Origin of the sequence: Paraburkholderia sp. BL25I1N1, assembly GCF_003002025.1 — a bacterium.
Lineage (GTDB): Bacteria > Pseudomonadota > Gammaproteobacteria > Burkholderiales > Burkholderiaceae > Paraburkholderia.
Genome location: NZ_PVZB01000004.1, coordinates 343,745 through 400,057 on the forward strand (window position 1 = coordinate 343,745; position 56,313 = coordinate 400,057).

Consider the following 56,313-nt stretch of genomic DNA (forward strand, 5'->3'; position numbering starts at 1 on the left):
TGGCCATGATCGAGCCTTCGCCGACGATGAACATGCGGCTGGTGTCGCCGAAATAGCCTTCCTTGATGACCGTGACGTCGATGTTCAGCGCGTCGCCGTTCTTCAGCGTCTTGTCGCCTGGAATGCCGTGGCAGATCACGTCGTTGACGGAAATGCAGGTGGCCTTCGGGTAGGGCGGGTAGCCGGGCGGCTGATAGTTCAGCGGCGCCGGAACCGTGCCCTGTTCCTTCAGCATGTATTCGTGACACAGACGGTCGAGTTCGCCGGTCGTGATGCCGGCGGTGACGAACGGAGTAATGTAGTCGAGCACTTCGCTTGCCAGTTTGCAGGCGACGCGCATTTGCGCGATATCGTGTTCGTTTTTGAGCGTAATAGCCATGAGTCGGGCCTGAAATGCGATTTATTGCAGGATTATCGCACCATATTCCGGCCGCCGCAGGCTTTTGCGGCCGGACCGGCGGCTTTCACGGACTCGCATGCGGGCTCGTTCAAAGCGGCCGGCGCTCGCGCGGGTGCAACCCGCAGGCCATCAACAGGGCTACCGGGCAGGTTGAGTCGTGCAATAGTCGCGTGCTATAATCTTTGGCTAAGTCGATCTCTGTCTTGCAATATTTGTCCACGTGGGCAAAAAAGCGGCACGATTGGCTTCTCATGGCGCCGGTTGCCTGCACTATGAGGTCATGCAGAAGCGAAAGCAGAGCATACGAAGGCAACGAAAAGGCAACAAAAGGCAGTACACGCAGCAGACTCGCAAGCCGGCGCACCCAGGGTGTCCGTCGCGTTCAGCCAGAGAGATGGCAGCGCGGCCGATACGGCAGCCGGCTTAAGACCCAACCCTCGCGGAGATTTTCATGGCAGTTACCATGCGTCAAATGCTGGAAGCCGGTGTCCACTTCGGTCACCAAACGCGCTTCTGGAACCCGAAGATGGCTCCCTTCATTTTCGGTCATCGCAACAAGATTCACATTATCAACCTCGAGAAGACGCTGCCGATGTACAACGACGCGCTGAAGTACGCGCGTCAACTGGCAGCCAATCGCGGCACGATCCTGTTCGTCGGCACGAAGCGTCAATCGCGCGACACGATCGCTGAAGAAGCGCAACGCGCCGGCATGCCGTTCGTCAACGCACGCTGGCTCGGCGGCATGCTGACCAACTTCAAGACGCTGAAGGTCTCGATCAAGCGCCTGAAGGACATGGAAGCAGCGCTGGAAGCCGGTGAAACCGAACGCATGAGCAAGAAGGAAGCGCTCCTGTTCGAACGCGAAATGGCCAAGCTGGTCAAGTCGATCGGCGGCGTGAAAGACATGGGCGGCATTCCGGACGCGATTTTCGTGGTCGACGTCGGCTACCACAAGATTGCCGTGACCGAAGCGAACAAGCTCGGCATTCCGGTCATCGCCGTGGTCGACACGAACCACTCGCCGGAAGGCATCGACTACGTGATCCCGGGTAACGACGACGCCTCGAAGGCTGTCGCTCTGTACACGGCTGGCGTGGCTGACGCGATCGTCGAAGGCCGTGCGAACGCGGTCAACGAAGTGGTGCAAGCTGCACGTGGTGGCGACGGCGACGAGTTCGTCGAGGTCAACTCGGAAGCGTAAAGCTGCCCCGTGTCCGGCAAAAAAGGGGGCTTTCTACAGGCCCCCTTTTTTTAAGCCGCGACATTATAGTGGGGCGCTGCCGGCAGTGTCGGACGCAGCGCTCAACGCGTCCTCCGTAAAAAATACGGTAAACGCTGAAACGAATTCTTGCCGCCGGCATCGAAGTGCGGGCGGTGTGTGACAGACGGAACTCAAGGAGCAAATGATGGCGGCAATTACCGCAAGCATGGTTGCAGAACTGCGCGCAAAGACCGACGCGCCGATGATGGAATGCAAGAAGGCGCTGACGGAAGCCGACGGCGACATGGCGCGCGCTGAAGAGCTGCTGCGCGTGAAGCTGGGCAACAAGGCCAGCAAGGCTGCATCGCGCGTGACGGCTGAAGGCGTGGTTGCCTCGTTTATCGGCGGCAACGCGGGTTCGCTGGTCGAGCTGAACTGCGAAACCGACTTCGTTTCGAAGAACGACGACTTCCTGGGTTTCTCGAAGAAAGTCGCTGAACTGGTCGCCACGCAAAATCCGGCTGACGTCGCAGCGCTGGCTGCACTCCCGCTGGACGGCTCGACGGTCGACGCAGTGCGTCTGGCGCTGGTCGGCAAGATCGGTGAAAACCTGTCGATCCGCCGTTTCGTGCGCTTCGAAACCTCGAACAAGCTGGCAGCGTACCTGCACGGCACGCGTATCGGCGTGCTGGTCGAGTACACCGGCGCGGACGAGCAGGTCGGCAAGGACGTCGCGATGCACATCGCCGCGATGAAGCCGGTTTCGCTGTCGTCGGACGACGTGCCGGCGGACCTGATCGCCAAGGAACGCAGCATTGCTGAGCAGAAGGCTGCCGAATCGGGCAAGCCGGCTGAAATCGTCGCCAAGATGGTCGACGGCAGCGTGCAGAAGTACCTGAAGGAAGTGTCGCTGCTGAACCAGACGTTCGTTAAGAACGACAAGCAGACGATCGAACAGATGCTGAAGGCCCGCAACTCGAGCGTGCAGAAGTTCGCGCTGTTCGTGGTCGGCGAAGGCATCGAGAAGAAGCAGGACGACTTCGCAGCTGAAGTGGCCGCTCAAGTCGCTGCTGCAAAGCAACAATAAGTCTTACCTAAGCAGCAACTGTTGTATCGTTGGACCCGCGGCGGAGCAAGACTTTGCCGCGGTCGGCAGCGCCGCAAGGCTGCGCGCGGGTTGACCCTCGCCGCGCAGCCGCCGCTGGCGAACCCAGGGTTCGTCAATTTGGCGACGCTTGCCCGAATCAGCATTTCACCCCTACATTAGTCCCTTGTTGTTGCCCTGTTCTGCGCGATCTGGATACCCCTATGCCCACTGCCTATAAACGCGTCCTGCTCAAACTCTCCGGTGAAGCTCTGATGGGCGACGATGCCTTTGGCATCAATCGCGCAACCATCGAACGAATGGTGGCGGACGTGGCCGAAGTGGTCCGTCTCGGAACGCAGCTGGCCGTGGTGATCGGCGGCGGCAATATTTTCCGCGGCGTCGCGGGCGGCGCGGCGGGTATGGATCGCGCCACGGCGGACTACATGGGCATGCTGGCCACCATGATGAACGCGCTGGCGCTGCAGGATGCCATGCGCCACGCCGGCATCGAGGCGCGCGTGCAATCGGCGCTGCGCATGGACCAGGTGGTCGAGCCGTACATCCGGCCCCGCGCGATTCGCCAGCTCGAAGAAGGCAAAGTCGTGATTTTCGCGGCCGGCACCGGCAACCCGTTCTTCACGACCGACACGGCCGCCGCTCTGCGCGGCTCGGAAATCGGCGCGGAAGTCGTGCTGAAAGCAACCAAGGTGGACGGCGTGTATTCCGCCGACCCGAAGAAAGACCCGAGCGCGACGCGTTACACCACGATCAGTTTCGACGAGGCGATCGGCCGCAATCTGCAAGTGATGGACGCCACGGCATTCGCGCTGTGCCGCGACCAGAAACTGCCGATCCGGGTGTTTTCGATCGTCAAACCGGGCGCGCTCAAGCGCATCGTACAAGGCGACGACGAGGGTACCCTCGTCCACGTGTAAACTCTCGTTCACATAACGTGGGCTTTAGCGCGAGCCCGAGCCGCCGCATCTTGCGCGCGCTGGCCGGCTCGCACCGTTTTGAAGGTTCGGAGGTTTAAAAATGTCTGTGGCTGATATCAGGAAGGGCGCTGAACAAAAGATGCAGCGTTCCATCGACGCGTTCAAGAACGACCTGTCGAAGATCCGCACGGGCCGTGCACACACGGGCCTGCTCGATCACATCCAGTGCGATTACTACGGTTCGCCGGTGCCCATTTCGCAGGTCGCGAATCTGACGCTGATCGACGCGCGCACGATCGGCGTGCAGCCGTGGGAAAAGAAGATGGTGCAGGTCGTCGAAAAGGCGATCCGCGAATCGGACCTGGGTCTGAACCCGGCCACGCAAGGCGACGTGATCCGCGTGCCGATGCCCGCGCTGACCGAAGAGCGCCGCCGCGAATTGACCAAAGTGGTCAAGAGCGAAGCGGAAACGGCCAAGGTCGCGGTGCGCAATCTGCGCCGCGACGCCAACGAGCAACTGAAAAAGCTCGTGAAAGACAAGGAAATTTCGGAAGACGACGAGCGTCGTGCAGGTGACGACGTGCAGAAGCTGACGGACAAGTTCGTCGCCGAAATCGACAAGCTCGTCGTGACGAAAGAAGCCGAGATCATGACGGTCTGAGGCCGGCCGCTCAGCTGCTCACGTTCTCCACTTCTTTTATTTGCAGTCACTGTCCCGACGGCCATGACCTATACCAGCTCAACCGTGCGCGTGCCTGATGTCGCCGCGGTGCCGCGACATATCGCGATCATCATGGACGGCAACGGCCGTTGGGCCACCCAGCGGCGCTTGCCGCGCGTGGCGGGCCATACGCGCGGCGTCGACGCGGTGCGTGCGGCCGTCGAGGCGTGCGCCCGTCAGGGTGTCGAATATCTGACGCTGTTCGCCTTCAGCTCGGAAAACTGGCGCCGTCCGAACGAGGAAGTCTCGTTCCTGATGCGCCTGTTCGTGACCGCGCTGGAGCGCGAGATCGGCAAGCTGCATGCGAATGGCATCCGCTTGCGCGTGGTGGGCGACCTGGCCCGCTTCGATACGCGCATCCGCGACCTGATCAAGCGCGCGGAGACCAAGACCGCGCGCAATACCCGTCTCACACTCACGATTGCCGCGAATTACGGCGGCCGCTGGGACATCATGCAGGCCACCCGCAAGCTCGCCGAACAGTCGGCGCTGGCGGGCAAGGCGGTCGAGGTGACCGAAGATTCGTTCGCCGAACACCTCTCCATGGCTTATGCGCCCGAGCCGGATCTCTTCATCCGCACCGGCGGCGAGCGCCGCGTCAGCAACTTCCTGCTGTGGCAACTCGCCTACACCGAGTTCTACTTCACCGACACGTTCTGGCCGGATTTCGACGCCGACGCCCTCGGCCACGCCATCGCTTCGTACGCGGAGCGCGAACGCCGCTTCGGCCGCACCAGTGCTCAACTCGAGCCGCAATCGCAAAACGTCGATTCGCTTCCATGCTAAAAACCCGTGTCATCACGGCGATCATCCTGCTGGCAGTGTTCCTGCCGGTCACGTTGTTCGCGCCGGTGGGCGCGTTCGGCGCGCTGATCGCTTTTGTCGTCGTGTTCGCCGCGTGGGAGTGGGCGCGCCTGCTCAAGCTGGGCGGCGCGGGCCCGGTCATTTACGCGCTGATCGCCGCAGTGGCGCTGGTGGCCAGCACGCGTCTCGGTACCGGCATCGAACAAGCCAGACCGCTCTTTGAAGCGGCCGCTATTTTCTGGGTGATCGCCGGCCCGTTCGTGCTGCTGCGCAAGCCCACGCTCGCGCAGGGCGCCTGGCGTTCCTTCCTGTTTCTTGCCGGCATTGTGGTATTCGTCGCGTGCTGGCATGCTCTCGTCGCCGCGCGCGTGCAGGGTGTGCCATTCGTGCTGTCGCTGCTGCTATTGGTATGGCTGGCCGATATCGGCGCATACTTCTCCGGAAAAGCGTTTGGAAAACACAAGCTGGCGCCTGCCATCAGTCCGGGTAAGACCTGGGAGGGCGCGATCGGCGGCTGGCTGGTGGTGATGATCGTCGCGGCGGCGGCGGTCTTTTTGCATGCGTTCGAGCCGACCCTGTATTCTGCGCTGCTGGCGCATTGGGGCGCCGTGCGCACGCTGCTCGCGCTGACCTTGCTGGTGGCATTCAGCGTGGTGGGCGACCTGTTCGAATCGATGATGAAACGCCAGGCCGGTGTGAAAGATTCAAGCGGCCTGTTGCCGGGGCACGGTGGCGTGCTCGACCGCATCGATGCCTTGTTGCCGGTGCTGCCGCTTGCCATGCTGCTGCTCGGCTAGAGAAAGAGATATGCAAAAACGTCTGACATTGCTCGGTTCCACGGGCTCGATTGGAGACAGCACGCTCGACGTCGTCGCGCGTCATCCCGAGCGCTTTTCGGTTTATGCGCTGAGCGCGCATCGCAACGGCGACAAGCTCGTCGAGCAATGCCTGCGCTTTCAGCCCGAAGTCGCGGTGGTCGGCGACGCCGATACGGCTGCCAGCGTCGCGGCGAAATTGCGCGAAGCGGGTTGCAAGACCGAGGTCACGTATGGACCGCAAGCGCTCGTCGACGTGTCGAAGAGCGACGGCTGCGATACGGTGGTCGCGGCGATCGTCGGCGCGGCCGGCCTGGCGCCGAGTCTTGCCGCAGCGCGCGCGGGCAAACGCATCCTGCTTGCCAACAAGGAAGCGCTGGTCATGTCCGGCGCGATCTTCATGGACGCGGTGCGCGACAACGGCGCCGTGCTGCTGCCGGTCGACAGCGAACACAACGCGATTTTCCAGTGCCTGCCGCGCGAGGCCGCGCTGCACGGCGGCGTCTCCAAGATCATTCTGACCGCGTCGGGCGGCCCGTTCCGCACGCGCGAACCGGCGACGCTCGTCGACGTCACGCCGGACGAAGCCTGTAAGCATCCGAACTGGGTCATGGGCCGCAAGATTTCGGTCGACTCGGCCACCATGATGAACAAGGGCCTCGAAGTGATCGAGGCACACTGGCTGTTCGATCTGCCGGGCGAGCGCATCGAGGTGCTGATTCACCCGCAAAGCGTGATTCACTCGATGGTGTCCTACGCCGACGGCTCGGTGCTCGCCCAACTGGGCAATCCCGACATGCGCACGCCGATCGCGCATGCGCTGGCGTTTCCGGATCGCGTCGATTCGGGCGTGGCGCAACTCGATCTGCTGCAGGTCGCGTCCCTCTCGTTCGAAAAGCCGGATTACACGCGCTTTCCGTGTCTTGCTCTCGCAGTGAAGGCGCTGGCCGAGGGCGGCCTGGCGAGCGCGGCGCTGAACGCCGCGAATGAAATCGCGGTCGAAGCGTTCCTCGCGCGCCAGATCGGTTTCATGGCGATCGCCCAGGTGGTCGACGCGGTGCTCAGCGCATTGCCGAACCGCAGCGCGCACGCGCTCGAAGACGTGATCGAAGCGGATGCCGCCGCGCGTCGCGCCGCTGCCGAATTCATCGCGCGTCTGCCCGACGGCGCCCGTCGCACGGAACGCGCCGTCCAGTGAGGCGCTCATGAACCTGCTGATCGAACTGCTCGCCTTCGCGGTCGCGATTGGCGTACTCGTGGTCGTCCACGAATACGGGCATTACAGTGTGGCGCGCCTGTGCGGCGTCAAGGTGCTGCGCTTTTCGATCGGCTTCGGCAAGCCGCTGTTTCAGTGGGTGAGTCCGAAGACGGGCACCGAATGGACCATTGCCGCGCTGCCGCTCGGCGGCTACGTGAAGATGCTCGACGAGCGCGAAACGGGCGCTGAGCCGATTCCCGCCGAAGCCTTGCCGCATGCGTTCAACCGGCAATCCGTGTGGCGCCGTTTTGCGATTGTCGCGGCCGGTCCGGTCGCGAACTTCCTGCTGGCCATCGTGCTGTTCGCGCTCGTCTTCGCCAGTGGCGTGACGGAGCCGGCGGCGGTGATCGCGGCGCCCGCGCCGAATACGCCCGCGGCCGTTGCCGGTTTCGACGGCGGTGAAACGATCGTTGCCGTGCGCGCCGAGAACGCCGGCGAATCCGAGCCGGTGCGCTCCTGGTCGGACCTGCGCTGGAAACTGCTGGGTGCGGCATTCGATCACAAGCGCGTCGTGCTGAGCGCGAAAGATGCGCACGGTACGTCGGATTTCCAGCTCGATCTGCGTGGCCTCAGCGAAAAAGATGTCGACGACGACTTCATGTCGCATCTCGGTTTCGAGCCGGGCGGTGGCAAGCTGACGGTGGCGGGCGTGCAACCGGGCAGCGCGGCGCAAAAGGCCGGCCTCGTTGCCGGCGATCGTCTGCGTGCCGTCGACGGTATTCCGACCGATAACGCCACGGCCTTCATCGCTTATGTAAAATCGCACGCCGGCAAAGCGGTGACGTTGCAGGTCGAGCGCGGCGGTAAGGCGGCGGGCAAGCTCGAAGACGTGAACATCGTGCCGCAGGCACAGCGCGATGAAACGACCGGACAGCAGATCGGCCGCATCGGCGCGGAACTGGCCACGCAGGTGCCGTCGATCGACGTGCGTTACGGTCCGGTTGAAAGCTTGCAGTTGGGCGCGCGCCGCACGTGGGACCTCGCGGTCTACTCGGTGCGCATGTTCGGCAGGATGATCGTAGGCGAGGCATCGCTGAAAAATCTTTCCGGTCCGGTGACGATCGCGGATTACGCAGGAAAGAGCGCACGTCTAGGTCCTTCTGCATTCCTGTCGTTCCTGGCCCTTGTCAGTATTAGTCTTGGTGTACTGAACCTGTTACCAATTCCGGTATTGGACGGGGGTCATCTGTTATATTATTTGGTTGAAGCTGTTACCGGTAAAGTTGTCTCCGATCGCTGGCAACTCGTTTTTCAGAGGGCGGGTCTCGCCTGCATCGTCGCGTTGTCGGCGATCGCGCTGTTCAACGATCTGGCTCGTTTAATCCATTTTTAAAGTGTTCGGCGGCGTTCACGATGGCGACCGCCCGACCTGATGCAGCTATACACACTGGGGAAGCACGTTGTTTAAACCTCATCGCTTTGTTCCAAAGACGGTTATAGCCGCGGCGTTCGCCGCGCATGGGCTGGTTGCTCACGCAACGACGCCCTTCGTGGTGCAAGACATCCGGATCGAGGGATTGCAACGCGTCGAACCTGGTACCGTGTTTGCCTACCTGCCTATCAAGCAAGGCGACACCTTCAGCGACGACAAGGCATCGGAAGCCATCCGCGCTCTGTATGCCACGGGCTTCTTCAACGACGTCAAGATCGCGACCGAAGGCAACGTCGTCATCGTGCAGGTGCTGGAACGTCCGGCCATCGGCACGATCGACTTCGCCGGCATTCATGAGTTCGACAAGGAAAACCTGACCAAGGCGCTGCGCGCCGTGGGTTTGTCGCAAGGCCGTTATTACGACAAGGCGTTGGTCGACAAGGCCGAGCAGGAACTGAAGCGTCAGTATCTGACGCGCGGCTACTACGCCGCTGAAGTCACCACCACGATCACGCCGATCGACCGCAATCGCGTGTCGGTGCTGTTCTCGGTGGCCGAAGGTCCGAGCGCGAAGATCCGCCAGATCAACTTCATCGGCAACAAGGCGTTCAGCACGGGTACGCTGCGCGACGAAATGCAGTTGTCCACGCCGAACTGGTTCTCGTGGTACACGAAGAACGACCTGTACGCGAAAGACAAGCTGACCGGCGACCTCGAAAACGTTCGCTCGTATTATCTGAATCGCGGCTATCTCGAGTTCAACATCGAGTCGACCCAGGTGTCGATCACGCCCGACAAGAAGGACATGTATCTGACGGTCACGCTGCACGAAGGCGAGCCGTACACGATTTCGAATATCAAGCTGGCGGGCAATCTGCTCGATCGCGAGCCGGAGCTGGCCAAGCTCATCAAGATCAAACCGGGCGACCGCTTCTCGGCTGAAAAGCTGCAGGCCACCACCAAGGCTATCGTCGACAAGCTCGGCGAATACGGCTATGCGTTCGCCACGGTCAACGCGCAGCCGCAGATCGATCAGGCCAACCATAAGGTCGACCTGACGCTGCAGGTGGACCCGAGCCGCCGCGTCTACGTGCGCCGCATCAACGTGGTCGGCAATACGCGTACGCGTGACGAAGTGGTGCGCCGCGAAATGCGCCAGCTCGAAAGCTCGTGGTTCGATTCGAACCGCCTCGCGCTGTCGAAAGACCGGATCAACCGTCTCGGCTACTTTACCGATGTCGACGTGACCACGGTGCCCGTGGAAGGCACGCCGGACCAGGTCGATGTGGACGTCAAGGTGGCCGAAAAACCGACCGGCGCGATCACGCTGGGTGCGGGCTTCTCGTCGACCGACAAGGTGGTGCTCTCGGCCGGCGTGTCGCAAGACAACGTGTTCGGCTCGGGCACGAGTCTCTCGGTGAACATCAATACCGCCAAGACGTACCGTACGTTGACGGTCACGCAGGTCGACCCGTACTTCACGGTCGACGGCATCAAGCGCATTACCGACGTCTATTACCGTACGTACCAGCCGCTGTACTACTCCACGGATTCGAGCTTCAAGATCGTCACGATCGGTGGCGACCTGAAGTTCGGTATTCCGTTCTCGGAAGTCGACACGGTGTACTTCGGTGCCGGCCTCGAGCAGAACCAGCTGGATATCGACGCGAACACGCCGCAGAGCTACATCGACTACGTGCATGAATTCGGCCGCGTGTCGAACAACGTGCCGATCACCGTGGGCTGGTCGCGCGACGCGCGTGACAGCGCGCTGGTGCCGAGCCGCGGCTACTTCACGCAGGCAAACGCCGAATACGGTACGCCGATCGGCGGCACGCAGTACTACAAGGCCGACATCAACGCGCAGTACTATTATTCGTTCTCGCGCGGGTTCGTGCTGGGCTTCAACTTCCAGGGCGGTTACGGTAACGGCCTCGGCGGCAAGCCTTATCCGATTTTCAAGAACTACTATGCGGGCGGTATTGGTTCGGTGCGGGGCTACGAGCCGAGCTCGCTGGGTCCGCGCGACGCCAAGACGAACGACCCGATCGGCGGCTCGAAGCTGCTGGTGGGTAACATCGAATTGACGTTCCCGCTGCCGGGCACGGGCTACGACCGCACGTTGCGCGTCTTCACGTTCCTCGACGCCGGTAACGTGTGGGGTACGGAAGGCAACAGTATCGGCGCCAACGGCCTGCGTTACGGCTACGGTGTCGGTCTGGCGTGGATCTCGCCGATCGGCCCGCTCAAGCTCAGCCTGGGCTTCCCGCTCACGAAGCACACCGGCGACCAGTATCAGAAATTCCAGTTCCAGATCGGGACGGCATTCTGATCCGGCGGCGGAAGGCGCCCGGCGGCCGGCCCGGCCAAACTACAGTATCGAGAGGATGACTTTGCTAACCGGTATGTTTTCGAAACGTGTGGCGTGCGCGCTGGCGCTGGCAATGACCCTGGGTGTCGGGGTCGCGCATGGGCAGGAGGCCAGGATCGCGGCGGTGAATTCCGACCGCATCCTGCGCGAATCCGCTGCCGCGAAGGCCGCGCAGGTCAAACTCGAGGCCGAGTTCGCCAAGCGTGACAAGGACCTGGCCGACATGGCGCAGAAGCTGAAGTCGATGTCCGATTCGCTCGACAAGAGCGGCGCGTCCATGTCGCCCGCCGACCGCGCGCAGAAGCAGCGCGATCTGTCGCAACTGGACACGGACTTCCAGCGCAAGCAACGCGAGTTTCGTGAGGATCTGAACCAGCGCCGCAACGAAGAACTGGCGGCTGTGCTCGACCGCGCCAACAAGGTGATCAAACAGATCGCCGAAGCGCAGCATTACGATCTGATCGTCCAGGAAGCGGTGTACGTGAGTCCGCGCATCGATATCACCGATCAGGTGCTCAAGGCTCTGGCGGCGTCGGGCAACTGAGCGTGGCTGCCGGGCTGAACGGCCCCGGCAGCGGATCTGACAAGTCGGACCGAATACCAGGAGACAGGATAGGCATGGCATTTACGCTCGAGGACATCGTCCAGCGGTTCGGCGGTGAAGTAGTCGGAGACGGTTCGCAGCGCGTCGGCAGTCTCGCGCCGCTCGACCAGGCAGGCCCGGACCAGCTGGCGTTCCTCGCCAATCCGAAGTACCTGTCGCAGGTCGAAACGACCCGTGCGGGCGCGGTGTTGATTAACGCCGACGACCTCGCCAAGCTCGCTTCCCGCGAGAATCGTAACTTCATCGTCACGCCGAATCCGTACGCTTACTTCGCGCGCGTCGCGCAAACTTTCATCGACCTCGCTGCGCCCAAGGCTGCACCCGGCGTGCATCCGAGCGCGACCATCGACCCGTCGGCGCAGATCGCCGCGAGCGCGGTGATCGGCCCGCACGTCACGGTGGAAGCGGGTGCGGTGATCGGCGAGAACGTGCGGCTCGACGCCAATGTCGTGATCGGCCGTGGCACGCGCATCGGCGCGGGCTCGCATCTTTATCCCAATGTCGCGGTGTACCACGGTTGCAAGCTCGCCGAGCGCGTGATCGTGCACGCGGGCGCGGTGATCGGCTCGGACGGTTTCGGCTTCGCGCCTGATTTCGTCGGCGAGGGTGAGGCGCGTACCGGCAGCTGGGTGAAGATTCCGCAGGTCGGCGGCGTGTCGATCGCGGCCGACGTCGAAATCGGCGCGAACACCACTATCGACCGTGGCGCGATGGCGGACACGATCATCGAAGAGTGCGTGAAGATCGACAACCTGGTGCAGATCGGTCACAACTGCAAGGTCGGCGCTTATACGGTGATTGCCGGCTGCGCGGGCATTGCGGGCAGCACGACGATCGGCCGCCATTGCATGATCGGCGGCGCGGTCGGAATTGCCGGGCACGTCACGCTGGCCGACTATGTGATCGTCACCGCCAAGTCGGGCGTCTCGAAGTCGCTGCTCAAGCCTGGTATGTACACCAGTGCCTTCCCGGCCGTGAACCATGCAGACTGGAACAAGAGCGCGGCGTTGCTGCGCAATATCGACAAACTCCGCGATCGTATCAAGGCGCTTGAAAACGGCGCGGCTGAGAAGCAGGGCGGCTCAGCAAGCAGTTCCGCGGGCAGCAAAGCCTGAACCTCAGGGCAACTCGCAGGGCAATTGACTCAGCAGACTCAGCATTTCGCCGGGCAACCTGCCGGCACCGCGTAAAATGGCGGGCAAGCAACAGGAAGCAAAGTCGGTTGCCGTGACCGGGTGGCGCGGCCGCCGGGTCACGGCGAGCGCCGGCAGCACGCTTTACCAATCCACCTGCACCAGCATCCGCAGTCATCACCGCGCAGTCAATGCGTGAGCAGAAACACCATGAGCACCGAAAAAATCAATCTCGACATTCATAAGATTCTCACGCTGCTGCCGCATCGTTACCCGATCCTGCTGGTCGACCGGGTGCTCGAACTCGAGCCGCACAAGTGCATCAAAGCGTTGAAGAACGTGTCGATCAACGAACCGTATTTTCAGGGCCACTTCCCGACGCGTCCGGTGATGCCGGGCGTGCTGATTCTCGAAGCACTCGCGCAAACGGCGGCTCTGCTGACGTTTTCGGAAGAGCCGAGCGACCCGTCGAACACGCTGTATCTGTTCGTCGGCATCGACAACGCGCGCTTCAAGCGCGTGGTGGAACCGGGCGATCAGCTGATCCTGAACTGCACGTTCGAGCGTCACATGCGCGGCATCTGGAAGTTCAAGGCGCGCGCCGAAGTGGATGGCGTGGTCGCGGCGGAAGCCGACCTGATGTGCGCGGTGCGGCACACGGACAAAGACGCTTAAACGCACTTAGGCGCGAGGCGCTTAAGCCAGCGTCCGGGCGGTCGGCGGCGTCATGCGCGCGCCGGCCTCCCGCCAGATGCCCATCCAGACAACGCAACAGAATCAGAAGCGAGGACGCATGAGCAGGATTCATCCCACTGCGATCGTCGAACCGGGCGCACAACTCGACGAATCTGTCGAAGTCGGACCGTATGCCGTGATCGGCGCACATGTGACGATCGGCGCACGGACCACGGTCGGTTCGCACAGCGTGATCGAAGGTCACACCACCCTCGGCGAAGATAACCGGATCGGCCACTACGCATCGGTCGGCGGCCGTCCGCAGGACATGAAATACAAGGACGAGCCGACCCGGCTCGTGGTCGGCAACCGCAACACGATCCGCGAATTCACCACGATCCACACCGGCACGATGCAGGACGCGGGCGTCACCACGCTCGGCGACGACAACTGGATCATGGCGTACGTGCACATCGGGCACGATTGCCACGTCGGCAGCAACGTCATTCTGTCGAGCAACGCGCAGATGGCCGGACACGTCACGATCGGCGACCACGCGATCGTCGGCGGCATGTCGGGCGTGCATCAGTTCGTGCGCATTGGTGCGCACTCCATGCTGGGCGGCGCTTCGGCGCTGGTGCAGGACATTCCGCCGTTCGTGATCGCCGCCGGTAACAAGGCCGAGCCGCACGGCATCAACGTCGAAGGCCTGCGCCGCCGCGGTTTCTCGCCGGACGCGATTTCGGCGCTGCGCGCGGCATATCGCGTGCTGTACAAGAACGGCCTGTCGCTCGAAGAAGCGAAGGTGCAGTTGCGCGAACTCGCGACCGCGGGCGGCGATGGCGATGCGCCGGTGCAGACGCTGCTCGCGTTCGTCGAAGCGTCGCAACGCGGCATCATCCGCTAACCGATGGCATTGCAACCCAGTCCATTGCGCGTCGCGATGGTGGCCGGCGAGCCGTCCGGCGACCTGCTGGCGGCCTCGCTGCTCGACGGCCTCACGAGCCGTCTGCCCGCCGGCACCCAGTACTACGGGATCGGCGGCCCGCGCATGATCGCCACCGGCTTCGACGCCCACTTTCCGATGGAAAAGCTCTCGGTGCGCGGCTATGTCGAGGCGCTGAAGCATATTCCCGGCATTCTCGGCATTCGCAACGAACTGAAGCGGCAGTTGCTGGCAGAGCCGCCGTCGGTGTTCGTCGGCGTGGATGCGCCGGATTTCAATTTTGGGCTCGAGCATCCGTTGCGCGAGGCCGGGATCCCAACCGTTCACTTCGTGTGTCCGTCCATCTGGGCGTGGCGCGGCGGCCGCATCAAGAAGATCGCCAAGGCGGTCGACCACATGCTGTGCGTGTTCCCGTTCGAAACGGCGCTGCTGGAAAAAGCGGGCGTCGCGGCATCGTACGTGGGCCATCCGCTCGCTGACGAAATTCCGCTCGTGCCGGACACGCTGGGCGCACGCCGGGCACTGGGTCTTGCGGAAGACGGTCCGATCATCGCGGTGCTGCCGGGCAGCCGGCGCTCGGAGATCGATCTGATCGGCCCGACGTTTTTCGCCGCGATGGAGATGATGCAGCATCAGGAGCCGAGTCTGCGCTTCGTGATGCCGGCGGCCACGCCGGCGCTGCGCGAAATGCTGCGGCCGCTGGTCGATTCGCATCCCGGCCTCGCGCTGACGATTACCGACGGCCAGGCGCAACTCGCCATGACCGCGGCCGACGCGATCCTCGTGAAGAGCGGCACCGTGACGCTCGAAGCCGCGCTGCTGAAAAAGCCGATGGTGATCTCGTACAAGGTGCCCTGGCTGACCGGCCAGATCATGCGCCGCCAGGGCTATCTGCCGTATGTCGGGCTGCCGAACATCCTGGCGGGGCGCTTCGTGGTGCCGGAGATCCTGCAGCACTTCGCCACGCCGCAGGCGCTGGCCGAAGCCACGCTGAAACAGTTGCGCGACGAGACCAACCGGCGCACGCTGACGGAAATCTTCACGGAGATGCATCACGTGCTGAAGCAGAACACCGCGCAGCGTGCGGCGGAAGTCGTGGCGAGCGTCATCGAAAAGCGGAAGGGGCGGCCGTGACCCTGTCACGCGCGCCTCGCCGTAAAACCGTCGCCGGAGCGGCGGCGCAGCAGGTCGGCCTGAACTTCGAGACGCCGGATGACATCGTCTGCGGCGTCGACGAAGCAGGGCGCGGCCCATTGGCCGGCCCGGTCGTGGCCGCGGCGGTGATTTTCGACCCGTCGAAGCCGATGATTCGCGGCCTCGACGACTCCAAAGTATTGACCGCGAAAAAGCGCGACGAACTGTACGACAAGATCGTCGACCGGGCGCTCGCTTACTGCATTGCGTCGGCAACCGTCGAAGAAATCGATTCGCTGAATATCCTGCATGCCACCATGCTCGCCATGAAGCGCGCCGTGGAGGGCCTGTCGGTCGTGCCGACGCTCGTGAAGATCGACGGCAATCGCTGTCCCACGCTGAGCGTGCGTAGTGAAGCCGTGATCGGCGGCGACGCGCTCGTCAAAAGCATTTCGGCGGCGTCGATTCTCGCCAAGGTGACGCGCGACCGGATGCTGCTCGAATTGCACCAGACGCATCCCGTCTACGGCTTCAACGCGCATGCCGGTTACGGCACGCCACAGCATCTCAAGGCGCTGCGCGAGCATGGGCCTTGCGAGCATCATCGGCGTTCATTCGCACCGGTGCGTGAGGCGCATCTGCGTCTTGGCACGGGCGTGCCGCTGCCGGCGGGTGAAGTGATCATCGTGTCCGAAGTGATGTTCGACGACGACGCCTTCGGCGAACGCGGCAGCGCCGCCTGAGCTTCGCACGAGCGCCTCATGAGCGCTGCGTGCGCCCCACTCTTTCCTCATTCTCACTGTCTTCTTCGCTGCCTGTGAAAGCCATCACCTCGCGGGACAATCCGCTCTACAAGCGCCTGAAGGCACTGGCCGGCTCGACGCATCAACAGCGCAAGAGCGGCCACGCGTTGCTCGAAGGGTTTCATCTCGCGAGCGCCTATCTCGACGTCGCCGGGCAACCGGAAATGTGCATCGTCACCGACGGCGCGCTGCGCCACGACGAAGCGCAGGCGATCGTTTCGCGCATCGAAGACCATCGTGTCGTGACGCTGCCGGACGCATTGTTCGGGCAGTTGTCGAATGTCGTGCACGGTGTGGGCATTCTGCTGCTGGTTGAAAAGCTCGATACGCCGCTGCCCGACACGGTCGCGCAAACCTGCCTCGTGCTCGACGGCGTACAGGACGCGGGCAACGTCGGCTCGATTCTGCGCAGCGCGGCCGCCGCCGGCATTCAGCAGGTGTTCTGCGCGCCGGGCACGGCGTACGCTTGGTCGTCGAAAGTCTTGCGTTCGGGCATGGGCGCGCATTTCCTGCTGCAGATTCACGAGGACGTGGAAGCGCAAACGCTGATCGAGCGCCTCGCGCTGCCGATCGTGATTACAGATTCGCACGGCGCCGAGGCGATCTACGATTGCGACCTGAGCGGACCGCTCGCGTGGGTGTTCGGCAACGAAGGCGCGGGCGTCTCGCAAATCTGGCGCGACAAGGTTTCGTTGCGGGTGACGATTCCCCAGCCGGGCGGCATGGAGTCGCTGAATGTGGCGGCCGCGGCGGCCGTGTGCGTGTTCGAGCAGTGCCGCCAGCAGCGCGGCCGTAGCTAAAGCAGCAGACCTGCGCTCCCGCGTTCGTCCGCGCTCGAGGCTGTTTCAGGCCGCGGGGCGCTGATTGTGCCTATGCCGTGGCTCGACAACACGCATGTTCGCGCGCGCGTCCATGTTCAAGGCCGCCGGGCTTGCGCGACCCATGCGCACAGGCTCAATAAGAAGGCCTATCCAGCTTGATTTCCTGCAGGATCGTCGTCGCGATCTCTTCGATCGATTTGTGCGTCGACGACAACCACTTGATCCCTTCACGCCGCATCATCGCTTCGGCTTCGTTGATCTCATAACGGCAATTCTCCGGCGCGGCGTATTTGCTGCCAGGCCGGCGCTCATTGCGAATCTCCGAAAGCCGCTGCGGATCGATCGACAAACCGAACATCTTCTGCCGATGCGCCAGCAACGGCGTCGGCAATTTGCCGCGTTCGAAATCTTCCGGAATCAACGGATAGTTGGCCGCCTTCACGCCATACTGCATGGCCAGATAGAGGCTCGTCGGGGTCTTGCCGCTGCGCGACACGCCGACCAGAATCACGTCGGCGTCCGCGAGATTACGGTTCGATTGACCGTCGTCGTGAGCGAGTGAAAAGTTGATCGCCTCGATCCGGTTCTTGTACTCCTCGGTGTCGGCGTTCTGGTGGCCGCGGCCCATCGCGTGGCTCGACTTCAGTTCCAGTTCCTGTTCGAGCGGCTCGACGAAGGTCTGAAACATGTCCAGCACCAGCGCATTCGAGCCTTTGACGATCTGATTCGACGCGCTGTCCACCAGCGTGGTGAAGACGATCGGACGGCGGCCGTCCTGCACGATCGCTTCGTTGATCTTTTCGAGCGTGGCGTAGGCCTTCTCGGTCGAGTCGACAAAGGGCACGCGAACCAGGCGGAATTTCTGGTCGAACTGGGAGAGGATCGAATGCGCGAAGGTTTCGGCAGTGATCCCGGTACCGTCGGAGACGATGAATACGGTGGGCGGCATCAGTGGGGCTGGGGAACGTGAGCGAAAAAAAGCGCTCGAAAGAAACATCGCTGTGCGGACGGCGCTGCCCGGTGGCTAACCGGAGATTGCAGCAGCGTCCGACCAGCGCGCCGTGGGCACCGCAATTGCGCCCGGATGGCGCCGGGGCCTCGCAAAAGCCCGCTGGCCGGTCCGGGGCGCGATTCGAGGCGCAATTCTCGTCCGACTGTCACATTTCGAGAGTCGGCACGGTAGAATAGCGGCAACCTGTTGGATAAGCAATTGCGGGCGATTGGCGGCTAACTTACCGCGAACGGTCGTTCAACACCTCGCTTTTGGTCGGTATTTCTGGTCGCCATGCGGCAGTCAACGCAAGTGATCGATCGGTAAAATCGTCCATTCGCGTGCTTCGTCGCATATCGGGCGCAAGCCGCGCTGGGGCATTTTGCAACAAGCGATTGCTTCTCCAACAGGTTGTGCAAGACGCGAGGTTACGCTCCCAATGGGCGTCTCGCGTTCGAGCCCACTTGCACAGCCGTGAATTTCTTTCACACTTAGGGGCTTGTATGACTAACGCAGTTACCGTCGCAAAGGATAAGGCGTATGTAGTTCCGTTCGAGCAGTTGCGGATGACCGACGTGGAAATCGTCGGTGGCAAGAACGCGTCGCTTGGCGAGATGATCAGTCAGCTCGCTGAAGCAGGCGTGCATGTGCCGACCGGTTTCGCCACCACGGCGCTGGCTTTCCGCGACTTCCTGCATCACAACAATCTGACCGAACGCATCGCCAAACGTCTCGAAACGCTCGACGTCGACGACGTGAAGTCGCTCGCGGAAGCGGGCAAGGAGATCCGTCAATGGATCGTCGACGCGCCGTTCCAGCCGCAACTCGAGGCGGATATCCGCGCGGGCTTCGACACCCTGCAAAACAGCTCGCCTGAAGAGCTGTCGTTCGCCGTGCGTTCGTCGGCCACGGCGGAAGACTTGCCGGACGCATCGTTTGCGGGTCAGCAGGAAAGCTACCTCAACGTAGTCGGCATCGAAGAGGTGCTCGACCGCATGAAGCACGTGTTCGCATCGCTGTACAACGACCGTGCTATCTCCTATCGCGTCCACAAGGGCTTCACTCACGCTGAAGTCGCGTTGTCGGCGGGTGTGCAGCGCATGGTGCGCTCGGACGTCGGCGCAGCCGGCGTGATGTTTACGCTGGACACCGAATCGGGCTTCAAGGACGCTGTCTTCATTACGTCGAGCTATGGCCTCGGCGAAACCGTGGTGCAAGGCGCGGTGAATCCGGACGAGTTCTACGTCTACAAGACCACGCTTGCGCAAGGCAAGTACCCGATCATCCGCCGCTCGATCGGCTCGAAGCTGATCAAGATGGAATTCACCAAGGCGGGCGAAGAAGGCCGCGTGAAGACCGTCGACGTGGCGCACGAGCAGCGCAACCGCTTCTCGATCACGGACGAAGACGTGATCGAACTGGCCAAATACGCCGTCATTATCGAAAAGCACTACGAGCGTCCGATGGACATCGAGTGGGGCAAGGACGGCCGCGACGGCAAGATCTTCATTCTGCAGGCGCGCCCGGAAACGGTGAAGAGCCAGGCGGCGGGCAAGGCCGAGCAGCGCTTCAAGCTGAAGGGCCAATCGAACGTGCTGGCCACCGGCCGCGCGATCGGCCAGAAGATCGGCGCCGGTCCGGTGCGCGTGATTCACGATCCGTCGGAAATGGACCGTGTGCAGCCGGGCGACGTGCTGGTCGCCGACATGACCGACCCGAACTGGGAGCCGGTCATGAAGCGTGCTTCGGCAATTGTCACGAACCGTGGCGGCCGCACCTGCCACGCGGCGATCATCGCGCGTGAGCTGGGCGTGCCGGCGGTGGTCGGCTGCGGCGACGCGACCGACGTGCTGAAGGAAGGCGCGCTCGTCACCGTATCGTGCGCGGAAGGCGACGAAGGCAGAATCTACGACGGCCTGCTCGAAACCGAAATCACCGAAGTCCAGCGCGGCGAACTGCCGCCGATTCCGGTGAAGATCATGATGAACGTGGGCAATCCGCAACTGGCTTTCGACTTCTCGCAATTGCCGAACGCAGGCGTGGGTCTCGCGCGTCTCGAGTTCATCATCAACAACAACATCGGCGTTCACCCGAAGGCGATTCTCGAGTACCCGAATATCGATCAGGACCTGAAGAAGGCCGTGGAAAGCGTTGCTCGCGGTCACGCCTCGCCGCGCGCGTTCTACGTCGACAAGCTGACCGAAGGTATCGCCACGATCGCGGCGGCGTTCTATCCGAAGCCCGTGATCGTGCGTCTGTCGGACTTCAAGTCGAACGAGTACAAGAAGCTGATCGGCGGTTCGCGCTACGAGCCGGACGAAGAAAACCCGATGCTGGGTTTCCGCGGCGCATCGCGCTATATCGCGGACGACTTCGCCGAAGCGTTCCAGATGGAATGCATCGCGCTGAAGAAGGTGCGCGAAGAAATGGGCCTCGACAACGTCGAGATCATGGTGCCGTTCGTGCGTACGCTGAAGCAGGCGGAGCGCGTGGTCGGGCTGCTGGGCAAGTACGGCCTGAAGCGCGGCGAGAATGGCCTGCGCCTGATCATGATGTGCGAAGTGCCGTCGAACGCGATTCTGGCCGAAGAATTCCTGCAATTCTTCGACGGCTTCTCGATCGGTTCGAACGACCTGACGCAGCTCACGCTCGGCCTCGACCGCGACTCCGGCATGGAACTGCTGGCGGTGGATTTCGATGAACGCGATCCGGCAGTCAAGTTCCTGTTGAAGCGCGCAATCGACACGTGTCTGCGCCTGGACAAGTACGTCGGTATTTGCGGCCAGGGCCCGTCGGATCATCCGGACTTTGCGCAGTGGCTAACCGATGAAGGCATCAAGTCGATCTCGCTGAACCCTGACACGATCGTCGAGACGTGGCAGCAACTGGCCAAGTCGGCAAAGCAGTAAGGCGAACGGCATGCCGCTTCCTAAGCGGCATGCATAACGTGCAATGCGGTAGGTCAAGCGCGCGTCGAATGCACGTGAAACCGTGCTGTATCGCCCGTTGAACGCGCTCGCTTCGTGCTATAAACACCCCGGTAGATCCGGGGTGTTTTGCTTTGTGGAGGTCGACGTGGCGCCAGGTGGATTGTTCTGGTGGATCGGGGCGGGTGTGCTGGTCGTGCTGGAGTTGCTCAGCGGCACCTTCTATCTGCTGATGATCGCATTGGGCTGCGTCGCGGCCGCGATTGCGCACCTTGCAGGCGCCGCAGCCGACGTGCAGTTCGCGGTCGCGGCCGTGGTGGCGCTGGCGGCGGTGCTGCTGCTCAGGCGTTCGCGGTTCGGCCGCAGAACGCGCAAGGAGGCGTCGCGCAACCCGGACGTCAATCTCGACATCGGTCAAACGCTCGCCGTGCCGGCGTGGCACGCACGGCGGGCACGCGTCGATTATCGCGGCGCGGCATGGGACGTCGAACTGGCCGCGGGCGAGCCGGAAGACGCGCCGCTCTACGAAATCACGGAGTTGCGCGGCAGTTGCCTCGTCGTCGTGGCGGCGCGTCATTCAAACAGCCGGGCCACCACGGCCTGAGCACCAACGCGTCATACGCATCACACACAACTATTCGAACTACGGACCGGAGGGCAGTAATGGATTCGACCATTGTCGGGGCGGTGCTTCTGATCATCGTGATCGTACTGGCGGCGCAGACTATCAAGATCGTGCCGCAGCAGCATGCGTGGGTGCTGGAGCGGCTCGGCCGCTATCACCGCACGCTGACGCCGGGCTTGAGCTTCGCGTTTCCGTTCGTCGACCGGATCGCTTATAAGCACATCCTCAAGGAAATTCCGCTGGAAGTGCCGAGCCAGGTCTGTATCACGCGCGACAACACGCAGTTGCAGGTGGATGGCGTGCTGTATTTTCAGGTCACCGATCCCATGAAGGCGTCCTACGGGTCGAGCAACTTTGTATTCGCGATCACGCAGCTGTCGCAAACCACGCTGCGCTCGGTGATCGGCAAGCTCGAACTCGACAAGACTTTCGAGGAACGCGACTTCATCAACCACAGCATCGTGTCGTCGCTCGATCAAGCTGCGACGAACTGGGGCGTGAAGGTGCTGCGCTACGAAATCAAGGATCTGACGCCGCCCAAGGAAATTCTCCACGCGATGCAGGCGCAAATCACCGCCGAGCGCGAGAAGCGCGCGCTGATTGCGGCATCGGAAGGGCGTAAGCAGGAGCAGATCAATATTGCGTCCGGCGGGCGCGAAGCGGCGATCCAGAAGTCCGAAGGCGAGCGGCAGGCGGCGATCAATCAGGCGCAAGGTCAGGCGTCGGCGATTCTGGCCGTGGCCGAAGCCAACTCGCAGGCGATTCAGAAGATCGCGGCGGCCATTCAATCGAACGGCGGGATGGAAGCGGTAAACCTCAAGGTAGCCGAGCAATATGTGAACGCGTTCGGCAATCTGGCGAAGCAGGGCACCACGTTGATTGTGCCCGGCAATCTCGCGGACATGAGTTCGATGATCGCGTCGGCGCTGACGATCGTGAATAAAGGGAAGGGCGTGACCGAAGTGCGTTGAACAGGCTGGCTGCGCTCAACGCGCCGGCAGCGGGGAGTGTACGGGCCAGGCGCAATGTCGTGAATGTCTTGACCATGCCGGTGTGCGTCGAGCGCGTGACTGCGTAGGCTGTACCGAAAGCACAGAAAGCACAGAAAGCACAGAAAGCACAGAAAGCACAGAAAGCACAGAAAGCACAGAAAGCACAGAAAGCACAGAAAGCACAGAAAGCACAGAAAGCACAGAAAGCACAGAAAGCACAGAAAGCGTTGCTCGGCGCGTTTGCCGGCCTGCAAAAAGAAATGGCCCGCGGACTATGCGGGCCATTTGCCTTTCAGCGCTTGTGAGGCGCGTTTCCTTGCCACCCGCGAGCCAGTCGCAGCGAATGTTGGCGGACGAAACGCGGCAAAACAGCACACCGCCTGCCATCAAGTCGGTGAGCGCATCAACCGCGCCTTTTCACGCTCCCAATCGCGCTTTTTCTCGGTCTCGCGCTTGTCGTGCTGCTTCTTACCCTTGGCAAGACCGATCTCGCATTTGACTCGGCCGCCCTTGTAGTGAAAATTCAGCGGCACAAGCGTGTAGCCGCGCTGCTCGACCTTGCCGATCAGTTTGCTGATCTCTTCGCTGTGCAACAGCAGCTTGCGCGTGCGCACCGGATCGGGATTGATATGGGTCGAGGCTTCGGGCAGCGGGCTGATGTGCGTGCCGATCAGGAACAGTTCGTTATTCTTGATAACGACGTACCCTTCCTTGATCTGGCCGCGCCCGGCGCGCAGCGCCTTGACCTCCCATCCTTCGAGCACGAGCCCTGCTTCATAGCGTTCTTCGACCGAGTAGTCGTAGAAGGCTTTTCTGTTGTCGATAATGCTCATGAATGGAAAGTGCCCAACTCGTTTAAAATCACGATTTTAGCAAAGCGGGGCAAGGAAAGCCCGCTGCGCTCGTCCACCCTTGCCACGCGCTGTTCAATTTATGGCAGATGTCCAGAAAACCGTGTTGATCCGCCATTCGGCGGAACAGATGTTCGACCTCGTCACCGACGTCGACGATTACCCCAACTTCCTGCCGTGGTGCGGGGGAGTCGAAATCCGCCGCCGGGACGAAACCGGCATGGAGGCGAAGATCGATATCAACTTCAAGGGCATCAAGCAGCATTTCGCCACGCGTAACAGCATGGAGCGGCCCACGCGCATTGATATGGAGTTCGCGGACGGCCCGTTTCGCAAGTTCACGGGCTTCTGGCGTTTTACGCCATTGCGCGCCGATGCCTGCAAGATCGAATTCGCGTTGCACTACGAATTCACCAATATCATTCTCGAGAAAATCATTGGCCCGGTGTTCAATCACATCGCCAATACCTTTGTCGAATCGTTCGTGAAGCGCGCCGACCAGCGCTACGGTAAGGCATGAGCGGGCGCTTGTCGATTGAAGTCTGCTACGCGTCGCCGAGCGAGCAGGCATTGATTGCCGTTGAGTTGCCCGCAGGCGCCACGCTGCAGCAGGCGTTGGAGGCGAGCGGCATCTTGCGGCGGTTCCCGCAGATCGATCTCGGCGCGCAGAAAGTGGGCGTGTTCGGCAAGCTCAAGCCGCTCGACGCGGTGCTGGCCGACCATGACCGGGTGGAGATTTACCGGCCGCTGCTGGTCGATCCCAAGGTGTCGCGTCAGCGGCGCGTCGAGAAGACCCGCAAGGCGGGCTCGATCGAAGGGCGTCGCTGGCAGAACAAGGATTCGCGGTAAGCGGATCTTGCGTAGGCGGAGACGGGCGAGGACGCCCTGCGCCTCAAGGCGCCGACGCCTGCGGCTTGTCCTTGATCCCGGCAACCCCGGACGTATCGTCGTCCGCATGCTGGCGCACCGACCAGCACACGCCGGCCACCAGCAGCAGAATCGCCGCCAGTTCGAGCGGGCGCGGCAATCGCTGGTCGTAAATGAACGCGTAAAGCAGCGCAAAAAGCGTCTCGAACACGATCATCTGACCCGAGAGCGTCAGCGGCAGCCGTTTCGATGCGGCATTCCACAGCCCGTTGCCGAGCCACGATGCGCCGATCGCGAGCCCCAGATTGAGCATCCAGAAGGTGTGCCAGCGTCCGTCGGCCAGTTCGCCATGCGGGCCGCCCGCCGGCAGCACGGCGATGACGAGCCACAGCGCAGCGCCGAGCGCGCCCGTCACCACGCCCCACAAGACTGACCACTCGTTGCCGCTGAAATGCGTCTGGCGCTGCAGATAGCGGGCGTTTTCGACCGCGAACCACGTCCAGCATCCCAATGCGCCGACCGCGCAGGCCAGCCCGATCAGCTTGGTGATGACGCTGACCGGCGTGCTGTCCGCCACCGTAAACACATCGATGTTGATGCAGGCGATGCCCGCCATCACCATCGCGAGCGGCCAGGCGAGGCGCGCGAGCGGCACGGCGCCGTGATCGCGCCGGCCCAGCAGCGTCACCGTGACGGGCAGCACGCCGACGATCAGCGACGCCGGCGCGATGCCGATCAGGTGCACGGCCGCCGTCAGCAGCAGGTAATAGAGGAGGTTGCCGGCCAGGGCCAGCTTCACCAGCGCGCCGAGATCCTCGCGGGTCAGGCGTTTGACGAGCGAGCGCGCCATGGGCAGTGCGGCCGCCACGGAGACGATGCCGTACATCGTGTAGCGGCCCGCGCTCAGAAGCAGCGGCGAAAAGTCCGGCAGCACGCGCGGCACCAGAAAAACCATGCCCCATAAGGCCCCGGCCATTACTCCATACGCCACACCGCGCTGCATCGACTGCCCCTGCAAAAAAACTGGACTGGTCGGCAGAATAGCCGGTTGGCGGCCCGGGCGTCTTGTTCGATCCTGCAATTCGAGCCCGCCGGCGCCCCGTTGCGCCCGAACGCGCAAACGAAACCCGATCGAACCCGAGGCGAACAGCCAAGCGAAATCCAGGGGCCCGATTGCATGAAAAAAAATCGCCCGAATTCGCTAAGCTGCTGTTCGTGCAGTGAAAACCAGGGAGGTATCGCGTATAATTCGCTTTTGCGCCTATAGGATTTGCCATGCGTCTGATCCAAACAGCACTCACGTTCGATGACGTGCTCCTCGTCCCGGCTTTCTCCGACGTTCTGCCGCGCGACACCAGCCTCAAGACCCGGCTGACCCGCAACATTTCCCTGAATATGCCGCTCGTGTCCGCCGCCATGGACACCGTCACCGAAGCACGCCTCGCCATTGCGATGGCGCAAATGGGTGGCGTGGGCATCATCCACAAGAATCTCACCGCAGCCGAGCAGGCGCGTGAAGTGGCCAAGGTCAAGCGTTTCGAATCGGGCGTGGTGCGCGATCCGATCACGGTGCCGCCGCAAATGAAAGTGCGCGACGTGATCGCATTGTCGCAGCAGCATGGCATTTCGGGCTTCCCGGTCGTCGAAGGCGCGCAACTCATCGGTATCGTGACGAACCGCGACCTGCGTTTCGAAGAGCGTCTGGACGAGCCGGTGCGCAACATCATGACGCCGCGCGAACGGCTCGTCACCGTCAAGGAAGGCACGCCGCTCGCCGAAGCCAAGGCGCTGATGCACAGCCATCGCCTCGAGCGCGTGCTGGTCATCAACGACGCATTCGAACTGCGCGGCCTGATGACCGTCAAGGACATCACCAAGCAGACCGAACACCCGGACGCGTGTAAAGACGAACACGGCAAGCTGCGCGCGGGCGCGGCGGTCGGCGTCGGCGCGGATAACGAAGAGCGCGTCGAACTGCTGGTGCAGGCGGGCGTCGACGTGATCGTCGTCGATACCGCGCACGGCCACAGCCAGGGCGTGCTCGAGCGCGTCAAGTGGGTCAAGCAGAACTTCCCGCACGTCGAAGTGATCGGCGGCAACATCGCTACCGCGGCGGCCGCCAAGGCGCTCGTCGAATACGGCGCGGACGGCGTGAAGGTCGGTATCGGCCCAGGCTCGATCTGCACGACGCGGATCGTCGCCGGCGTGGGCGTGCCGCAGGTCACCGCGATCTCCAACGTGTCCGAGGCGCTGAAGGGCACGGGCGTGCCGGTCATCGCCGACGGCGGCGTGCGCTTCTCGGGCGACGTCAGCAAGGCGCTGGCCGCCGGCGCGAATGCCGTGATGATGGGCAGCATGTTCGCCGGCACCGAAGAAGCGCCGGGCGACGTGTTCCTATATCAGGGTCGCCAGTACAAGTCTTACCGTGGCATGGGCTCGGTCGGCGCGATGAAAGACGGCGCCGCGGACCGCTACTTCCAGGACAACTCCGCGAACATCGACAAGCTGGTGCCGGAAGGTATCGAAGGCCGCGTCGCCTACAAGGGCTCGGTCAACGCGATTCTGTTCCAGCTGATCGGCGGCGTGCGCGCCAGCATGGGCTACTGCGGCTGCCGCACCATCACCGAGATGAACGACAAGGCCGAGTTCGTGCAGATCACGGGCGCGGGCCTGCGCGAGTCGCATGTGCATGACGTGCAAATCACCAAGGAAGCGCCCAACTACCACGTGGACTAAACGCCAATGAAGCCATTGCTGCGCGCTGTACTCATCCTCGATGCCTTGTTGCTGCTTGCGTTCGGCCTGCTGTTTCTGCTGACGCCGTGGACTTCGCTGTACAACGCGCTGCTTCTGGTGCAAACCCAGCCGGCTCTGGTCGGCCAGGGGTTTGGCGTGGCGCTGGTCGGGCTGGCATGGCTGGCCTTTCACGCGTCGATCGACGGCGCGCTTACCACCACCGTCGCCAAGGTGGTCGGCCACGTGAACTGGTTGACCGGCGTGCTGATGCTGATCTGGCTGCTTGGTCTGCATACGCCGGCGCTGACCGGTTTCGGGCAGATCGTCGCGGTGTTGACGGGCGTGGTGCTGCTGGTGATCGGTCTGGGCGGCGTGCGTCTGGCGGGCGCGGTGCGGCGGCGTGAAAGAGTGCGGCTCGCTGAAGCCGCCGCTGCCGAGCGCGCCGAAAAGCAGGCTGCCAAAGACGCCGCGAAAGACGCGGCCAACCGGCGCGAGCCGGGCCGCGTCACCGCGGGCTTTCCGGTCTATCACGCCGAACCGGTCGTGGAGCCTGTCGTGCCGGTTACGCGGCCTGTCAGTGCCACGAGTCCGGTTGCAGGGGCACCGCTTCATCCGGTCGTCGACGAGGCCAGTCTGACGCCCTCCGAACGCGCAGCGCGGGCTGAAGCCGCCGCCGCGCGCGACGAAGCCCGCAATGGCGCCGCTGACGCGCCTGGCGCGCCCCGGCCGCCGTTTCATGGCTGACGCGCCGCGCGCCACGCAATCCGCCGAAGCACCCGGATTTCGTTTGCGTGCGCCGTGGGCGAGCACCTGCGGCGCGGCCCGCGCCAACCCGCTGCATCGTTACGTTTCATGCTCGATCGTTCCCACGTGGACCGCTTTGAATTCAACGCCGCGCATCGCGCGCGGCATTCCGTATCCGCTCACTTTTGACTCCGTCCGCTGCCATGCATGACAAGATCCTGATCCTCGACTTCGGTTCGCAAGTCACCCAACTGATTGCACGTCGCGTTCGCGAAGCCAACGTGTATTCGGAAATTCATCCCTACGACGTCGATGCGTCGTTCATTCGCGACTTCGCGCCGAAGGGCGTGATCCTGTCCGGCGGCCCGAGCTCGGTCACCGAAACGGATACGCCGCGCGTGCCGCAAGCCGTGTTCGAACTCGGCGTGCCGGTGCTCGGCATCTGCTACGGCATGCAGGCCATGGCCGAGCAGCTGGGCGGCAAGGTCGATATCGGCCACCTGCGTGAGTTCGGTTATGCCGAAGTGCGCGCGCGCAATCACACGAGCCTGCTCGAAGGCATCAGCGACTTCACCACGCCGGAAGGTCACGGCATGCTGAAGGTGTGGATGAGCCACGGCGACAAGGTGCTGGAAATGCCGCCGGGCTTCGCGCTGATGGCATCGACGGAATCGTGTCCGATTGCGGCCATGGCCGACGAAAAGCGCCATTTCTACGGCCTGCAGTGGCATCCGGAAGTCACGCACACCGTGCAGGGCCGCGCCATGCTCGAACGCTTCGTGCTGCAGATTTGCGGCGCGCGGCCCGACTGGGAAATGGGCAACTATATCGACGAAGCCGTCGCGAAAATTCGCGAGCAGGTCGGCAACGAGCACGTGATTCTGGGGCTGTCGGGCGGCGTGGATTCGTCGGTGGCCGCGGCGCTGCTGCATCGCGCGATCGGCGATCAGCTGACCTGCGTGTTCGTCGATCACGGCCTGTTGCGTTTGAACGAAGCCGAACAGGTGATGGCGACCTTCGCCGACCACCTGGGCGTGAAGGTGATTCATGTGGACGCCAGCGATGTGTTCCTGCGCAAGCTGGCCGGTGTGACCGATCCGGAGGCGAAGCGCAAGATCATCGGCGCGGAATTCGTCGAGGTCTTCCAGGCTGAAGCCGGACGATTGACCGATGCGAAGTGGCTGGCTCAGGGCACGATCTATCCGGACGTGATCGAATCGGCCGGCAAGGGCAAGAAGGGCGCGCAGACCATCAAGAGCCACCACAACGTGGGCGGCCTGCCTGAGACGCTGAATCTGAAGCTGCTCGAACCGCTGCGCGAACTGTTCAAGGACGAAGTGCGCGAACTCGGCGTCAAGCTCGGTTTGCCGCCGGCCATGGTGTATCGCCATCCGTTCCCGGGCCCGGGCCTGGGCGTGCGGATTCTCGGCGAAGTGAAGCGCGATTTCGCGGACCTGCTGCGCCGCGCGGACGCGATTTTCATCGAGACGCTGCGTACTTTCATCGACAAGGAAACCGGCAAGTCCTGGTACGATCTGACGAGCCAGGCGTTCGCGGTGTTTCTGCCGGTGAAGAGCGTCGGCGTGATGGGCGACGGGCGAACTTACGAGTACGTCGTTGCGCTGCGTGCCGTGCAGACGCTGGACTTCATGACCGCGCATTGGGCGCATCTGCCGCATGAACTGCTGGGGCATGTGTCGAACCGGATCATCAACGAAGTGCGCGGGATCAACCGGGTGGTGTATGACATCTCGGGGAAGCCGCCGGCGACGATTGAGTGGGAATAAATCAGGATCACTCTGCAGTGGTCTGCAGAGGTCCGGCGATTCCCTGGTTTCCCACAAAAAAACAGGGGTTTATCGACTATTTTGGTCCGCTGCCGTCCGTCGGCAGCGCTGCGTCGCCGACGGCACGGGCGACGGTATAGCATCTTTCTCTGCAGACGATCAATTTTGATACCGTCACGGCGCGTGACGGTATCAAACACGGTATCAGTTCACGGAGTATTGCATGCTGACGGACCTCGAATCGCGGGCACTCAAGCCGACCGCCGACGAACTTTCCTTTGGCCTGTCGGTGCGTCTTGCGGAAGCAAGGCTGCTCCTTGAACGTGCTCGTCGGGAAGTTGAGCAGGGCGTCAGCCCGTCGAGAAGCAAGGTTGAAAAGCGTGTGGAAGCGGCCGAAGCGATGACGTTCGGGACGTGAGCGGAAAAATACTTCGCGGAAGCCACGCTCGCAGAATCGACGCGCGCGATGAGGAAGTCCGTCTACGACCGGAATCTTGCAGCGGAGTTCGGGCGGTCGAAGCTAGAGGAGATCACACCTTCAAGACTCCTCACGAGGTGTGAGAAGATCAAGGAGCGGGGTCCGGCTGCACCCCCGTTCAGGCACGCGACAATCGCATGGCAGGCAGCTTTTGCCTTGGACGAATGCTACCGGTAGCTCGCGGTCTCGTGGCAGGGGCCCACGCTTCATAGATCAGGAGCTTTCCCTTAATCCGTGTCCCGAAACCGTCGTGCGAAATACGCAAAAATGGAAGTGGATGACTTTACTTCGTTTTTGGTGACAGATTTACTTCGCTCTACGGTTCGAGACCTCGCAGGGGCTGTCTTCGAAGGATCAACTGCCAGCTTGAAAATTGACACGACCTCGCGCAGCCTGCCGGATTGCGCCGACATCGATTGCGCCGCGGCTGCGGCCTCCTCGACCAATGCGGCGTTTTGCTGCGTCACCTGGTCCATCTGCGCAACGGCCGTGTTGACCTGTTCGATACCCGTATGCTGTTGGAGCGAGGCTGCCGTAATCTCTTCCATCAGGTCGGCGACGCGCTTGACCGCCTGGACCACCTCATCCATGGTCATGCCGGCTTCGTTCACCAGATCTGAACCGGCCTTTACGCGGTCGACTGAGTGCGTGATGAGTCCTTTAATCTCTTTCGCGGCGCTGGCGCTTCGTTGCGCAAGGGTCCGCACTTCTGCCGCGACAACGGCAAAACCGCGCCCCTGATCGCCCGCACGTGCCGCCTCGACTGCCGCGTTGAGCGCGAGAATATTGGTTTGGAAAGCGATACCTTCGATCACGGCGATGATATCGTTCACCTTGGCCGAACTTTCCGATATCGCATGCATGGTCTCGATCACACGTCCTACAACATTGCCGCCACGTTGCGCGATATCGGACGCGTTTGCCGCGAGCGTGCTGCCTTGCCGGGCACTTTCCGTGTTTTGCCTGACGGTGGAAGTCAACTGCTCCATGCTCGCTGCGGTTTCCTCAATCGACGCAGCCTGTTCTTCCGTGCGTTGGCTCAAATCCGTATTGCCTGCTGCGATCTGCGCAGCGCCCGTGGCAATGGTTTCGCTGCCAGTTCGTACCTGTCCAACCAGTTCCGCGAGTCGCTCGTTCATGTGTTTGAGCGCTCGCAGTAGCTGACTCGTTTCGTCCTTGCCGCGTACTTCGATTTTCGAGGTGAGGTCGCCTTGCGCTACCGTTTGGGCAATCTTCACGGACATACGGATTGGGGCCGTGATGGAGCGAGTGATGATGAACGCAACAATCAGGCTCAACGCGACGGCTGTTCCGATCAGCACGCACGTTAAAAGCAACGCGCTGTGAAAGGCGGCCGCAGCCTCTGTACTGGAATCGTCCGCTCCCTGGCTATTAAGGACAATGTCTTGCGCAATGAGGTCAGTGACTTTCGTGAACGCGCGTAAAGACTCGCCCCCAGCGAAAGACCGGGCGTCGCTGAAGTGCTCATCTCCACTGTCGGCAAGCTCGTTCAGCTGTTTGTCCAGGGAGAGATAGCTGCTCCATGCTGCTTTGATCTGGTTCGACAATTGCAGTTCTTCAGCAGAGCCGACCACCGCTTCGTAAAGTGGCCACACCCGCGATAACTCATTTAGCGCGGCGTCGTGTTTCGACCGCTGAAACTGACGTTCCGACGAGCTGGATGCAATCAGATAGCTTAAGGAAGCCTGGCGCATCTCATCAGCCAGCGCCCGTATATTGCCCAGACGCTGGACACTGGGAAGCAGACTGGTTGCAAGGTCTTGCGTACCGGCATAAATGCGGGAAGTTTGGGCGAGGCCTAGCGCGCCTACAAGACATAGCAAAACGAGCGTCACGCCAAATCCAATTCCAAGGCGAACGCCTATCCTGAGACTGCCAATAGTTTTCACGATTTTTCCTTCGCATGTAGGTTGCAACTGTTGACTCAGCGTCGAATCAACACAGACGACCTGTATTGATCAGGAGACCTGCTTTTCCGCGACGTGATTTCTCCTGGTGCTCTTCCCTGGCTACCACCTCAAATAGAGCGGACCGATCAGGGCACCGATACCGGCGGTTATGCTGATGCCCAGTACGTACCAGACACCCCAGAACGGTACCGACATCTCTGAACAATAAAGCGAATATACGAGCAGACCTTGCGCGCCGGCGAGCAGTCCGGCGCCTGTACCTGCCAATATCAGGCGGGTGGGAGCGAGTCCCTTCAAGGCGTGCATCACTGCGGCAAGCGATGGTAGAGACAGCAGAACAATATTAGCTGTGGTGACTCTCCAGGTTGTGCCTAACATCAGTCGCAGGCGATAGCCTGGCGGGGTCGCGAACACCACGAACGCGGCAACGAGCAACATGACAATGAAGGGTAGTGTGACGGCTAACCATGCCAGCTTGACGGGTGCGCCGGGCCGTCCAAGACGTCCGGCGAGGTTCAATGCAGCGATGAGCGTCGTGACCGGAAACGCGAGCCGTACCCAGAACATCGTCGTCAGTAACAATTCAGGCATGTCGCTGCGGATGCCGTAAAGTATCACCAGCAAAGCCGTGCTGCTGGACATGCCAACGCTAAGCGCGCGATTGAGCCGCTTCGAAGAAAAATTCGACTCGATCGGTAGCAGATTTTTAGTTAGCCTAAGTATGAGATCTGAAGTTCTCATGTTGCCCAACGGAAAACGTCCCAACGTTTTGAAAGCGCATCCGCGATGCAATAGGGGCGCCGGCTGTCGGGCGAGCTCTCAGTTTCAGAATTCCCAATCTCCCGAACGGCAGCGCCAGCGCAAGCCGCAGCACGAACTGAGCAATCCACGGTTGCGGGAGTGTCTGGATCAGTCGCTTCGCTATGCCGATCGCGGATATGAGGACGGAAGGAAAGGGCAGCTTCACGCTCTCTGGGTCCGACATCCTGGTCAATCTCCGTGTTGAATGCCGGTGAATACGCCGGCAGAAAGCATTCCTGCCAGATTGGCCTGGATGTCGAAGGAGGGCGCCTCCCGAAAAGCCTCCGTGACCGCCTCGCCCAGCGATGCACCTTCGAAAAGATGGGTCAGGAAGGCCGCACCGCCAGCCGGCAGGCGCGATACCAGCACCTCATGCCCGGGGCGCGTCACGAGCGCATCCTCCGCTTCGCCCGAGCGGAGCGGCGTAACGGGGTCATCGGTCCGGTTCATCGCAAAGATGGCGACGGCGGGATAGCGTGATCGCACCACCCGCGCGGCGGGGTGTGGGGTGAAACGGACTTCAGGGAGAGACGCCGGTTCGATCCCGGCTAACGCCTCGGCAGCGAGCACAGGCAGGTCGGCTGCGTGATAGGCATCCAGCCACGCCCGCTCAATGCGTGCGGTATCCGCAAGCCAGGGCATTTCACGCGCATATTCGTAGGATTCGATGAACGCGGGAAAATCTCGTCCGTACTCGAACAGCAGCGGCGAAGTGGGAGGCGTCGCGCGGAGATGGAAACGGGCCATCGCCCTGAAGAAATCGACGCCAGTGATGCGCTGAATCGCAGGATAGACCGCTGCGAGCGCATCGATAAGACTGACCGTGACGTTGTTGCGATAGACGTTGTACCGCTTGACCACACGCTTGCCCGGCGCGGCGATCACGTCTTCAGGCGCGGTGATCGATGGGTCCGTCAAACCCAGTGCAAACGCAGTGGCGTAGCCGCCACAAGGATTTTCAGGCCGCATGGCTGGCCCCGTCAGCGAGTGATACCGTTTCTTCAACCATGATGTGCCGCGCGGATAGCGCCTGTGCCTGCAATACAGGCCACGCGGGAAGGTTGCTATCCCATTCGATCAGCGTCGGCCTTGGGCCGATTCGCGCAACGAGATCCCGATAGAGACGCCAGACGGGATCGGCAACGGCGCAGTCGTGGCTATCGATGAGCAGCAGTTCGTTTTCATCGTCGCGCTGCTCGCTATGTCCGGCCAGGTGTAATTCGCCCACTTGTTCAAGCGGTAATCCGTCGAGATACGCTTCGGCGGAAAAGCCGTGATTGGTCGCCGAAACAAACACGTTGTTGAGGTCCAGCAACAAGCCGCAGCCGGTACGTTGAACGACTGCGCGGATGAATTCGGTTTCGCTCAATGTCGAGGATGCGAACGCGACATAGGTCGACGGATTCTCAAGAAGGAGGGGGCGTTTGATCGCGTCCTGGACCTGGTCGATGTGTTCGCATACGTGCTCGAGCGTTGCTTGCGTATACGGCAACGGCAGGAGGTCGTTGAAGAATGTGCCGCCGTGTGAGGACCACGCGAGGTGTTCGGACACCAGCATGGGTTCATAGCGCGTCACCAGATCGCGAAAGCGCGCAAGATGCGAGAGGTCCAGTGCTCCTGGTCCGCCGATCGACATGCACACGCCGTGCAGGGAGAGTGGATAGGCTTCGCGAATTGCCGCAAGTGCCCGGTGGGGTGGACCGCCGGCGCCCATATAGTTCTCGGCGTGAACTTCGAAGAAACCATCCTTTAGGCCGTCCGCGAGAATCGCGGTCAGGTGTTCATGTTTGAAACTGGTTCCGGCGAGCCCTTGAGCGCCACGCGTCACGCCACGGGAACAGCCGGGCTCGCAAATCGTCGTTGTCCTTAAGGTATCGTTCATGGCCGCTCCCGTTCATCAAGCTGTGGGGCGGTTCAGGACTTCAGCGGCGTGAGCGATCCATGGCCACCGCCAGGCACTTCGATACTCGTGCAGGTGCCACCTTGGACGAACTTCCACGAGTTACCCTGGAAGTCCATTGCCGATGTCCCTTGGCACGTCGTGCCGGGACCGGCGGCGCAGTCGTTCTGCCCCTTCAGGGCGACGCCATAGCACTTTTCCTTGTGGGCCGCAATGGCTGCGCCTTCTTCCGCTTTTGTGAGCGGTGCTGCGTGGGCGACTGATGCAAGCAGGCTCGCAACAACGCCGGCGAGCAGGGTGGAACTAACAGTGGCTTTTGTGGACATCGAATTTCTCCAGAAGTCAGAAGGTATCCGTGATGGATACGTCATCTAATTCGTGGGTCACAGACGTCCGGTTACAGGGGAGTTTTCTTTTTTTACCTTGGGTAGTCGACATCAGCCATTTGATCAGGGGACACCACTGCATAGTGTCAGCGCTTTGCTCACCAGCGAAGGAATTTGGGACCAAGCACCGCCCCGAGCGCGGCTGTGAGCAACATGCCAGCCATATACCAGATGCTCCAGAACGCCGGGCTCATCTCAGGGCAATGAAAGCAGTACGCGACTGTGGCGATCGAACTCGCGAGCAGCCCGCAGGCAGCACCGGCAAGCCGGAGACTCGTGGGTGCCAAACCTTTGACGGCCCAGAATACGGCGATCAAGCCTGGAACGGCGAGCAGAAGAATATTGAATGGACATGACCGCCACGAGTGCCCGAGTACCGCGGGCAGCCGGTCTTTTGGCGCCGCGGTGACGACGATCATTATTGCAGCGATCCAGACGACTAGCACTGGTATTGCCATGATGGGCCATCCGGCTCCAACCTTGGCACCGGGCCGCGCCAGCCGAACGCTCGCAATCAGGGCACCCATTGCGAGGCATAGCGGCAACGCGAGCTTCTCCCAGAAGATCGGGGTTTTGACGACGCCCCCCAGATCGGGGCGAATGCCAAACACAGCAGCCATTAACGCCGTTGCGCCAAGAGCGGCGACAGGCAGTGAGATGCCGAATCGACGGGCTGTAGTGCCTCTTCCTACAGGTGTTACGCCGGTCGCGAGCAACCCGACAAGATCATCTGTTCTCATGCAATTCTCCGGACGTGCGCGGCCAGAGCCTTGAGTCCCCGATGGATGCTGACCTTGACGGCCGACTCCGATAGCCCTGTCAAGTGGGCGGTTTCGGCAACCGAAAGTCCCTGTAACTTGACATGCAGGATCGAGAGCCTCTGTTTGTCAGGCAGATGACCAAGTAGTTTTCCGACATCACGACGGGCATCTGCCGGCTCGTCGTCGCATTCGGCGAAAATGTCGTCGTGCTCGTCAAGCGGTTCGTGCAACGATTCGCGTCGCGCACGTGTCCTGAAGAAATCCATCAGCTTATAACGTGCGATCGCGTGGACCCACGCGGTGAGAGGTTCGTCCGGGCGGTATGTGTGACGTGCATTGTGCACGGCAAGCAGGATTTCCTGAACGAGATCCTCGACGTCGTCGTGGAGTTGTGGAATCCGCTTGCGAAGATAACCCCGCAGGTGACGCGTCAGTTCGGACAGGAACGAGCGGTATTCGGCGGCGTTACCCGCGAGGCCCGCGACAAACAATGTCTTCAGACGCTGCTCTGCGGAATACACGGTTTTGACCCCTGGCTCAAAGAGCAGAGTGATCCCGAACCGCTTCCTCAAGCACGGCTTTCATGCCGGCAAAGCGTCGGTCGAGTGCGGCAGGATCGTTGCGGTTCAGGGCGATCATCTGCGCGCGCGCCTCACCGCCCCGGATGACCTCGAAGGCGTTTTCTTCAAGCCCCGAGCAGATCGCATCGGCAACGGCTATTGCCGGTTCACGTACGAAGCCTATTTCGGCGCCGGCTCGCGAACTCCGCATCATAGGTGTCTCTGTCGCCCCGGGGTACACCGTCAGGACGTGGATTCCCTCTCCTGAAAGTTCGCGTCGCAACGCCTCACCAAAATGCGCGAGTCCTGCCTTGACTGCCGCGTAAGTCGTATAGAACGGCATGCCGATCAACGCGATTCCCGAAGCAACGTTCACGACGGCGCTGTCGCCGCTCTCACGCAGGCTTGGCAGGAGCGCCCTTGTAAGAAAAATGGGAGCAACAAGATCGACTTCAATCATCGCCCGGATTTCAGACTCAGTAGTGTTCTCGAGCCTGCCGGCCCTTACTCCGCCAGCATTGTTGACCAGTATGTCAACGCCGCCGAGCGTTTCGAGCACCTTTTCGATCGTCGCGGCACGGCCTGATTCCGTTGCGACGTCCGCCACGATGGCTTTCGCTGTAATGCCTGAAACCCGCAAGCTCGCAATGGCATCATCAAGTTTGTCAGTCCGGCGACCGCTGATTGCCACGCGCGCCTTTCAAGCCGAGAATGTGAGCGAGCGCCAGACCAATACCACTGGAGCCACCCGTAATCAACACGCGCCTGTTCCTGATTTCCATTCCTCATGTTCCTCGTTTGACTCGAACCATTGGCGCTTTAGATCGTCTATACGCAAGGTATAAAACCCCCTGCAATTCCGCGCGTCACGCGGCCGGGTAGTTGGACGGCAAGAGGCCGTGCCGCGCCGGCGCATCCATCTCCTGCTTGAACGTATATCGGTCCCAACCGCCCGCGCGCGAATCGCAGCCGGGCCGCCGTCAATTTCCGCAAACCAGCGTTTGAGTTTGGCGAATGGCGCCCACGGATCATCAGTGCCGGGCAGGATGAAAGCGGCGCGTGCTATCCGACCTCACGCAGACATGTCGGCGATACGGCAGCTGCTCCGGTGCCCGTGCTGGAGTTGTACCGACTGACCCGAGAACGGTCCGACGCCTGAACTAACGAATAAAAGCCACAAGAGCCGTTCCGGGCGATCAGTTGCGGCGCTGAGATCCTTTCCAGGGTTCTCAGCCAGACAAAACAGAATGGCACTCGAATCGAACGCGCTCGCTTCCCTCCCTGCAGGCCCGGCCCTCTCGCCGATTGCAGGAACTTTGCCGTTCGTTTTGACTTTGAGGAACGAGTCGAAGTGCCGTTCGCCCTTCTTGGTATCAATGAGCCGCAGTTCATACTCGAGACCGGTTTCTTCAAGCATCGGGTCAACCTTTGCAGGGTTGGGCGTAGGGGGAAGATAGAAGTCGATCATGATGTACTGTCCGTCGTGTTCAGACCGCCTGATGCCTGCGTAATGGCTTTTCGTAGGACCCCCGAGGTGGTTTGCTATCGCCCCAAGGTCATTTTAGATCGATTGATTTAGAATATCGCAACGCGTGTGACGTTGCAATGCCGATCGGCAAGACGCCACGCGATCGCAGGAGTTGACATGGCCCGACCACGGGAATTTGATGAAAATGCGGTCCTTGATGCAGCCGCCCACCAGTTTTGGATCTATGGCTATAAGGCCACTTCCGTCCGGGATCTTGCGCAGAGTATGGGAATTACGGGGGCAAGCCTGTTCAACGCGTTCGGGGACAAACGGTCGCTGTTTGAACGAGCGCTCGCACATTACATTGAAAAAAGCTTCAGTGACCGGGTGTCGAGATTTGAGCGAAGCCTGCCACCGTTGGATGCCATCAAGGCATTCTTCCGGGAGATTGTCGAGCGCTCGGTCTCCGACAGGGGCCGTAAGGGATGCCTGCTGGTGAATTCAGCGCTTGAGGTTGCGCCACACGACGCCGATTTTCAGGCGATGATCGCAAATGTCCTAATCGAGGTCGAAGCGTTTTTCCTGCGCTGCGCGCGCGCTGGTCAGCAGGCTGGCGAGATTTCGACTGCACAACCTGCTGATGATCTTGCCCGGTTGCTGCTGGGAGCACACCTTGGCATACGGGTGCTCGCCCGGGTAAGACCGGAGCGTGCGCTGCTGGAGGGAGTTGTACGACCGGTGCTGGCGCTTCTTGAGCCCAATATCAATTGACTTTCAGGTAGGCGCTCAAAGACACGGTCTGACCAGGTACCCATGTCTTCGGGCGCCGAGGCAGGTTCAGAAGCGAAACACAGAAACACACAAACGAAATCGAAAGCCGGCCCAGCATCGGCTGCAATCGATAATTTGCTAGTTCCATCTGAAGTCCGCTTTGGTTACATCCGAATGGGAAATGGACCGTCGCTTCATCGGGCGCGCTGGGGTCAATCGAGAACTTCGAACAGGTGCGCGACAGATTTGAGCCGCGCTGTAACCGATGTTGCCGAATATCCGAACTAGGATTGAGGTATCGACTGTTCCCCCCCATCCCAACCGCCAAAGGGTCTAATCATGAACCGGATGCGATTTGTTAAACACATCGTGGGCGCAGCGCTGCTGGGTGCGTCAGCCACTGCATTCGCGGGTGAAGTGCCATTTACTCAGGCAAGCTTCGATCAGACCGTCTCATCGGGCCGGCCGGCGGTTGTATATCTGCATGCGAGCTGGTGTCCAACATGCCGGGTTCAAAAGCCGATCGTCGACCGTCTGTCTGCCGACCCCAAGCTGAAGCAGGTGACGATTTTCATAGCGGACTACGATGCGGAAACGAAACTGAAAAGGGAACTAAAGGTAACCCAGCAGTCGACCTTCGTTGTCTTCAGGAACGGCCACGAAGTGGCACGTTCGACAGGGCAGACCCAGGAGGCCGCAATCCGGACCTTGTTTGAACAGGCTCTGTAATGCAATTCACTGCCGCAACGTACGGGTTAAGTCTGGTCGCCGGGTCGGCATCAGTGCTGTCTCCCTGTGTCCTTCCGCTACTGCCGATACTCGCGACGTCGGCGTTGGCGAAACATCGATTCGGCGTCATCGCGCTGGCAGCTGGCCTGGCCATTTCGTTTGCGGGTGTCGGCCTGTTTCTCGCCACCCTGGGGGCGTCAGCGGCACTGGACCCCGAAGTCCTTCGACGCGGGGCTGCGAGCCTGATGGTATTTTTCGGCCTTGTCATGTTATCGGGCGCCCTTCAAAGGGCTTTTTCCCGGCTCAGTTCCGTCATCGGTGCGAAGGGCCAGCAGGCGCTTGACGATGTGAAAGGAAATGGACTGTTCGGGCAGTTGATGGTCGGGCTGCTGCTGGGGTTCGTCTGGACCCCCTGTGTCGGGCCAACGTTAGGCGCGGCAACGTCGCTAGCGGCACAAGGTCAGGACCTCGGCCATATCGCCATCCTGATGGTGCTATTCGGTTTGGGTGCGGCACTGCCGCTCGTTTTGCTCGGAACGATCTCGAGGGTTTCGCTCATGAAGGTGCGAGGCACGCTTGCCACCTGGGGCAAGACGGCCCGCTGGACGCTCGGTGCCCTTTTCGTGGTCATGGGGACGATCGTCATGACTGGCGTGGACCGTCAGTTGGAAACCTTTCTCCTGTCCGTCAGTCCAGCATGGCTCACCACGCTGACAACATCGATATGAGAATGCGTCCGTGGCACCGGGGCGCAGGGAATTGCTATAAAGAGTCAGCAACTCTGCCTTCGCATGACTCGCCAGGCAAGCGCTGTCACGACAAGCTGTGTAGCTGACCCGTCACGCGCGCAATGAGCGCCAGGTCCGGCGAGGGAGCCAGGTCGGCGGCACTCGCCTTGTTTCCCGTCGGCAGCATGGCGGAGAGCACACCTTTGAACCGGTAGCTTGCTGTGCATGCCGGACAATATACTTCGGCATCCTCAACTGTATCTGATCTGACGACAACAGTTGGTCCGCATGTCTGGCAATGCTGGAGTGGTATTCCTTCATCGCTATGGCCTGCGATGTGGTACAGGTTGACGCTCCCACCCAGTTCCAGAAACATTTCTCCATATTCGCGATTGAACTGCGTGCCGAGATTGTCGCGTACGACAGCAAAGGCATCGTCTATCGGCATCGCCTTACGGTACGGGCGTGTGCTGGTCATGGCGTCAAACGCGTCGCAGATGCCGATGATTGCAGCCATTGGGGTGATCTCATCGCCAGCGATACCTAACGGATAACCTTTGCCGTCAGGTCGCTCGTGATGGGCGTAAACCGCGTCCGCAATGCGTTCACCGAAAGGGTGCTTCGCAAGCAGTCGTTTGCCGACTTCAGGGTGCGTTTTGATGACGGCATACTCCGCATCGGTCAGACGCTCCGTTTTGAGTAAGACCGAATCGGGAACGGCGATTTTGCCCAGATCATGCAGGAATCCACCCACCGAGACGTTCGCCGCATCGCGATCCGAAAGACCCATTCGTCGTGCCAGCAGACCTGCGTAACGGGAGACTCGCCACAAATGGCCGCCGGTGTAGGGGTCGCGGGCCTCTACCACCCACGCGAGGGCGAGCAGACTATCAAGAAGCGCTCGATCCGCGCTATGTGCCGGTTCCGCCTGACCGAACAGACGTGAAGCGAGGCTGAGCATCTTTTTTGGAGTCATGGTCGCAATGGAAGTATTTCTCAGGGAAATTTCGGGCGAACGGGAAGCCGCTACAAACGATGGATTGTCCATTTTGTTTTATGCGGCCGACGCGTCGTGCCGGTTCGACGTTGCCCTTTAAATTCGTCCAACACGTGCTTCAGGTTACACAAACAAGGTTATTTATTTGCGATGGCGATGCGGTTTCCAACTGGCGTACTGACTTGCCGTAAGTTTGGAAGGCTTCTGAAGAAGTCGCGCCAGGTCAACCGGCGGATGAATGGCTCTTTGCCGTTTGCGGGAGGGTGGCGTTGTCGAGCGCACGGAACAGCGTCGAAGTTTGCAAGAGCTCCGGTAGCAATTGCCCTTGCGGCATGCGAGGCCCATATACGACGTCGAGTGGAATGCCGAAACGACCGAAACCCTGAATGTAGGCGAGCACGCCAGGGTTATACCGGCTCCAGTCGGCCCGCATGCGCACGATATTGTCCTGTCTGAGCCGAGTGCGCACGGCAGCCGTGTCGAGAACGGACAGCTCGTTGACCTTGCAGGTGAGACACCAGCTTGCCGTTACGTCGACGAGCACGGTCTTGCCGCTGGCGACCAGTGTGCTGATTGCACTCGGATCGAACGCTTGCCATTCGGACGGTGGAACGCCTCGGTCTCCTGCGCCGGAAGGGGTGAGCGAGGCAATGGCAATAGCGCAGCACGCAAGGAGCGCAGTCGTTGCGCCTGACCATCGGTTGGTCCGCGGGCGGCCCAATCTGGTAACGACGGCCCGCATGGCGAGCATGGCAACCAGCACGATACTGACGAATGACGCGACTGCCATACCCGCGATGTTCCACAACGACGCGATCATCCAGAGCGAAGTCGTCAGCAGCAGTAGGCCCATGATTCTGCGCAACTGGATCATCCACTGGCCGGGGCGCGGAAGCCGCGTCGCGAGCGACGGCGCGAGCGCCAACGTCAGGAACGGGAGTGCCATTCCTACCCCAAGTGCTAGAAGCACCGCCGTAATCTCGACCGGGCTGCGTGCCAACGCAAAGCCGACCACAGTGCCGACGAGCGGAGCCGAGCAGGGTGTTGCAAGAAGCGTGGAAAGCATCCCGCCGACGAATGCCTCGACAAGCGGTCCCCGCTTGGTCGCATCGCTCGCACCGCCAGAAAGAAATGACGGAAGACCGATCGGGAGCCAGTCGAAAAAACTTGCCGCGAACAGGGTTGTGACGACCGCCATGCTGGCGAGGAACCATGGTTGCTGAAACTGTATGCCCCAACCCAGTGACGCCCCCGCGAGTTTGAGCACTGACAGCACGGCTGCAAGCAATCCAAACGACGCGACAATTCCCAGTGCCGTCGCGAGAGCCACCTGCCTTGCCGTTCGGCGCTCAGTGCCTGCGGCTTTCGCCACCGAGAAAACCTTGATTGAAAGAACGGGTAACACGCACGGCATGAAGTTCAGAATCAGGCCGCCAAGGAGTGCGAGGGCCAGAATGACGACGATGCCGTGATCGTCGTCTGCCGTGGAGCCGACCGGTGCGGGCATGAACTCGGCCGCTCTGGATCCGTCCAGCACAGTCAGGCGCAACGGGTCTTTCGCTGCACCGGCAGGTGGCAGTTCGACTTCCAGTGCGGCCCGGTGCCCGTGGTTTGAAAGGTGTACCTGCGGCGCTGCGGGGAGGCCGGCCTCGGCTCCTTCGACGAACAGGTCGGGCGACCGAAACGGGATGCCCTCGCTAAGTAGTTCGACTTTCAGGCGCCGGCCGGTAGAGGTTCGCTCCAGTGTGCTATGCACCACGCCGACTCCAGCCTCGCTGGGCGTCTGCGGCACCCTTTGCAGCGCTGCCGCGATATCTGCGGCTTCGCTTGATGGTCCGTCCGTGCCCGCCGGCAAGGTGAGCGCCAGCTCCGCATGTTCGGGCACACAGACATTCGCGCAGCTCGCGTAGTCGAGCGCCAGCGCAATGCGGGTGGCCTCGTGCGGATGGTCGAGCTTAAGGCTCACCGGCAGAATGAAATCTCCCGTATAGACACTGTTTTGCAGACCTGAAATAACAAGGCGGGAGGGCGCTGGCCAGGACACGGATGCTGACGCGACATTCCTGGACCGGGACCAGTCGAAAATCGGCGCAATGCCGGTGTCGCCGGGTGAGCGCCAGTAACCATGCCACCCGTCCGGATACCGGAACTCGACGCCTATCTGCAGGGTATTGCCCGGTACGCCGTTGGTCGCTGTGATGAGGCGTACACGGGCGCGCTGATCGCCAGTCCAGCTCGAGGACGCCGCACGAGCCGCAAACGATGGAGCGAGAACAAGCGTTGCGACCAGGACAAGGAAGGCGCCAATGCGAGTAAATCGGGGCATCGCCTGCTCCTCATCGAAAAGCGGGTAGGTACGTCGGGTTTTCACGAGCCGTCCGTCCGGGACGCAGCGAAGCCACTTCAAGGCTCATCTGTCACGCGGGCCGCGCCGACAATACGTCCGTCTGGTGCTTCGAGCAGGATTGCGGTCTTCTCACCCGCGGGTATCTGCGGCTCGAACATCACCGGTTTGCCCGTCCATAGGCCAATCGGTTGAAACGAACGAACGATGTTCGACTCTTTCAGCGTCCGCCCGCCGTTTTCACCACGCCCGACTGAGGTCACATGCTGCAAGTCATAACCCACCAGAATCACCTGCGCGCTTCCGGAGCCGGCGCCGACTGAAACGTTGATGACGTTGCCCTTGCGCACGGCCGATACCGGCATGGCCGTTGCATGGGCGTCTTTAGCCTTCTGCATCGCGGCCTCGCCGGTTGAGCGGTCCGATCCCACAAAGCCGATTGTTCCGTCGACGACCATCTCAGGGGTGTAGGAGCCATCGCCGAAGCGTCGAGCGTATTCAGCCTGACGTTGGGTGGCGATATCAAGGGAAAACGGGTCCCTCCACCCCAGACCGTTCCAGTAGGTGACGTGGAAAGCCAAAGGGAGAATGTCACTTCGCTGTTGACTTAACTCCGACAGGTAGGCGTCGGCTGGCGGACAGGAAGAACATCCTTCGGACGTAAACAGTTCGACGACCACGGGTCGGGGCGTCGCCGCGATGACGGGGAGGGCCACAAGCAGTGAAATGAAACCAAGCAGACGGGATGGCATGAGTCGACTCCTGGTGAGAATCATTGATGCATGGGTCGCGGTGGAGCAGGTGATATGACAGCACGAATAGCGTCATCCGCATCTCCAGCTGTATCGTTGAAATGAAATCATGAGCAGGATGCATCACCCTGTCTCGCAGCGCTCGCTGACGCTGTCCCTATGCTAGTTCGATGCGGACCTCGATCGGGTTACACCTTCCTGAAACAAACGTTCAGTCAGGTTGCCTAATTGTGGCAATGGCGGAGGTGTAGTTCTGGCCCGGCTGCCACGTGCTCAACCTCGCGAGCGTCAATCCTCTCGCCAACGCGTGCACGTCAGACTGACGCCAATGATCCGAAAGGCACTGCAAATCTGGCCCTATCGCGATTTATCTCGCGTTATCGGAAAAACGGGATGGCGGAAAAATTCAGGTGCATCTTGTGTCATCTTTCGCGTCGAGCCCCGACTGTAGAAGGGAGGGCAAGTGTCCGTTTCGCCGATCGACGTACCCAAATAAGTCGAGCGGCGGGCGCACGTCGAATCGGAGAATCGTGTCATGTCATTGCAGAAACGTCTCGATGCCTTCAAGGCGATATTCGAGTCCGGGCGACCTCCTTTCAACACGCATCGTTCGGTCGTCGATACGCTCCAGCGGGCGACCGACGAGCTCATCGAATCTGGCCTGGCAGAGCGAGCGAAAAGGGTCGGCGACGTGGCACCGCGTTTTGTCCTGAGGGACCCGGACCACCGGCCGGTCAGTGCGGGCAAGCTGATTGCCGATGGCCCGTTGGTGCTGACGTTCTATCGCGGCGTATGGAGCCCATACTGCAATCTGGATCTTCAGGCGCTGCAAGCGGCACTTCCCGATATCGTCGCGCGTGGCGCGATCCTGATGGCGATTTCGCCGCAAAACGGGGTCAATAGTCGCGTGACGATCCGTGAGAACCGTCTCAGTTTCCCGATACTCGGAGACCCACGCGGTGAGCTTTCGGCAGACTATGGGCTGCGTGTCGCGTTGCCGGACTACCTCGTCGAGTTGTACCTGACCATGTTCGGGGTCGACCTGTCGTCGTTCAACGACGACCCCTCGTGGACGCTGCCGATGCCGGCGAGGTTCGTCATCGACAGGAACGGCATCATCGCCTACGCCGAGGTGAGCCCGGACTGCACGAGACGTCCCGACCCCGCCGAGCTGCTTCCGGTTCTCGACAGACTTGCAGCTGGCGGCCGGACGTGAGAAGTTCTCACCACACGTCCAGAAGAAAAACATCTGTCCGTGAACCGCGTACATGTTCTCAAGGCTTATTTCGCGCGAACTGTAACCAGAACCCGCCATGAACCGAACTACTGAAAATGGACCGGCGCGTCCCGTCGAAGAGCGACTGAAGGCTCTGTTCATACGTGGCCTGGATGGGGATGCGGCGGCTTATCATGCATTTCTCGGCGACCTGACCGGACATCTGCGCGGGTTCCTGAGGAAGCGTCTCTTTTATCTGCAAGACGATATCGAGGACCTGGTTCAGGAGATTTTGATGGCAGTGCATAATGGGCGCCATACTTACCGTCCAGACCAGCCGTTGACGGCCTGGGTGCATGCCATCGCGCGCTACAAGCTGGCGGACTTTTTCCGCGCGCGATCGCGCCGGGAAGCTCTGCACATGCCGCTGGACGACGAGCTCGAGATATTCGCCACCTGCGATGTCGAACCGGCGGAGGCGCGGCGTGATCTGGGCAAGCTGCTCGAACAATTGCCCGATCGACAGCGCCTGCCGATTCTGCACGTAAAGCTGGAGGGGCTGTCGGTGACAGAAACCGCAAAGCTCACCGGCCTGTCGGAGTCGGCGGTCAAGGTTGGCGTGCACCGCGGTTTGAAAGCATTGGCACTGAAGTTTCAAGGCGCATCATGAAGACAGAGGATCTTGTTTCACTGCTGGCCGCGGGGGTGCCCGCTGTCGATCGGAACGTGTCGGCAAAGCGATTCAGCTGGGCCATGGTGTGCGGCGGTGCCGGTTCCACGGCGCTCATGGCAATCGCTTTTGGCGTTCGCCCCGATATCGACGCGGTAATAAAGACGCCGCTGTTCTGGATCAAGCTGGCGCTGCCTCTGTGCCTCACACTTGCCGCGTTACTGGTGACGGCGAGACTGTCCAGGCCAGGAATGGCGGTGGGGCGCGCGTGGGCTGCGCTTGCTGCGCCCGCGCTCGCAGTCTGGATTGCGACGCTCATCCTGTTGTGGTTAACCCCTCCCGACGCTCGCTTGCCCCTGGTAATGGGCAATACCTGGCGCGTGTGCCCGCGCAATATCGCGTTGCTTTCAGTGCCCGTGTTCATCACGGTGTTCTGGGCGATGCGCGGTCTGGCGCCCACCCGTCCCAGGCTGGCCGGCGCCGCCGGCGGTCTGCTGGCAGGAGCGACTGCTGCCGTTGCTTACTGTTTCCACTGTCCCGAGATGGGCGTGCCATTCTGGGCCGTCTGGTATCTCCTCGGCATGCTGATCCCCACGCTTGCCGGCGTGGCGCTGGGGCCCCGGTTGCTGAACTGGTGAGTCGGACCGTTCGAAGGTCAAACTGTGTTCAGTCCGCGCCGCGCAGAGGTGCGTGGTGCCGGCGTGTAACTGATCCCTAATCTTATTTCTTGTGTGGTCTGTAACCCATCCGGGTAGATAGGCGAAATATCTTATGAAGTGCAGGAATAAGCCTGTGCTTGAGCCACCGGCGTCAGGCACTCCCGACTATCTGGAGCGCCAGGACGGGTTGGAATTTGGATAGGTCGACCCATCCCCTTTAGGAGAGTAATGATGAAAGTGAACAAGTTGGTGATGGTCATTGCCGTGGCATCTCTCGGCATCTCGGCGTTGGCGAGCGCGCAGTCTTTACAGCCCCTAGACGCAAACTCAATGGCGGCAGGATCGAATCAAGGTCCGAAGACTCGCGAGCAAGTGCGTGAGGAACTGATCCGCGCCCGCATGAGCGGTACCATTCCGCGTTTCGGCAATCCCGATCCCTATGGGCCTGGAGGCACACCGAATTTCACCCGGCACTAAACGAAGGGCAGGGAATAGCAAGGCAAAGTGATCGTCTTGGTTCAATGCGTTCGCGGTAGTAATACGGGCACGAAAGCTCCGGACGCCAGGCGCGGCGTAGTACGAATGAATCAGATCCACCCGGAATAGATCATGTACGGTATATAGCTATCCTAAGTGTATTGGCGAAAATATGAAATTCCGGTAAGCGGATGTCAGGCAGCAGGCTCGATCCGGGCGACGCAGTCCCGATCGGGCCACCCGTCATTTGGTGCGAATTCGCTCGGTGGGTCATGAAGAACGGATCCGGTATGACACGGCAACGGAGGCAGACATGTCCACTTATCCGAATTTGTCCGCTCCGCCCAGCTTGACCGCTTTTGTGTTCGCAGGCGGCGGCAGCCTCGGCGCGATCGAAGTTGGCATGCTGCGCGAGTTGCTCGATCATGGTGTGCTTCCGGGTTGCGTGATTGGCGCATCCGCTGGTGCCATCAATGCGGCGTATTTTGCTGGCCGGCCCGACAGCGATGGCGTCGCCATGCTTGAATTACTGTGGTGTCGGATCAGGCGGCGGGACATCATGCCGCTCTCCATGTTTGGATTGCTCGAGATGATGCTGCGTCGCCGCTCCCACCTTGTCGACGCCACACCACTGCGCATGCTGCTGGAAAAGAATTTGTCGTTTGCCCGGGTAGAGCATGCGGCCATACCGCTTCACATCGTTGCGACGGACATGCAGAGCGGCAAAGAAATTATCCTTTCATCCGGCCCGCTGGTGGATGCCATTCTCGCGAGCGCTGCAATTCCCGGTGTGTTTCCGCCCGTGCGCATTGGCGGGTTGGATCTGGTCGATGGTGGCGTGGCCAACAATACGCCGATCTCCGTGGCGATCTCACTCGGTGCGACACGCGTCATCGTGCTTCCGGCCGGATTTGCCTGCGCGCTACACAAGCCGCCCGGTAACGCAATCGCGCAGGCTACACACGCGCTGACACTGCTCATTGCGCGTCAGCTTGTGCGCGATCTGGAATCCTACTCTTCCCGCGCGGAGATTTTTGTTGTTCCACCACTGTGTCCGCTCGATGTCTCGCCTTACGACTACACGCAGTGCGACCGCCTGATTGAGCGTGCAGCCGCGAAGACGCGTGCATGGTTGAACGAGGGCGGCCTTGAGCGCGCATTCATCCCTGGTGAGCTGCGTGACCACGCGCATGCTTGAGTAGAGCGAGCGGAATTGCTAAACATCCGTGGCGTCGTTGCCGTGATTCCGTCGCCCTCTCGCGCAGTCGTGCATCGTCATGAAAGCGCCTGACTCCATGACTGGACGGTGCGATACATCGAGGATAAAGGCAGCATTTATGCGTTCGGGAAAAATACGGCTGCGAACTGCGCGTCCTGCGTAAAGCTCAGATATCGCGCATCAAGCAATGCGTCGGCGCAAAACTGCCGACGCAGCAAAATGAACCTGACGTTCCGGAATAACCCCGTCGCCTCCCCGGTCAGCTGTATTCAACGGCTCACGACCTGGGCGACCTGTCGCCAAGCAGATAGTCAATCGATATCAGACCCGGCCCCCAGGCCGCAATTGCCAGTGCCATCGCCAACCAGGTCAGATGGATGGGCCAGCCGTCCGGTACAGTCAGCTCGACGATGCAAGTCATAACTATCAGGCCGGCTGCGGCGAACCGGGTTCCGAAGCCAAGCACGAGCAGCACCGGGAAGATCACCTCGCCGCAGCCCGACAGAAACGCAAAAACAGCTGGGGCAGGAAACGGATATGGACCGCCTGGGAGGTGCAACTTGAACTCGTCCGTGAACAGGTCGATCGCCGTATCGTTCAGTTGAAGGAAGCCGTGCCATTTGAGAACACCCGATTTCCAGAACGGCACAGCCAGAGCAAGCCGCAGTACGAGTTGAACGAGCCACGGCTGCGCGAGCTGCTGGATCAGCCGCCTCGCCGTGCCAATCGCGGATACGACTACGTCCGGAAGCGGCAGTTTTACGTTCTGTAGGTTCGACATCTCTGTGAATCTCCATGTTGGACGACTGCAAACACGCCTGCTGGGATCATCCCTGCCCAGGTTGGCGTGCAGATCGAGGGACGGGGCTTCCCGACACGGGGCCGTGCCCGCTTCGCCTGTCGATGCGCCGTCGAGAAGACTAATGAGGAAGGTCGCATCAACGGCCGGACGGCGCGATACCATCACGTCCCGCACCGGTCGCGTCACAAGTGCATCTTCCGGGTGGCCGCCATTCGACATACGGACGCCGTGAATGCAGAGCGGAAATAGTGCTCACAGATCGCGGCAAGCGTCCGATGTGACCGTCCGCCGACGCTCATATGATTTTCCGCATGAACCTCGAAGAATCTGTTGCTCAGTCGCGTCCGCGAGGATCGCAGACACGTGCTGATGCTTGAAACGGGTCCCGGCGAGCCCTTGGGCGCCAGGTGTCGCGTGAAGGGGGCGGTCTGTTTGGCTAACTGCCGTTGTCATCGTGGAATTGCCCATGGCCGCCCCGTTCCTCTTGTCGCTCGCCGAATCAGGACTTCAACGGAGTGAGCGAGCCGTGGCCGCCACCCGGCACTTGGATACTCGTGCAGGTGCCGCCCTGAACGAACTTCCACGAGTTACCCTGGAAGTCCATTGCGGATGTGCCCTGACACGTCGTGCCGGGACCGGCGGCGCAGTCGTTCTGCCCCTTCAGGGCAACGCCGTAGCACTTCTCCTTGTGTGCGGCGACGGCAGCGGCTCCTTCGGCCGGCGTAAGCGGTGCTGCGTGGGCGACTGATGCAAGCAGGCTCGCGACAACGCCGGCGAGCAGGGTGGAACTGACCGTGATCTTTGTGGACATTGAATTTCTCCAGTAGTTGGGATGGAAGGTACCCGTGATGGATACGTGATCTAATTCGTGGGCTGTAGATGTCTGGTTACAGGGGAATCGCTTTTTTTGCTTTCGACCTGTGGAGCGATGACGTCTGCGCAGAAGCGCCGTGGCCAAACCGCTTGCAGTAGTTCGCTGCCGGTTGCCAGCCGGTTACAGCACACCGCCGTTTTTTATCGACGGTCGACGCGCTGAAGTGTTTCCGGTCGTCGGGGACGAACGGACCGCGTGAGTGCCGCCCGGGTTCGGGACAGATTGGACGACCTGAGTTTTGCATGATTATTTTGTATTGCTAAACGAAAAGGACGATTACGCACATCCAATGTTTCCTCCCGCCTGGCATCTGAGCGGCGAAGAAGATTCTTCGACCGCCGTAACCGTGTGGCCGCCGGAGACGAACTATCAATCGGATGTGGACGGTATGGTTTCGGAGAGCCGTTGACGTCTTGCGGGCAGCCAGCCACGGGCAGGCGCTATGACTGACTTGCCGTCCTGAGCCAATACGTTACCCCATGCATCGGTGCGGCGGTCCGCTCTCTGTCCGCAGTGGAACTCCGAACCGTTCATGGATAGCTGGACGATCTCCCTATGCTACGAAAGACCCTTAAACGTGCCTGCGGTTTCGGCCTCGCGCTGCGCCTGCTATGCATGCCCTGGTTGCTGTTGCTTGCCCGGATCTGGTTTGGGCAGGTCGTCCTCGTGCACCAGATCATGACGATGGCAGAAAGCCCTCACGGGGGTCTGTTTTCCGGCGGCCTGCGCGTCCCGTCCGGGCTCGATGCGGCGCTGCACAGTGTAGTGCCGTTGCTGCTTACCTTGGGGCTGCTGACTCGTCCTGTTGCACTGGTGCTGCTCATCGAGACAATCGCGGACAGTCACGGCGCGCTGGCGGTGGGCGCACAGGGAGCCAAACTCGCGCTCCTTTCGTGGTTCATCGTAAGCGGGGCGGGGGCCATATCGCTGGACAATCTTCTGGGGCGCGGTTTGTCGTGGATCCCATTTCGCCCAGTAAGGCTCACGCGTGGGCTTTACGTCTGGCTCGAACGTCACCTGGGCCCGCTTCTGCAGTTCGTCATACGTGTTGGGCTTGCAGCTTCACTCGTTGACTTCGTATTGCCATTCGGTTCGTGGTTGCAGGGAGGGATGTTGGGCGCCGCTGCGACATCTCTTGTCCATCCGGCGTGGTGTGCGGCGGCGCTCGCGCTGGCGCTGGTGCTTGGCTGTGCGACGCGGTTTGCCGCGCTGTTCATAGCGGCGATGGTGCCAGTGGCTGGTATCGCCATGTCGATGGACGATCGGCTGGCAGTCCTGCTTCTGCTTGCTGTGCTCGTGGCCGCGGGCGGTGGCATGTTCTCCCTCGATTGGCTGTTTGAGCGGTGGACGGGCAATGCGTCGCAGGAAGACGATTCCGCCCCGGAGGATCTTCCACATGTCGTCGTGGTCGGGGGCGGCTTTGGCGGCGTCGCAGCCGCGCAGGGATTGCGCAATGCGCGCTGTCGGGTCACGCTGATCGACCAGCGCAACCATCATCTGTTTCAGCCGCTACTCTACCAGGTGGCCACGGCCGCGCTGTCGCCGGCGGAGATCGCCACGCCGATCCGCAGCCTGTTCCGGCGTCAGCGCAACGTCCAGGTCAGGCTAGGGCAGGTGACGGGAGTGGATGCGGTCGCGCGCGAGGTACACATCGGCGTGTTACCCATGAAATTTGACTATCTGGTGCTGGCGACGGGCGCTCGTCACAGCTATTTTGGCAAGGACAGTTGGGCGCCTTTTGCACCGGGACTCAAGAGTATCGAAGATGCGACCGCCGTGCGCAGCCGCCTCCTGCGGGCGTTCGAGGAAGCCGAAAGCGCGGCCAGCGAGACCGAACGTGCCGCGTGGCTGACTTTCGTGATCGTCGGCGGCGGTCCCACTGGCATCGAACTGGCGGGAGCCATCGCCGAACTGGCCCGGCACGGGATGGCCGAGGAATACCGCATGATCGATCCGGCCGTCGCTCGCGTTATCCTGTTGCAGTCGGGTCCGCGCATTCTGCCCACTTTCGCCGCTACGCTATCGGGCGCAGCAGAACGCTCACTGCGAGCGCTCGGGGTCGATGTCCGGCTCGACACCCGGGTACTGGGCGTGGACAGCGAGGGTGTCGACATTGGCGGGCAGCGCATCGCCGCCCGTACCGTTCTATGGGCGGCGGGCGTTGCTGCGTCGCCCGCGGCCCAATGGTTAAACCGGACCGCTGATCCGTCGGGGCGGCTTGCCGTGGCAGCCGACCTGTCTGTGCCTGACCTGCAACGGATCTATGCGATCGGCGACACGGCATCTTCTCTGGGATGGGGCGGAGCAGTTGTTCCTGGTCTCGCGCCGGCTGCCAAACAGCAGGGCCGATATGTGGCTGGCGTGATTGCGGCCAGTGTGGCGGGGCGGCGCCCGCCGCCGCCGTTTCGCTATCGGCACTTTGGCAGCCTGGCCACGATCGGGCGTCAGGCCGCCGTTGCCGAGATCGGCAAGCTTTGTGTGTGGGGGGAGCCCGCGTGGTGGTTTTGGGGCGCAACTCATATCGCCTTTCTGGTCGGCGGACGGAACCGTGCCATCGTCATTCTCGATTGGCTCTGGGCGTATCTCACCTACCGGCGCAGCACGCGGCTCATTACAGGCGATGCGCGAGACGAAATGATGAATTGATGAAGCTCAATTCCTGGTCTGACACGTCTGTCGGGCAGGCCTTACGTGTCCCTCTTGTCATGCCCTCAAGTTACCGGGTTTGACCCGAAGTTCCTGGCGCTGTCTAGTGACGGGCATTCGACGACATACACGGCAGAATAAAAAACGGTGCGGGAGGCGCTCTACATCGAACTTCGGCGATCGCTAGTTCACCCGTTTGGAGGTTGCAACAAGGCAAGCGCTGGTGCAATCACCCCTTCCAGCAGCACTCTGTCGGAACGAACACGAGCCAGGACGCGAACGCCCATCAAAACGCCAAGAAGATGCCGAGCGAGGACGTCTGCCCGCAGTGATTGCGCGATGGTTCCGTCGGACTGACCTGCTATGACGCAACCTAGAAAAAAATTCTCGATACGGACAAGAACGCCAGCGATGATTTTCTGGAATTCAGCGTCGTGTGGTGCCATCTCCATGGCGGAGTTCACGATCATGCAGCCCTTGTGCTGGCGGTCATTTAGCGAGCGGCGCACGATCTCTTCGAAAAACGCGTGAATCGCCTCAAGGGGAGGCAGCGCTTCACAGCGCTGTATGCGCCTTCCAATGCTTTCGTCCACGTAGCGATCAAGCGCTGCCTGGAAGAGCCCGCGCTTGTCTCCATACGCGTTGTAAAGGCTGGCTGCGGTGAGACCTGTCCTTTCGGTCAGGTCTTTCACCGACGTCGCCTCATACCCGAATCTCCAGAAGCACTGCATGGTCGCCTCCAGCACCGCCCCTTCGTCAAATTCCCTGGGTCTTGCCATCTCTGTCACCTGTCAAGTCATCGCACAGCGCGCTTGCCAGTTTCGCTGCGATGAGTGATTATAGAATGCACGTTCTAAAACGAAAAGGCGTGACGTTTATGAGGCCTTGGGCACATCAGGCTTGCAGAGTTGTCGCACGGAGGAGGAAAGCGTCATGAAATTGCAGGAGCAACTGGACAACTTCAGGGCCGAGTTTGCGCGTACCGCGCCGTCGGGGCGCGCCGCTCTTTACGAGGCCAGGATCGAGGAGCTGCGTGCCCGCTTTGTGCTTGACCACGCGGTCGGAGTCGGCGATGAAGCGCCGGACTTTTCACTGCTGGACGTACACGACAATCCTGTCTCACTGTCCCTTCTGTTGCAGAGGGGGCCCGTCGTCGTTACGTTTTATCGCGGCGGATGGTGTCCATACTGCAATATCCAGTTGCGGGCTTATCAGGCAATCCTTCCCGATGACCACGCTGGTCGCAATCTCGCCACAATTTGCGCACGGCTCGCTGACCACTGTTCAAACAAACGCTCTAACGTTCGATGTCCTGAGCGACGTTGGCAATTCCGTCGCACGCCGCTTCGGGCTTGCTTACGCGTTGCCTGCGGATTTGCGTGAGGCACTTCGCTCGAGCCAGAAGGCGCTGCCTGCGATCAATGGCGACGAGAGCTGGGAACTGCCGGTTCCGGCCACGTATGTGATTGCCCCGGATGGACGCATTGCGCTCGCCAGTATCGAGGTCGATTACCGCAAGCGGCTCGAACCGGATGTGATCCTCGCCGCCCTCAAAGAGCTTCAACCGGCCTGATCGATGGCAAGCGGAAAGCTACCGATCGCGGCGGCCGCTGACGCCGGTCGGGCGAAGCGACGTGCCTCGGGCGCGCGCATGGCGGGGTTTGCCTGGGCAGCGCTGACGGTCATGATCTTCTCGGGCTGGTTCGTCGTGACGCGGTTTGGTGTCACCCGTGAGCTTCGCATCTGGGACATCGCCGCTGCGACCGCCGTCATTGCGCTGCTTCCTGCTGCTGCCTCGCTCCTCGCCATACCTTTCCTCGGCGAAACGCCGTCGCCGGCCGAAGGGATGTCGATCGTCATCATCGTTCTCGGCGTGCTGCTCGCTTCCAGGCCCGCGCCGGCGCGCCGTGCATCGACCAACCGTGTATGAACCCATTCTTAACCCGGAGGGCACCGCCATGATCCGTTTTTACTTCCACCCCACGCCAAACCCGGCCAAGGTCGCGCTCCTCCTTGAGGAAACGGGCCTTCCTTACGAGGCGATCCCCGTCGATACTAGCAAGGGCGAACAGCACACACCGCAGTTCCGTGCGATCAACCCCAACGGCAAGGTGCCCGCCATTGTCGACACGGAAGGGCCGGGGGGCGAGGAAGCGCGCGTCTTCGACTCCACGGCGATCCTGCTCTATCTGGCGGAGAAAACCGGCAAGCTGCTCGGTTCCCCGCAGGACAGGCCTGAGCTGCTTTCGTGGCTCCTGTTCCTCGCCTCCGGTCTCGGCCCGTTCTCGGGTCAGGCCGTGCACTTCCAGTTCGCCGCGCCCGAAGGACTCGACTATGCCGTGAACCGCTATCGACGGGAGGCCGAGCGTCACTACAAGGTTTTGAACGACCATCTGGAAGGGCGGACGCATATCGTCGGCGACACCTATACGATCGCGGATATCTCGGCTTGGGGATGGCTCGATCGTGCCTCGCGCGTGCTCAAAGGGGCCGACGATCCGCTGGCGGCGTTTCCGAATCTCAAGCGCCTGTTCGAAACGGTCGACGCACGTCCCGCGGCGGCCAGTGCCAGAGCCGTCGGTAAGGACCACGCGTTCAAGAAGGTCAACGACGAGGAGACCCGACGTGCGCTCTTCCCGTCCAACTATCCCCCGGCTGCGTGAGCCGGCACTGAGACTTACGGAGAGCCCCATGGCTGATTTACTCGACTATATTCCCCCGAAGGTCTGGACCTGGAACAAACCCAGTGGCGGCACCTTTGCCAACATCAACCGGCCGGTCGCGGGGCCGACGCACGAGAAGGCGCTTCCGGTCGGGCGGCACCCGTTGCAGCTTTATTCGCTGGGCACGCCCAATGGCGTGAAGGTAACGATCCTGCTGGAGGAACTGCTCGCGGACGTCTAGTTGCGTTCGAGCGACGGCGGGGCAGAACGGCTGCTCTGGAGCGCAGTGGCGGCATTCGCAGAAACTAACTGGGGACGGGAAGGGACCGACTCCCGCCGAGCGTCGTCGGACAGAATCCGGCCAATTTCGGCCGCTCGACGCTTCGGCGTAGATCGCTAACAATAGCTAGTCTGTTTCACAGCAACTTTGAAGACGGGGAGCCTCTATGAATTTTGACTGGCACCGAGACCCGATCAATCGGGCCACCAAAATTGACGAGACTTACAAGAACACGCAAAACGTTCGTCGATTTCTGACGAGCGAATGTGGGGAGACGTTCGGGTTCGATCGTTCCTTCATGGCCTGGATTAAAAGCGGAGTACCCAAGAACATGGGGGAGGTGGCAGACGAATGGATCAGGTTGCGCAAGGTGGGTGTCGAAACGTAACTGCCCTATGCTGAACGCATCAGGCAGTGTGCGGCCAATTCCGGTCACACGATCAGTGAACCAAGATGGTCGACAATCGGGCCGCGAGTTCCAATCCGGGTAGATTTCGGTTCTCCCAATCTGGCGTTGGCAAGATGGACACTCAGCTATTGATCATTTGCGGGCTTACGTTCGTAATCCATGTGATCGCGACGCTGGCATATGCCGTAC

General features: G+C 61.3%; 57 protein-coding genes and 3 pseudogenes (2 of these 60 only partly in view). 41 read left to right on the forward strand and 19 right to left on the reverse strand.

Features of this window, described 5'->3' with window-relative positions; all coding sequences use genetic code 11:
- Positions 1-379 carry the 5' end (the start) of a type I methionyl aminopeptidase gene (gene map, locus B0G73_RS08290; RefSeq protein ID WP_106279631.1) on the reverse strand. The gene continues 431 nt to the left of window position 1, outside the view, so the window shows 379 of its 810 coding nt (coding positions 1-379); its start codon is at positions 377-379; the stop codon falls past the left edge of the window.
- Between the two features lie 472 nt (positions 380-851).
- On the opposite strand from map, the gene rpsB reads away from it, so the two are divergent.
- The 16 genes from rpsB (at position 852) to B0G73_RS08370 (ending at position 17,062) form a co-directional block, all read left to right on the forward strand.
- The gene (rpsB, locus tag B0G73_RS08295; RefSeq protein ID WP_012433448.1) at positions 852-1,604 is read left to right on the forward strand and encodes a 30S ribosomal protein S2; all 753 of its coding nucleotides are present in this window, start codon (positions 852-854) and stop codon (positions 1,602-1,604) included.
- A 205-nt stretch (positions 1,605-1,809) separates the two neighbouring features.
- Positions 1,810-2,691 carry a translation elongation factor Ts gene (gene tsf / locus B0G73_RS08300; protein ID WP_106279633.1) on the forward strand — a complete coding sequence of 294 codons (882 nt, stop codon included), beginning with the start codon at positions 1,810-1,812 and terminating at the stop codon, positions 2,689-2,691.
- Between the two features lie 221 nt (positions 2,692-2,912).
- The gene (pyrH, locus tag B0G73_RS08305) at positions 2,913-3,626 is read left to right on the forward strand and encodes a UMP kinase (protein WP_012433446.1); all 714 of its coding nucleotides are present in this window, start codon (positions 2,913-2,915) and stop codon (positions 3,624-3,626) included.
- A 100-nt stretch (positions 3,627-3,726) separates the two neighbouring features.
- Positions 3,727-4,287, forward strand: a complete 561-nt coding sequence (gene frr / locus B0G73_RS08310) for a ribosome recycling factor (RefSeq protein WP_012433445.1) — start codon at positions 3,727-3,729, stop codon at positions 4,285-4,287.
- Between the two features lie 63 nt (positions 4,288-4,350).
- Positions 4,351-5,133: a polyprenyl diphosphate synthase gene (gene uppS, locus B0G73_RS08315; RefSeq protein WP_106279635.1), complete on the forward strand. Its 783-nt coding sequence runs from the start codon at positions 4,351-4,353 to the stop codon at positions 5,131-5,133.
- The gene (locus B0G73_RS08320) at positions 5,127-5,948 is read left to right on the forward strand and encodes a CDP-archaeol synthase (RefSeq protein ID WP_106279637.1); all 822 of its coding nucleotides are present in this window, start codon (positions 5,127-5,129) and stop codon (positions 5,946-5,948) included. Before uppS ends, B0G73_RS08320 begins: the two co-directional genes overlap by 7 nt.
- Before the next feature lie 10 nt (positions 5,949-5,958).
- Positions 5,959-7,164, forward strand: coding sequence for a 1-deoxy-D-xylulose-5-phosphate reductoisomerase (locus B0G73_RS08325; RefSeq protein WP_106279639.1), 1,206 nt, complete (start codon positions 5,959-5,961; stop codon positions 7,162-7,164).
- Positions 7,165-7,171: 7 nt separating this feature from the next.
- The gene (gene rseP, locus B0G73_RS08330) at positions 7,172-8,557 is read left to right on the forward strand and encodes an RIP metalloprotease RseP (RefSeq protein ID WP_106279796.1); all 1,386 of its coding nucleotides are present in this window, start codon (positions 7,172-7,174) and stop codon (positions 8,555-8,557) included.
- A 67-nt stretch (positions 8,558-8,624) separates the two neighbouring features.
- Positions 8,625-10,928: an outer membrane protein assembly factor BamA gene (bamA, locus tag B0G73_RS08335; protein ID WP_106279641.1), complete on the forward strand. Its 2,304-nt coding sequence runs from the start codon at positions 8,625-8,627 to the stop codon at positions 10,926-10,928.
- A 61-nt stretch (positions 10,929-10,989) separates the two neighbouring features.
- Positions 10,990-11,511 (forward strand): OmpH family outer membrane protein, encoded by a 522-nt coding sequence (locus tag B0G73_RS08340; protein ID WP_181196514.1) that lies wholly within the window; start codon positions 10,990-10,992, stop codon positions 11,509-11,511.
- A 74-nt stretch (positions 11,512-11,585) separates the two neighbouring features.
- Positions 11,586-12,686 carry a UDP-3-O-(3-hydroxymyristoyl)glucosamine N-acyltransferase gene (gene lpxD / locus B0G73_RS08345; protein WP_106279645.1) on the forward strand — a complete coding sequence of 367 codons (1,101 nt, stop codon included), beginning with the start codon at positions 11,586-11,588 and terminating at the stop codon, positions 12,684-12,686.
- 228 nt (positions 12,687-12,914) lie between these two features.
- Entirely contained in the window at positions 12,915-13,379 is a 465-nt protein-coding gene (gene fabZ, locus B0G73_RS08350) for a 3-hydroxyacyl-ACP dehydratase FabZ (protein ID WP_012433437.1), read from the forward strand.
- A 118-nt stretch (positions 13,380-13,497) separates the two neighbouring features.
- On the forward strand, positions 13,498-14,286 hold the full coding sequence (gene lpxA / locus B0G73_RS08355; RefSeq protein ID WP_106279797.1) for an acyl-ACP--UDP-N-acetylglucosamine O-acyltransferase: 789 nt from the start codon (positions 13,498-13,500) through the stop codon (positions 14,284-14,286).
- Positions 14,287-14,289: 3 nt separating this feature from the next.
- Entirely contained in the window at positions 14,290-15,459 is a 1,170-nt protein-coding gene (gene lpxB / locus B0G73_RS08360) for a lipid-A-disaccharide synthase (protein ID WP_106279647.1), read from the forward strand.
- Positions 15,456-16,202 (forward strand): ribonuclease HII, encoded by a 747-nt coding sequence (rnhB, locus tag B0G73_RS08365; protein ID WP_106279649.1) that lies wholly within the window; start codon positions 15,456-15,458, stop codon positions 16,200-16,202. Before lpxB ends, rnhB begins: the two co-directional genes overlap by 4 nt.
- 74 nt (positions 16,203-16,276) lie before the next feature.
- On the forward strand, positions 16,277-17,062 hold the full coding sequence (locus B0G73_RS08370) for an RNA methyltransferase (RefSeq protein ID WP_106279650.1): 786 nt from the start codon (positions 16,277-16,279) through the stop codon (positions 17,060-17,062).
- Between the two features lie 154 nt (positions 17,063-17,216).
- Here the strand turns inward: B0G73_RS08370 and B0G73_RS08375 are convergent, their stop codons facing one another.
- Positions 17,217-18,032 carry a pyruvate, water dikinase regulatory protein gene (locus tag B0G73_RS08375; protein ID WP_012433432.1) on the reverse strand — a complete coding sequence of 272 codons (816 nt, stop codon included), beginning with the start codon at positions 18,030-18,032 and terminating at the stop codon, positions 17,217-17,219.
- A 545-nt stretch (positions 18,033-18,577) separates the two neighbouring features.
- On the opposite strand from B0G73_RS08375, the gene ppsA reads away from it, so the two are divergent.
- From ppsA to B0G73_RS08390, 3 genes are all read left to right on the forward strand, one after another.
- Complete coding sequence (ppsA, locus tag B0G73_RS08380; RefSeq protein ID WP_106279652.1) at positions 18,578-20,983, forward strand: phosphoenolpyruvate synthase; 2,406 nt, start codon at positions 18,578-18,580, stop codon at positions 20,981-20,983.
- 166 nt (positions 20,984-21,149) lie between these two features.
- Positions 21,150-21,605, forward strand: a complete 456-nt coding sequence (locus tag B0G73_RS08385; RefSeq protein ID WP_106279654.1) for an NfeD family protein — start codon at positions 21,150-21,152, stop codon at positions 21,603-21,605.
- Between the two features lie 59 nt (positions 21,606-21,664).
- Positions 21,665-22,597, forward strand: a complete 933-nt coding sequence (locus B0G73_RS08390) for an SPFH domain-containing protein (protein WP_106279656.1) — start codon at positions 21,665-21,667, stop codon at positions 22,595-22,597.
- Positions 22,598-23,004: 407 nt separating this feature from the next.
- Here the strand turns inward: B0G73_RS08390 and smpB are convergent, their stop codons facing one another.
- On the reverse strand, positions 23,005-23,451 hold the full coding sequence (smpB, locus tag B0G73_RS08400) for an SsrA-binding protein SmpB (protein WP_012433428.1): 447 nt from the start codon (positions 23,449-23,451) through the stop codon (positions 23,005-23,007).
- A 100-nt stretch (positions 23,452-23,551) separates the two neighbouring features.
- On the opposite strand from smpB, the gene B0G73_RS08410 reads away from it, so the two are divergent.
- A complete protein-coding gene (locus B0G73_RS08410; RefSeq protein ID WP_106279658.1) occupies positions 23,552-23,989 on the forward strand; it encodes a type II toxin-antitoxin system RatA family toxin in 438 nt (145 codons plus the stop codon).
- The gene (locus B0G73_RS08415) at positions 23,986-24,318 is read left to right on the forward strand and encodes an RnfH family protein (protein ID WP_106279660.1); all 333 of its coding nucleotides are present in this window, start codon (positions 23,986-23,988) and stop codon (positions 24,316-24,318) included. The genes B0G73_RS08410 and B0G73_RS08415 overlap by 4 nt, the downstream gene beginning before the upstream one ends.
- Before the next feature lie 43 nt (positions 24,319-24,361).
- Here the strand turns inward: B0G73_RS08415 and B0G73_RS08420 are convergent, their stop codons facing one another.
- On the reverse strand, positions 24,362-25,339 hold the full coding sequence (locus tag B0G73_RS08420; RefSeq protein ID WP_106279662.1) for a DMT family transporter: 978 nt from the start codon (positions 25,337-25,339) through the stop codon (positions 24,362-24,364).
- A 272-nt stretch (positions 25,340-25,611) separates the two neighbouring features.
- Between B0G73_RS08420 and guaB the strand changes: the two genes are divergently transcribed.
- From guaB to B0G73_RS08445, 4 genes and pseudogenes are all read left to right on the forward strand, one after another.
- Complete coding sequence (guaB, locus tag B0G73_RS08425; protein WP_106279664.1) at positions 25,612-27,072, forward strand: IMP dehydrogenase; 1,461 nt, start codon at positions 25,612-25,614, stop codon at positions 27,070-27,072.
- Between the two features lie 6 nt (positions 27,073-27,078).
- The gene (locus tag B0G73_RS08430) at positions 27,079-27,816 is read left to right on the forward strand and encodes a hypothetical protein (RefSeq protein WP_106279666.1); all 738 of its coding nucleotides are present in this window, start codon (positions 27,079-27,081) and stop codon (positions 27,814-27,816) included.
- A 203-nt stretch (positions 27,817-28,019) separates the two neighbouring features.
- The gene (gene guaA / locus B0G73_RS08440; RefSeq protein ID WP_106279670.1) at positions 28,020-29,603 is read left to right on the forward strand and encodes a glutamine-hydrolyzing GMP synthase; all 1,584 of its coding nucleotides are present in this window, start codon (positions 28,020-28,022) and stop codon (positions 29,601-29,603) included.
- Positions 29,604-29,865: 262 nt separating this feature from the next.
- Positions 29,866-30,225, forward strand: a pseudogene (locus tag B0G73_RS08445) (site-specific integrase); the annotation flags it as partial.
- An 83-nt stretch (positions 30,226-30,308) separates the two neighbouring features.
- Here B0G73_RS08445 and B0G73_RS08450 read toward each other — a convergent pair.
- From B0G73_RS08450 to B0G73_RS08490, 9 genes are all read right to left on the reverse strand, one after another.
- Positions 30,309-31,991 carry a methyl-accepting chemotaxis protein gene (locus tag B0G73_RS08450; RefSeq protein WP_106279672.1) on the reverse strand — a complete coding sequence of 561 codons (1,683 nt, stop codon included), beginning with the start codon at positions 31,989-31,991 and terminating at the stop codon, positions 30,309-30,311.
- A gap of 120 nt (positions 31,992-32,111) precedes the next feature.
- The gene (locus B0G73_RS08455; protein WP_106279799.1) at positions 32,112-32,753 is read right to left on the reverse strand and encodes a DUF1109 domain-containing protein; all 642 of its coding nucleotides are present in this window, start codon (positions 32,751-32,753) and stop codon (positions 32,112-32,114) included.
- Positions 32,754-33,002: 249 nt separating this feature from the next.
- Positions 33,003-33,782 (reverse strand): DUF2063 domain-containing protein, encoded by a 780-nt coding sequence (locus B0G73_RS08460; protein WP_106279674.1) that lies wholly within the window; start codon positions 33,780-33,782, stop codon positions 33,003-33,005.
- Entirely contained in the window at positions 33,772-34,695 is a 924-nt protein-coding gene (locus B0G73_RS08465; RefSeq protein ID WP_106279676.1) for a DUF692 domain-containing protein, read from the reverse strand. The genes B0G73_RS08460 and B0G73_RS08465 overlap by 11 nt, the downstream gene beginning before the upstream one ends.
- 32 nt (positions 34,696-34,727) lie before the next feature.
- Entirely contained in the window at positions 34,728-35,039 is a 312-nt protein-coding gene (locus B0G73_RS08470; RefSeq protein WP_106279678.1) for a DUF2282 domain-containing protein, read from the reverse strand.
- A 158-nt stretch (positions 35,040-35,197) separates the two neighbouring features.
- Entirely contained in the window at positions 35,198-35,839 is a 642-nt protein-coding gene (locus B0G73_RS08475) for a DUF1109 domain-containing protein (protein ID WP_106279680.1), read from the reverse strand.
- Positions 35,836-36,381 carry a sigma-70 family RNA polymerase sigma factor gene (locus B0G73_RS08480; RefSeq protein ID WP_106279801.1) on the reverse strand — a complete coding sequence of 182 codons (546 nt, stop codon included), beginning with the start codon at positions 36,379-36,381 and terminating at the stop codon, positions 35,836-35,838. The genes B0G73_RS08475 and B0G73_RS08480 overlap by 4 nt, the downstream gene beginning before the upstream one ends.
- Positions 36,382-36,397: 16 nt before the next feature.
- On the reverse strand, positions 36,398-37,111 hold the full coding sequence (locus B0G73_RS08485; protein WP_258193231.1) for an SDR family oxidoreductase: 714 nt from the start codon (positions 37,109-37,111) through the stop codon (positions 36,398-36,400).
- Between the two features lie 381 nt (positions 37,112-37,492).
- On the reverse strand, positions 37,493-37,888 hold the full coding sequence (locus tag B0G73_RS08490; RefSeq protein ID WP_258193232.1) for a glutathione S-transferase N-terminal domain-containing protein: 396 nt from the start codon (positions 37,886-37,888) through the stop codon (positions 37,493-37,495).
- Positions 37,889-38,065: 177 nt separating this feature from the next.
- On the opposite strand from B0G73_RS08490, the gene B0G73_RS08495 reads away from it, so the two are divergent.
- From B0G73_RS08495 to B0G73_RS08505, 3 genes are all read left to right on the forward strand, one after another.
- On the forward strand, positions 38,066-38,659 hold the full coding sequence (locus B0G73_RS08495; protein WP_106279682.1) for a TetR/AcrR family transcriptional regulator: 594 nt from the start codon (positions 38,066-38,068) through the stop codon (positions 38,657-38,659).
- A gap of 339 nt (positions 38,660-38,998) precedes the next feature.
- The gene (locus tag B0G73_RS08500; protein ID WP_106279684.1) at positions 38,999-39,388 is read left to right on the forward strand and encodes a thioredoxin family protein; all 390 of its coding nucleotides are present in this window, start codon (positions 38,999-39,001) and stop codon (positions 39,386-39,388) included.
- Complete coding sequence (locus tag B0G73_RS08505; protein WP_106279686.1) at positions 39,388-40,116, forward strand: cytochrome c biogenesis CcdA family protein; 729 nt, start codon at positions 39,388-39,390, stop codon at positions 40,114-40,116. Before B0G73_RS08500 ends, B0G73_RS08505 begins: the two co-directional genes overlap by 1 nt.
- 85 nt (positions 40,117-40,201) lie before the next feature.
- Here the strand turns inward: B0G73_RS08505 and B0G73_RS08510 are convergent, their stop codons facing one another.
- The 3 genes from B0G73_RS08510 to B0G73_RS08520 form a co-directional block, all read right to left on the reverse strand.
- Positions 40,202-41,164 (reverse strand): HD-GYP domain-containing protein, encoded by a 963-nt coding sequence (locus B0G73_RS08510; protein WP_258193233.1) that lies wholly within the window; start codon positions 41,162-41,164, stop codon positions 40,202-40,204.
- Between the two features lie 172 nt (positions 41,165-41,336).
- A complete protein-coding gene (locus tag B0G73_RS08515) occupies positions 41,337-43,484 on the reverse strand; it encodes a protein-disulfide reductase DsbD (RefSeq protein WP_146144158.1) in 2,148 nt (715 codons plus the stop codon).
- Between the two features lie 32 nt (positions 43,485-43,516).
- Entirely contained in the window at positions 43,517-44,209 is a 693-nt protein-coding gene (locus tag B0G73_RS08520; RefSeq protein ID WP_106279689.1) for a thioredoxin family protein, read from the reverse strand.
- Between the two features lie 535 nt (positions 44,210-44,744).
- Between B0G73_RS08520 and B0G73_RS08525 the strand changes: the two genes are divergently transcribed.
- The 5 genes from B0G73_RS08525 (at position 44,745) to B0G73_RS08545 (ending at position 48,429) form a co-directional block, all read left to right on the forward strand.
- The gene (locus B0G73_RS08525) at positions 44,745-45,425 is read left to right on the forward strand and encodes a peroxiredoxin-like family protein (protein ID WP_106279691.1); all 681 of its coding nucleotides are present in this window, start codon (positions 44,745-44,747) and stop codon (positions 45,423-45,425) included.
- A gap of 97 nt (positions 45,426-45,522) precedes the next feature.
- Entirely contained in the window at positions 45,523-46,095 is a 573-nt protein-coding gene (locus tag B0G73_RS08530; protein ID WP_106279693.1) for a sigma-70 family RNA polymerase sigma factor, read from the forward strand.
- Positions 46,092-46,733, forward strand: coding sequence for a DUF1109 domain-containing protein (locus B0G73_RS08535; protein ID WP_106279695.1), 642 nt, complete (start codon positions 46,092-46,094; stop codon positions 46,731-46,733). Before B0G73_RS08530 ends, B0G73_RS08535 begins: the two co-directional genes overlap by 4 nt.
- Before the next feature lie 249 nt (positions 46,734-46,982).
- A complete protein-coding gene (locus B0G73_RS08540; RefSeq protein ID WP_106279697.1) occupies positions 46,983-47,231 on the forward strand; it encodes a DUF4148 domain-containing protein in 249 nt (82 codons plus the stop codon).
- A 313-nt stretch (positions 47,232-47,544) separates the two neighbouring features.
- A complete protein-coding gene (locus B0G73_RS08545; protein ID WP_106279699.1) occupies positions 47,545-48,429 on the forward strand; it encodes a patatin-like phospholipase family protein in 885 nt (294 codons plus the stop codon).
- 298 nt (positions 48,430-48,727) lie between these two features.
- Here B0G73_RS08545 and B0G73_RS08550 read toward each other — a convergent pair whose 3' ends face one another.
- Together B0G73_RS08550 and B0G73_RS08555 are read right to left on the reverse strand one after the other, a co-directional pair.
- The gene (locus tag B0G73_RS08550) at positions 48,728-49,231 is read right to left on the reverse strand and encodes a DoxX family protein (protein WP_106279701.1); all 504 of its coding nucleotides are present in this window, start codon (positions 49,229-49,231) and stop codon (positions 48,728-48,730) included.
- A gap of 520 nt (positions 49,232-49,751) precedes the next feature.
- On the reverse strand, positions 49,752-50,063 hold the full coding sequence (locus B0G73_RS08555) for a DUF2282 domain-containing protein (protein WP_012427019.1): 312 nt from the start codon (positions 50,061-50,063) through the stop codon (positions 49,752-49,754).
- A 618-nt stretch (positions 50,064-50,681) separates the two neighbouring features.
- On the opposite strand from B0G73_RS08555, the gene B0G73_RS08560 reads away from it, so the two are divergent.
- Positions 50,682-52,772, forward strand: a complete 2,091-nt coding sequence (locus B0G73_RS08560; protein WP_106279703.1) for an NAD(P)/FAD-dependent oxidoreductase — start codon at positions 50,682-50,684, stop codon at positions 52,770-52,772.
- A 188-nt stretch (positions 52,773-52,960) separates the two neighbouring features.
- Here B0G73_RS08560 and B0G73_RS08565 read toward each other — a convergent pair whose 3' ends face one another.
- On the reverse strand, positions 52,961-53,551 hold the full coding sequence (locus B0G73_RS08565) for a TetR/AcrR family transcriptional regulator (protein WP_106279705.1): 591 nt from the start codon (positions 53,549-53,551) through the stop codon (positions 52,961-52,963).
- A 154-nt stretch (positions 53,552-53,705) separates the two neighbouring features.
- Between B0G73_RS08565 and B0G73_RS41150 the strand changes: the two are divergent.
- The 7 genes and pseudogenes from B0G73_RS41150 to B0G73_RS08595 all read left to right on the forward strand — a co-directional run.
- A pseudogene (locus tag B0G73_RS41150) lies at positions 53,706-53,939 on the forward strand (AhpC/TSA family protein); the annotation flags it as partial.
- A gap of 61 nt (positions 53,940-54,000) precedes the next feature.
- The gene (locus B0G73_RS41155; RefSeq protein ID WP_258193234.1) at positions 54,001-54,345 is read left to right on the forward strand and encodes a redoxin domain-containing protein; all 345 of its coding nucleotides are present in this window, start codon (positions 54,001-54,003) and stop codon (positions 54,343-54,345) included.
- A gap of 3 nt (positions 54,346-54,348) precedes the next feature.
- Positions 54,349-54,702 carry a hypothetical protein gene (locus B0G73_RS08575; protein WP_106279706.1) on the forward strand — a complete coding sequence of 118 codons (354 nt, stop codon included), beginning with the start codon at positions 54,349-54,351 and terminating at the stop codon, positions 54,700-54,702.
- Between the two features lie 28 nt (positions 54,703-54,730).
- Positions 54,731-55,435, forward strand: a complete 705-nt coding sequence (locus B0G73_RS08580; RefSeq protein ID WP_106279708.1) for a glutathione S-transferase family protein — start codon at positions 54,731-54,733, stop codon at positions 55,433-55,435.
- 28 nt (positions 55,436-55,463) lie between these two features.
- Positions 55,464-55,667, forward strand: a pseudogene (locus tag B0G73_RS08585) (glutathione-dependent disulfide-bond oxidoreductase); the annotation flags it as partial.
- Positions 55,668-55,881: 214 nt separating this feature from the next.
- Positions 55,882-56,103, forward strand: a complete 222-nt coding sequence (locus tag B0G73_RS40905) for a DUF6434 domain-containing protein (RefSeq protein WP_106279709.1) — start codon at positions 55,882-55,884, stop codon at positions 56,101-56,103.
- A 134-nt stretch (positions 56,104-56,237) separates the two neighbouring features.
- A protein-coding gene (locus B0G73_RS08595; RefSeq protein ID WP_106279711.1) for a lipid II flippase Amj family protein crosses the window boundary here: on the forward strand, positions 56,238-56,313 show its beginning. The gene runs 728 nt beyond the window's last position; only the first 76 of its 804 coding nucleotides appear in the window; it begins with the start codon at positions 56,238-56,240; its stop codon lies off the right edge, out of view.

Coding starts and splice junctions, on each gene's coding strand:
- rpsB (WP_012433448.1), top strand. CDS start 852: ATGGCAGTTACCATGCGTCAAATGCTGGAAGCCGGTGTCCACTTCGGT.
- tsf (WP_106279633.1), top strand. CDS start 1,810: ATGGCGGCAATTACCGCAAGCATGGTTGCAGAACTGCGCGCAAAGACC.
- pyrH (WP_012433446.1), top strand. CDS start 2,913: ATGCCCACTGCCTATAAACGCGTCCTGCTCAAACTCTCCGGTGAAGCT.
- frr (WP_012433445.1), top strand. CDS start 3,727: ATGTCTGTGGCTGATATCAGGAAGGGCGCTGAACAAAAGATGCAGCGT.
- uppS (WP_106279635.1), top strand. CDS start 4,351: ATGACCTATACCAGCTCAACCGTGCGCGTGCCTGATGTCGCCGCGGTG.
- B0G73_RS08320 (WP_106279637.1), top strand. CDS start 5,127: ATGCTAAAAACCCGTGTCATCACGGCGATCATCCTGCTGGCAGTGTTC.
- B0G73_RS08325 (WP_106279639.1), top strand. CDS start 5,959: ATGCAAAAACGTCTGACATTGCTCGGTTCCACGGGCTCGATTGGAGAC.
- rseP (WP_106279796.1), top strand. CDS start 7,172: ATGAACCTGCTGATCGAACTGCTCGCCTTCGCGGTCGCGATTGGCGTA.
- lpxD (WP_106279645.1), top strand. CDS start 11,586: ATGGCATTTACGCTCGAGGACATCGTCCAGCGGTTCGGCGGTGAAGTA.
- fabZ (WP_012433437.1), top strand. CDS start 12,915: ATGAGCACCGAAAAAATCAATCTCGACATTCATAAGATTCTCACGCTG.
- lpxA (WP_106279797.1), top strand. CDS start 13,498: ATGAGCAGGATTCATCCCACTGCGATCGTCGAACCGGGCGCACAACTC.
- lpxB (WP_106279647.1), top strand. CDS start 14,290: ATGGCATTGCAACCCAGTCCATTGCGCGTCGCGATGGTGGCCGGCGAG.
- B0G73_RS08375 (WP_012433432.1), bottom strand. CDS start 18,032: ATGCCGCCCACCGTATTCATCGTCTCCGACGGTACCGGGATCACTGCC.
- ppsA (WP_106279652.1), top strand. CDS start 18,578: ATGACTAACGCAGTTACCGTCGCAAAGGATAAGGCGTATGTAGTTCCG.
- B0G73_RS08390 (WP_106279656.1), top strand. CDS start 21,665: ATGGATTCGACCATTGTCGGGGCGGTGCTTCTGATCATCGTGATCGTA.
- smpB (WP_012433428.1), bottom strand. CDS start 23,451: ATGAGCATTATCGACAACAGAAAAGCCTTCTACGACTACTCGGTCGAA.
- B0G73_RS08410 (WP_106279658.1), top strand. CDS start 23,552: ATGGCAGATGTCCAGAAAACCGTGTTGATCCGCCATTCGGCGGAACAG.
- B0G73_RS08415 (WP_106279660.1), top strand. CDS start 23,986: ATGAGCGGGCGCTTGTCGATTGAAGTCTGCTACGCGTCGCCGAGCGAG.
- B0G73_RS08420 (WP_106279662.1), bottom strand. CDS start 25,339: ATGCAGCGCGGTGTGGCGTATGGAGTAATGGCCGGGGCCTTATGGGGC.
- guaB (WP_106279664.1), top strand. CDS start 25,612: ATGCGTCTGATCCAAACAGCACTCACGTTCGATGACGTGCTCCTCGTC.
- B0G73_RS08430 (WP_106279666.1), top strand. CDS start 27,079: ATGAAGCCATTGCTGCGCGCTGTACTCATCCTCGATGCCTTGTTGCTG.
- guaA (WP_106279670.1), top strand. CDS start 28,020: ATGCATGACAAGATCCTGATCCTCGACTTCGGTTCGCAAGTCACCCAA.
- B0G73_RS08455 (WP_106279799.1), bottom strand. CDS start 32,753: ATGAGAACTTCAGATCTCATACTTAGGCTAACTAAAAATCTGCTACCG.
- B0G73_RS08460 (WP_106279674.1), bottom strand. CDS start 33,782: ATGCGGCCTGAAAATCCTTGTGGCGGCTACGCCACTGCGTTTGCACTG.
- B0G73_RS08465 (WP_106279676.1), bottom strand. CDS start 34,695: ATGAACGATACCTTAAGGACAACGACGATTTGCGAGCCCGGCTGTTCC.
- B0G73_RS08470 (WP_106279678.1), bottom strand. CDS start 35,039: ATGTCCACAAAAGCCACTGTTAGTTCCACCCTGCTCGCCGGCGTTGTT.
- B0G73_RS08475 (WP_106279680.1), bottom strand. CDS start 35,839: ATGAGAACAGATGATCTTGTCGGGTTGCTCGCGACCGGCGTAACACCT.
- B0G73_RS08490 (WP_258193232.1), bottom strand. CDS start 37,888: ATGATCGACTTCTATCTTCCCCCTACGCCCAACCCTGCAAAGGTTGAC.
- B0G73_RS08495 (WP_106279682.1), top strand. CDS start 38,066: ATGGCCCGACCACGGGAATTTGATGAAAATGCGGTCCTTGATGCAGCC.
- B0G73_RS08500 (WP_106279684.1), top strand. CDS start 38,999: ATGAACCGGATGCGATTTGTTAAACACATCGTGGGCGCAGCGCTGCTG.
- B0G73_RS08505 (WP_106279686.1), top strand. CDS start 39,388: ATGCAATTCACTGCCGCAACGTACGGGTTAAGTCTGGTCGCCGGGTCG.
- B0G73_RS08510 (WP_258193233.1), bottom strand. CDS start 41,164: ATGGACAATCCATCGTTTGTAGCGGCTTCCCGTTCGCCCGAAATTTCC.
- B0G73_RS08520 (WP_106279689.1), bottom strand. CDS start 44,209: ATGCCATCCCGTCTGCTTGGTTTCATTTCACTGCTTGTGGCCCTCCCC.
- B0G73_RS08525 (WP_106279691.1), top strand. CDS start 44,745: ATGTCATTGCAGAAACGTCTCGATGCCTTCAAGGCGATATTCGAGTCC.
- B0G73_RS08530 (WP_106279693.1), top strand. CDS start 45,523: ATGAACCGAACTACTGAAAATGGACCGGCGCGTCCCGTCGAAGAGCGA.
- B0G73_RS08535 (WP_106279695.1), top strand. CDS start 46,092: ATGAAGACAGAGGATCTTGTTTCACTGCTGGCCGCGGGGGTGCCCGCT.
- B0G73_RS08540 (WP_106279697.1), top strand. CDS start 46,983: ATGATGAAAGTGAACAAGTTGGTGATGGTCATTGCCGTGGCATCTCTC.
- B0G73_RS08545 (WP_106279699.1), top strand. CDS start 47,545: ATGTCCACTTATCCGAATTTGTCCGCTCCGCCCAGCTTGACCGCTTTT.
- B0G73_RS08550 (WP_106279701.1), bottom strand. CDS start 49,231: ATGTCGAACCTACAGAACGTAAAACTGCCGCTTCCGGACGTAGTCGTA.
- B0G73_RS08555 (WP_012427019.1), bottom strand. CDS start 50,063: ATGTCCACAAAGATCACGGTCAGTTCCACCCTGCTCGCCGGCGTTGTC.
- B0G73_RS08560 (WP_106279703.1), top strand. CDS start 50,682: ATGCTACGAAAGACCCTTAAACGTGCCTGCGGTTTCGGCCTCGCGCTG.
- B0G73_RS08565 (WP_106279705.1), bottom strand. CDS start 53,551: ATGGCAAGACCCAGGGAATTTGACGAAGGGGCGGTGCTGGAGGCGACC.
- B0G73_RS41155 (WP_258193234.1), top strand. CDS start 54,001: ATGACCACGCTGGTCGCAATCTCGCCACAATTTGCGCACGGCTCGCTG.
- B0G73_RS08575 (WP_106279706.1), top strand. CDS start 54,349: ATGGCAAGCGGAAAGCTACCGATCGCGGCGGCCGCTGACGCCGGTCGG.
- B0G73_RS08580 (WP_106279708.1), top strand. CDS start 54,731: ATGATCCGTTTTTACTTCCACCCCACGCCAAACCCGGCCAAGGTCGCG.
- B0G73_RS40905 (WP_106279709.1), top strand. CDS start 55,882: ATGAATTTTGACTGGCACCGAGACCCGATCAATCGGGCCACCAAAATT.